Source organism: Ruminococcus sp. 1001136sp1_2201st1_G3_2201SCRN_220225 (assembly GCF_040924365.1).
In the GTDB taxonomy this organism is placed as follows: domain Bacteria; phylum Bacillota; class Clostridia; order Lachnospirales; family Lachnospiraceae; genus Blautia_A; species Blautia_A faecis.
The window spans coordinates 1-57,671 of the sequence record NZ_JBCOME010000015.1 but is presented as its reverse complement, the minus strand read 5'-3'; the positions used below and the strand labels follow the sequence as shown (position 1 = coordinate 57,671).

At 40.7% G+C, this 57,671-nt stretch carries 62 protein-coding genes, 2 pseudogenes and 1 riboswitch (1 of these 65 running past the window's edge); of the genes and pseudogenes, 11 read left to right on the top strand and 53 right to left on the bottom strand.

Features of this window, described 5'->3' with window-relative positions; translation table 11 throughout:
- The 6 genes and pseudogenes from AB5642_RS07095 to AB5642_RS07070 form a co-directional block, all read right to left on the bottom strand.
- Positions 1–265: the 5' end (the start) of an ABC transporter ATP-binding protein gene (locus tag AB5642_RS07095; RefSeq protein WP_173719078.1), read on the bottom strand. The gene continues 1,508 nt to the left of window position 1, outside the view; the window shows 265 of its 1,773 coding nt (coding positions 1–265); its start codon is at positions 263–265; the stop codon falls past the left edge of the window.
- A 110-nt stretch (positions 266–375) separates the two neighbouring features.
- A complete protein-coding gene (locus tag AB5642_RS07090) occupies positions 376–975 on the bottom strand; it encodes a TetR/AcrR family transcriptional regulator (RefSeq protein ID WP_173719079.1) in 600 nt (199 codons plus the stop codon).
- 375 nt (positions 976–1,350) lie between these two features.
- Positions 1,351–2,904: pseudogene (locus tag AB5642_RS07085) on the bottom strand (ABC transporter ATP-binding protein); the annotation flags it as partial.
- The gene (locus tag AB5642_RS07080; protein WP_173719080.1) at positions 2,901–4,415 is read right to left on the bottom strand and encodes an ABC transporter ATP-binding protein; all 1,515 of its coding nucleotides are present in this window, start codon (positions 4,413–4,415) and stop codon (positions 2,901–2,903) included. The pseudogene AB5642_RS07085 and the gene AB5642_RS07080, both read right to left, overlap by 4 nt.
- A gap of 5 nt (positions 4,416–4,420) precedes the next feature.
- Entirely contained in the window at positions 4,421–5,158 is a 738-nt protein-coding gene (locus AB5642_RS07075; RefSeq protein ID WP_173719081.1) for an energy-coupling factor transporter transmembrane component T, read from the bottom strand.
- Positions 5,158–5,739: an MptD family putative ECF transporter S component gene (locus tag AB5642_RS07070; RefSeq protein WP_173719082.1), complete on the bottom strand. Its 582-nt coding sequence runs from the start codon at positions 5,737–5,739 to the stop codon at positions 5,158–5,160. The genes AB5642_RS07075 and AB5642_RS07070 overlap by 1 nt, the downstream gene beginning before the upstream one ends.
- Positions 5,740–5,964: 225 nt before the next feature.
- Here AB5642_RS07070 and AB5642_RS07065 point away from each other — a divergent pair, with 225 nt between their 5' ends.
- Entirely contained in the window at positions 5,965–6,930 is a 966-nt protein-coding gene (locus tag AB5642_RS07065; RefSeq protein WP_173719083.1) for an AraC family transcriptional regulator, read from the top strand.
- 205 nt (positions 6,931–7,135) lie between these two features.
- On the opposite strand, the pseudogene AB5642_RS07060 reads toward AB5642_RS07065, so the two are convergent.
- The 20 genes and pseudogenes from AB5642_RS07060 to AB5642_RS06965 form a co-directional block, all read right to left on the bottom strand.
- Positions 7,136–7,291 (bottom strand): annotated as a pseudogene (locus AB5642_RS07060) (LytTR family transcriptional regulator DNA-binding domain-containing protein); the annotation flags it as partial.
- Between the two features lie 61 nt (positions 7,292–7,352).
- A complete protein-coding gene (locus AB5642_RS07055; RefSeq protein ID WP_173719084.1) occupies positions 7,353–7,682 on the bottom strand; it encodes a cupin domain-containing protein in 330 nt (109 codons plus the stop codon).
- 142 nt (positions 7,683–7,824) lie between these two features.
- Positions 7,825–9,144 (bottom strand): hypothetical protein, encoded by a 1,320-nt coding sequence (locus AB5642_RS07050; protein WP_173719085.1) that lies wholly within the window; start codon positions 9,142–9,144, stop codon positions 7,825–7,827.
- Complete coding sequence (locus AB5642_RS07045) at positions 9,075–9,410, bottom strand: sigma factor (RefSeq protein ID WP_330590286.1); 336 nt, start codon at positions 9,408–9,410, stop codon at positions 9,075–9,077. Before AB5642_RS07045 ends, AB5642_RS07050 begins: the two co-directional genes overlap by 70 nt.
- Before the next feature lie 448 nt (positions 9,411–9,858).
- Positions 9,859–12,375 carry an ABC transporter permease gene (locus AB5642_RS07040; RefSeq protein ID WP_173719086.1) on the bottom strand — a complete coding sequence of 839 codons (2,517 nt, stop codon included), beginning with the start codon at positions 12,373–12,375 and terminating at the stop codon, positions 9,859–9,861.
- 14 nt (positions 12,376–12,389) lie between these two features.
- On the bottom strand, positions 12,390–13,055 hold the full coding sequence (locus AB5642_RS07035) for an ABC transporter ATP-binding protein (protein ID WP_173719087.1): 666 nt from the start codon (positions 13,053–13,055) through the stop codon (positions 12,390–12,392).
- A 143-nt stretch (positions 13,056–13,198) separates the two neighbouring features.
- Positions 13,199–14,233 carry a sensor histidine kinase gene (locus AB5642_RS07030; protein WP_368371510.1) on the bottom strand — a complete coding sequence of 345 codons (1,035 nt, stop codon included), beginning with the start codon at positions 14,231–14,233 and terminating at the stop codon, positions 13,199–13,201.
- Entirely contained in the window at positions 14,230–14,913 is a 684-nt protein-coding gene (locus AB5642_RS07025; protein WP_173719089.1) for a response regulator transcription factor, read from the bottom strand. Before AB5642_RS07025 ends, AB5642_RS07030 begins: the two co-directional genes overlap by 4 nt.
- Positions 14,914–14,973: 60 nt before the next feature.
- Positions 14,974–15,150 (bottom strand): helix-turn-helix domain-containing protein, encoded by a 177-nt coding sequence (locus tag AB5642_RS07020; protein WP_117854488.1) that lies wholly within the window; start codon positions 15,148–15,150, stop codon positions 14,974–14,976.
- 156 nt (positions 15,151–15,306) lie between these two features.
- Complete coding sequence (locus AB5642_RS07015; protein WP_117854485.1) at positions 15,307–15,687, bottom strand: DUF4825 domain-containing protein; 381 nt, start codon at positions 15,685–15,687, stop codon at positions 15,307–15,309.
- A 20-nt stretch (positions 15,688–15,707) separates the two neighbouring features.
- The gene (locus tag AB5642_RS07010; protein WP_173719090.1) at positions 15,708–15,899 is read right to left on the bottom strand and encodes a DUF6019 family protein; all 192 of its coding nucleotides are present in this window, start codon (positions 15,897–15,899) and stop codon (positions 15,708–15,710) included.
- A 63-nt stretch (positions 15,900–15,962) separates the two neighbouring features.
- A complete protein-coding gene (locus tag AB5642_RS07005) occupies positions 15,963–16,349 on the bottom strand; it encodes a hypothetical protein (RefSeq protein ID WP_227199062.1) in 387 nt (128 codons plus the stop codon).
- 44 nt (positions 16,350–16,393) lie between these two features.
- Complete coding sequence (locus AB5642_RS07000; protein WP_117854480.1) at positions 16,394–16,726, bottom strand: DUF3784 domain-containing protein; 333 nt, start codon at positions 16,724–16,726, stop codon at positions 16,394–16,396.
- A gap of 76 nt (positions 16,727–16,802) precedes the next feature.
- Positions 16,803–17,237 carry a transposon-encoded TnpW family protein gene (locus tag AB5642_RS06995; protein ID WP_227199063.1) on the bottom strand — a complete coding sequence of 145 codons (435 nt, stop codon included), beginning with the start codon at positions 17,235–17,237 and terminating at the stop codon, positions 16,803–16,805.
- A gap of 154 nt (positions 17,238–17,391) precedes the next feature.
- A complete protein-coding gene (locus tag AB5642_RS06990) occupies positions 17,392–18,564 on the bottom strand; it encodes a hypothetical protein (protein ID WP_173719091.1) in 1,173 nt (390 codons plus the stop codon).
- Entirely contained in the window at positions 18,561–18,956 is a 396-nt protein-coding gene (locus AB5642_RS06985; protein WP_202017111.1) for an RNA polymerase sigma factor, read from the bottom strand. The genes AB5642_RS06990 and AB5642_RS06985 overlap by 4 nt, the downstream gene beginning before the upstream one ends.
- Before the next feature lie 327 nt (positions 18,957–19,283).
- On the bottom strand, positions 19,284–20,234 hold the full coding sequence (locus AB5642_RS06980) for a helix-turn-helix domain-containing protein (RefSeq protein WP_173719092.1): 951 nt from the start codon (positions 20,232–20,234) through the stop codon (positions 19,284–19,286).
- A gap of 385 nt (positions 20,235–20,619) precedes the next feature.
- On the bottom strand, positions 20,620–21,372 hold the full coding sequence (gene yaaA, locus AB5642_RS06975; protein ID WP_173719093.1) for a peroxide stress protein YaaA: 753 nt from the start codon (positions 21,370–21,372) through the stop codon (positions 20,620–20,622).
- On the bottom strand, positions 21,372–21,827 hold the full coding sequence (gene bcp / locus AB5642_RS06970; protein ID WP_148462672.1) for a thioredoxin-dependent thiol peroxidase: 456 nt from the start codon (positions 21,825–21,827) through the stop codon (positions 21,372–21,374). Before bcp ends, yaaA begins: the two co-directional genes overlap by 1 nt.
- 3 nt (positions 21,828–21,830) lie before the next feature.
- Positions 21,831–22,040, bottom strand: coding sequence for a DUF6219 family protein (locus AB5642_RS06965; RefSeq protein WP_148462673.1), 210 nt, complete (start codon positions 22,038–22,040; stop codon positions 21,831–21,833).
- Positions 22,041–22,215: 175 nt separating this feature from the next.
- Here AB5642_RS06965 and AB5642_RS06960 point away from each other — a divergent pair, with 175 nt between their 5' ends.
- The 5 genes from AB5642_RS06960 to AB5642_RS06940 all read left to right on the top strand — a co-directional run bounded on the left by AB5642_RS06960 (position 22,216) and on the right by AB5642_RS06940 (position 27,042).
- Positions 22,216–22,377 (top strand): hypothetical protein, encoded by a 162-nt coding sequence (locus AB5642_RS06960; RefSeq protein ID WP_173719094.1) that lies wholly within the window; start codon positions 22,216–22,218, stop codon positions 22,375–22,377.
- Positions 22,378–22,487: 110 nt separating this feature from the next.
- Positions 22,488–23,255 (top strand): ABC transporter ATP-binding protein, encoded by a 768-nt coding sequence (locus AB5642_RS06955; RefSeq protein WP_173719095.1) that lies wholly within the window; start codon positions 22,488–22,490, stop codon positions 23,253–23,255.
- Positions 23,245–25,317: an ABC transporter permease gene (locus AB5642_RS06950; protein ID WP_173719096.1), complete on the top strand. Its 2,073-nt coding sequence runs from the start codon at positions 23,245–23,247 to the stop codon at positions 25,315–25,317. The genes AB5642_RS06955 and AB5642_RS06950 overlap by 11 nt, the downstream gene beginning before the upstream one ends.
- A 19-nt stretch (positions 25,318–25,336) precedes the next feature.
- Positions 25,337–26,014, top strand: coding sequence for a response regulator transcription factor (locus tag AB5642_RS06945; RefSeq protein ID WP_023922618.1), 678 nt, complete (start codon positions 25,337–25,339; stop codon positions 26,012–26,014).
- Entirely contained in the window at positions 26,011–27,042 is a 1,032-nt protein-coding gene (locus AB5642_RS06940) for a HAMP domain-containing sensor histidine kinase (RefSeq protein ID WP_173719097.1), read from the top strand. Before AB5642_RS06945 ends, AB5642_RS06940 begins: the two co-directional genes overlap by 4 nt.
- 119 nt (positions 27,043–27,161) lie before the next feature.
- Here AB5642_RS06940 and AB5642_RS06935 read toward each other — a convergent pair whose 3' ends face one another.
- From AB5642_RS06935 to AB5642_RS06865, 15 genes are all read right to left on the bottom strand, one after another.
- Positions 27,162–27,602, bottom strand: a complete 441-nt coding sequence (locus tag AB5642_RS06935) for a hypothetical protein (RefSeq protein WP_226815833.1) — start codon at positions 27,600–27,602, stop codon at positions 27,162–27,164.
- A gap of 265 nt (positions 27,603–27,867) precedes the next feature.
- On the bottom strand, positions 27,868–28,182 hold the full coding sequence (locus tag AB5642_RS06930; protein ID WP_173719098.1) for a helix-turn-helix domain-containing protein: 315 nt from the start codon (positions 28,180–28,182) through the stop codon (positions 27,868–27,870).
- A 192-nt stretch (positions 28,183–28,374) separates the two neighbouring features.
- The gene (locus AB5642_RS06925) at positions 28,375–28,596 is read right to left on the bottom strand and encodes a hypothetical protein (RefSeq protein ID WP_148462679.1); all 222 of its coding nucleotides are present in this window, start codon (positions 28,594–28,596) and stop codon (positions 28,375–28,377) included.
- Between the two features lie 33 nt (positions 28,597–28,629).
- Positions 28,630–29,424 (bottom strand): RNA polymerase sigma factor, encoded by a 795-nt coding sequence (locus tag AB5642_RS06920; protein ID WP_226815834.1) that lies wholly within the window; start codon positions 29,422–29,424, stop codon positions 28,630–28,632.
- Positions 29,425–29,456: 32 nt separating this feature from the next.
- A complete protein-coding gene (locus AB5642_RS06915; protein WP_173719099.1) occupies positions 29,457–29,858 on the bottom strand; it encodes a mannose-1-phosphate guanylyltransferase in 402 nt (133 codons plus the stop codon).
- A gap of 46 nt (positions 29,859–29,904) precedes the next feature.
- On the bottom strand, positions 29,905–30,144 hold the full coding sequence (locus AB5642_RS06910; RefSeq protein WP_117854469.1) for a hypothetical protein: 240 nt from the start codon (positions 30,142–30,144) through the stop codon (positions 29,905–29,907).
- A 146-nt stretch (positions 30,145–30,290) separates the two neighbouring features.
- Positions 30,291–31,139, bottom strand: coding sequence for a DegV family protein (locus tag AB5642_RS06905; protein ID WP_173719100.1), 849 nt, complete (start codon positions 31,137–31,139; stop codon positions 30,291–30,293).
- A 569-nt stretch (positions 31,140–31,708) separates the two neighbouring features.
- Positions 31,709–32,251 (bottom strand): hypothetical protein, encoded by a 543-nt coding sequence (locus AB5642_RS06900; protein WP_237925597.1) that lies wholly within the window; start codon positions 32,249–32,251, stop codon positions 31,709–31,711.
- A gap of 155 nt (positions 32,252–32,406) precedes the next feature.
- Positions 32,407–33,732, bottom strand: coding sequence for a hypothetical protein (locus AB5642_RS06895; RefSeq protein WP_173717235.1), 1,326 nt, complete (start codon positions 33,730–33,732; stop codon positions 32,407–32,409).
- 2 nt (positions 33,733–33,734) lie between these two features.
- A complete protein-coding gene (locus AB5642_RS06890; RefSeq protein WP_173717236.1) occupies positions 33,735–34,406 on the bottom strand; it encodes an ATP-binding cassette domain-containing protein in 672 nt (223 codons plus the stop codon).
- The gene (locus tag AB5642_RS06885) at positions 34,384–35,112 is read right to left on the bottom strand and encodes an ABC transporter permease (protein WP_226815837.1); all 729 of its coding nucleotides are present in this window, start codon (positions 35,110–35,112) and stop codon (positions 34,384–34,386) included. Before AB5642_RS06885 ends, AB5642_RS06890 begins: the two co-directional genes overlap by 23 nt.
- A gap of 18 nt (positions 35,113–35,130) precedes the next feature.
- Positions 35,131–36,021 carry a hypothetical protein gene (locus AB5642_RS06880; protein ID WP_173717237.1) on the bottom strand — a complete coding sequence of 297 codons (891 nt, stop codon included), beginning with the start codon at positions 36,019–36,021 and terminating at the stop codon, positions 35,131–35,133.
- A gap of 1 nt (position 36,022) precedes the next feature.
- A complete protein-coding gene (locus AB5642_RS06875; RefSeq protein WP_173719101.1) occupies positions 36,023–37,537 on the bottom strand; it encodes a DUF6034 family protein in 1,515 nt (504 codons plus the stop codon).
- A gap of 99 nt (positions 37,538–37,636) precedes the next feature.
- A complete protein-coding gene (locus AB5642_RS06870) occupies positions 37,637–38,890 on the bottom strand; it encodes a cell wall metabolism sensor histidine kinase WalK (protein WP_226815839.1) in 1,254 nt (417 codons plus the stop codon).
- Positions 38,891–39,057: 167 nt separating this feature from the next.
- Positions 39,058–39,723, bottom strand: a complete 666-nt coding sequence (locus AB5642_RS06865) for a response regulator transcription factor (RefSeq protein ID WP_173717240.1) — start codon at positions 39,721–39,723, stop codon at positions 39,058–39,060.
- 491 nt (positions 39,724–40,214) lie between these two features.
- Here AB5642_RS06865 and AB5642_RS06860 point away from each other — a divergent pair, with 491 nt between their 5' ends.
- From AB5642_RS06860 to AB5642_RS06850, 3 genes are all read left to right on the top strand, one after another.
- A complete protein-coding gene (locus AB5642_RS06860; RefSeq protein ID WP_195392283.1) occupies positions 40,215–40,613 on the top strand; it encodes a transposase in 399 nt (132 codons plus the stop codon).
- Positions 40,614–40,682: 69 nt separating this feature from the next.
- Positions 40,683–40,973 (top strand): hypothetical protein, encoded by a 291-nt coding sequence (locus AB5642_RS06855; protein ID WP_368371509.1) that lies wholly within the window; start codon positions 40,683–40,685, stop codon positions 40,971–40,973.
- On the top strand, positions 40,918–41,430 hold the full coding sequence (locus AB5642_RS06850) for a transposase (RefSeq protein ID WP_368371508.1): 513 nt from the start codon (positions 40,918–40,920) through the stop codon (positions 41,428–41,430). Before AB5642_RS06855 ends, AB5642_RS06850 begins: the two co-directional genes overlap by 56 nt.
- Before the next feature lie 127 nt (positions 41,431–41,557).
- Here the strand turns inward: AB5642_RS06850 and AB5642_RS06845 are convergent, their stop codons facing one another.
- From AB5642_RS06845 to AB5642_RS06820, 6 genes are all read right to left on the bottom strand, one after another.
- Positions 41,558–41,845 (bottom strand): hypothetical protein, encoded by a 288-nt coding sequence (locus AB5642_RS06845; RefSeq protein ID WP_173719102.1) that lies wholly within the window; start codon positions 41,843–41,845, stop codon positions 41,558–41,560.
- A gap of 166 nt (positions 41,846–42,011) precedes the next feature.
- Complete coding sequence (locus tag AB5642_RS06840) at positions 42,012–42,857, bottom strand: Rpn family recombination-promoting nuclease/putative transposase (RefSeq protein WP_368371507.1); 846 nt, start codon at positions 42,855–42,857, stop codon at positions 42,012–42,014.
- Between the two features lie 1,211 nt (positions 42,858–44,068).
- Positions 44,069–44,797, bottom strand: a complete 729-nt coding sequence (locus AB5642_RS06835; RefSeq protein WP_173717389.1) for a site-specific integrase — start codon at positions 44,795–44,797, stop codon at positions 44,069–44,071.
- A gap of 201 nt (positions 44,798–44,998) precedes the next feature.
- Entirely contained in the window at positions 44,999–45,229 is a 231-nt protein-coding gene (locus AB5642_RS06830) for a hypothetical protein (RefSeq protein ID WP_330382810.1), read from the bottom strand.
- 310 nt (positions 45,230–45,539) lie between these two features.
- A complete protein-coding gene (locus tag AB5642_RS06825; protein WP_255610632.1) occupies positions 45,540–45,671 on the bottom strand; it encodes a hypothetical protein in 132 nt (43 codons plus the stop codon).
- Positions 45,672–45,710: 39 nt separating this feature from the next.
- Entirely contained in the window at positions 45,711–48,776 is a 3,066-nt protein-coding gene (locus tag AB5642_RS06820) for a glycoside hydrolase family 2 TIM barrel-domain containing protein (RefSeq protein WP_173719505.1), read from the bottom strand.
- Between the two features lie 203 nt (positions 48,777–48,979).
- Between AB5642_RS06820 and AB5642_RS06815 the strand changes: the two genes are divergently transcribed.
- Positions 48,980–49,870, top strand: a complete 891-nt coding sequence (locus AB5642_RS06815; protein ID WP_173717388.1) for an AraC family transcriptional regulator — start codon at positions 48,980–48,982, stop codon at positions 49,868–49,870.
- Between the two features lie 115 nt (positions 49,871–49,985).
- Here the strand turns inward: AB5642_RS06815 and AB5642_RS06810 are convergent, their stop codons facing one another.
- The 3 genes from AB5642_RS06810 to galE all read right to left on the bottom strand — a co-directional run bounded on the left by AB5642_RS06810 (position 49,986) and on the right by galE (position 54,111).
- Entirely contained in the window at positions 49,986–51,419 is a 1,434-nt protein-coding gene (locus AB5642_RS06810; protein WP_173719504.1) for an alpha-L-fucosidase, read from the bottom strand.
- A 60-nt stretch (positions 51,420–51,479) separates the two neighbouring features.
- A complete protein-coding gene (locus tag AB5642_RS06805; RefSeq protein ID WP_173719503.1) occupies positions 51,480–52,850 on the bottom strand; it encodes an MFS transporter in 1,371 nt (456 codons plus the stop codon).
- Between the two features lie 244 nt (positions 52,851–53,094).
- Complete coding sequence (gene galE / locus AB5642_RS06800) at positions 53,095–54,111, bottom strand: UDP-glucose 4-epimerase GalE (protein ID WP_173719502.1); 1,017 nt, start codon at positions 54,109–54,111, stop codon at positions 53,095–53,097.
- A gap of 194 nt (positions 54,112–54,305) precedes the next feature.
- Positions 54,306–54,403, top strand: a riboswitch (THF riboswitch).
- A gap of 71 nt (positions 54,404–54,474) precedes the next feature.
- Between galE and AB5642_RS06795 the strand changes: the two genes are divergently transcribed.
- Complete coding sequence (locus AB5642_RS06795) at positions 54,475–55,041, top strand: folate family ECF transporter S component (RefSeq protein ID WP_173719501.1); 567 nt, start codon at positions 54,475–54,477, stop codon at positions 55,039–55,041.
- 152 nt (positions 55,042–55,193) lie between these two features.
- Here AB5642_RS06795 and AB5642_RS06790 read toward each other — a convergent pair whose 3' ends face one another.
- The 3 genes from AB5642_RS06790 to AB5642_RS06780 all read right to left on the bottom strand — a co-directional run bounded on the left by AB5642_RS06790 (position 55,194) and on the right by AB5642_RS06780 (position 57,444).
- Positions 55,194–55,349: a helix-turn-helix transcriptional regulator gene (locus tag AB5642_RS06790; RefSeq protein WP_173719500.1), complete on the bottom strand. Its 156-nt coding sequence runs from the start codon at positions 55,347–55,349 to the stop codon at positions 55,194–55,196.
- 155 nt (positions 55,350–55,504) lie between these two features.
- Positions 55,505–56,890, bottom strand: coding sequence for a DUF4179 domain-containing protein (locus tag AB5642_RS06785; protein WP_173719499.1), 1,386 nt, complete (start codon positions 56,888–56,890; stop codon positions 55,505–55,507).
- Positions 56,887–57,444 (bottom strand): RNA polymerase sigma factor, encoded by a 558-nt coding sequence (locus AB5642_RS06780; RefSeq protein ID WP_173717383.1) that lies wholly within the window; start codon positions 57,442–57,444, stop codon positions 56,887–56,889. The genes AB5642_RS06785 and AB5642_RS06780 overlap by 4 nt, the downstream gene beginning before the upstream one ends.
- Between the last annotated feature and the right edge of the window lie 227 nt (positions 57,445–57,671).

The window sequence follows — 57,671 nt, the reverse complement described above, 5'->3', positions numbered from 1 at the left end:
AATGGGAACACATCAGCCCTGCTATGTAGACAAGCACCGCTATAACCGCAAACAATACTGCCATCCAGCCATTACCGGTCAGGTTCTGTGCCTGGCCAAAATTCGGTGCCACCTCCAATACTTCCTTGATCATTTTCCAGATGTAATAGAAGGGTACCAGAGCAATCAGGGCACTGATTGCAGAAAACACCCAGGAAGCATAGGTCAGGTACTTATGGCTGCCTGCAATTTCCAGCAGGCGTGATAAATTGGATTGTTTTTTCAAAAAAATTCCTCCTTTTCTTTGTGTTTATGATAAAGAGAACACGTCTATGTTCTTACAATATCCGAATTTAGGTTAGCAGTAGCTAACTGTCAAACAAAAATTATAAGGCATTACTGCCCCATAATTTTCATCCATCCTGCTGTATAAAAGGCGCGCATTTCTCTAACGTAGTTTTCGGCATCTTTTAGCGGCATTTCATGAATGATCAATTCAAAAAAAGTATGAAACATGCCGGTGATCAGAATATGCTCCAGCGAAGGATCGATATGGGGAGAGGGCCTTCCAAGCTTCCTTAAAACCTCCTGATAGGCATGAGTCCCTTCCACTTCAATCTCCACCATTTCATCAATTAGCCCGGCAAATTTTGTTCCTTCCGAACAGACAAGGATCAGTTTACATTCCTCTAAATGCTCATACGCATAATGAAGAATATTGTACATGCAGATTCCCGAAATATCACTCATGACTTCCGGCTGTCTGGCAGCTGGAAGTTCAGCAAACTCCTGCTGTGCCTTTATAAAACGGTTGCGAATATATTCATAATGCTCACCAACGATGGCTTCAAAAAGTTCTTCTTTACTTTTGTAATATCCGTAAAAGGCTCCGGTAGTCATTCCCACGGATTTCACAATATTCCGCAGGGAAGCGTCTTTATATCCTTTTTCTAAAAATTCCGCTTTCGCTGCCCGGTGGATATTTTCTAAAGTCATTCCATTTCCGTTTATTTTGCACACCTCCTATATAACAGTGCTATATAACGCTGTTATAATTTTAATCTCTGAAAAAGGTTTTGTCAATAGCAACAAGAAATAGTTGCATAAAGACTGCAATCCAAACATCATTCTGCACTTTATTACTGATAAAATTTTTAAATACTGGTTTTGACAAAAGTTTCCTTTTTTCTAATAAATGATAAGCAGGGTGGAGTTTGTTCTCACACCCTGCTTTTTGATTATCATGAATTACTCGAAGATCTTCTTCACTTTTTCTTTCAGCCTGTCCATGCACCTGTAAACTGCCTTTTCGGTAATCTTCAGATACCTGGCGATTTCATGAGTGCTGGTCTTATCATGAGTCAGTGCCTCGATAGCTCGCTGCAATTCGTCCTCATTCTCCGGGTCAACGCTGCTAGTTGCCTCGTCCAAAATGACAACCGGTGCATTTTTCAGCATGGCACGGGCGATGGCAATACGCTGGCGCTCCCCGCCGGAAAGGTGGGAACCGGCGCTGCCGACAACCGTATCATAGCCATTGTCCAGCCCGCGGATAAAGGCGTCGCAACCACTTTGTTCGGCGGCCTGTTCCACCTCCGCGTCTGTGGCGCTGGGTCTTCCCATGCGGATATTTTCCCGGATACTGCGGTTAAACAGGTAGTTGTCCTGAGATACATAGGAAATCTGATCTGCAATTTCAGACAGCGGTATATCCTTCAGCTCATGACCGCCGAGGGTAATGCTGCCGGATGTAACATCCCAATATCCGGCAATCAGCTTTGCCACCGTCGATTTGCCGGAGCCAGACGGCCCCACAAGGGCGGTCATGGTGCCGGGCCGGATGGTCAGGCTCACACCATGCAAAACCTCTGTTGTCCCGTCATAGGAAAAAGACACAGACCTAAGAGAAATGCCGGTATCTTCCAGCTTGACCGGCGTATCCTTATGGTTCAGTTCTTCAGCGTTCAAAAGCTGGCTGATTTCTTCCACATTTGTCCCTAATACGGCCAAATCGTCCGTAAAGGTAAAGGCTGCAACAATCGGCCCAATCAGTCCCAGCGAGAAAATTACGATAGACAGGAAAGTGGAAAGTTCCAGGCTGCCGGAGATCCAGAACGCGAAGCCGCAGGGCAGCACACAAATCAACACCGATGGCAAAATGGCGTTGTAGGCGCTCATGGTTTTTTGGTTTTCTCTCATCCAGTCCACATAGTAGTTGGCGTTATAGTTTACTGCGTCAGAATATTTTTTGTAGGAACCGGCGGATTGACTAAACGCTTTGACTACCTCAATCCCACCAATGTACTCTACAATGACATTTGCCATTTGCTTGCCTGCCTTAACCGCGCCTTCCCATTTGACGGGATAATTCTTCATGCCGGCAGACATGACAGCAAGGCCCACCACCAGCGTAACAAGTGACAGAAGCGCCATGCGCCAGTCCAAAAGGAACAGGTACACGGCGATAACAAGCGGTACCAGCACATTTGCCGTCATTTCCGGGATCAGGTGTGCGAAGGTTGGCTCCATACCTTCTACCCGGTCAACAATCGTCGTTTTATACTGGCCGGACGGAGTATCTAAAATCGTCCCCATCGGGACGCGGGCCAGTTTTGCGGTGATATTTTCCCGCAGATCGCGCAGCGTGTAATAGGTCGCTGTGTGGGAAATCGTTGTAGAAAGACAGGAAAACAGCACCTTCCCAAAGTATCCGCACAGTGCAATAATACCAGCGGTCACATAGCGGGAATAATTCTGTTCCCCAGACAACATCATTGTGACAATATGCGCCACGCAGAAATAGGGCACCATCTGGCAGGCAACGCCTAATACCGCAAGGATAATACTGCCAATGAATTTCCCGTGATAGGGTTTGCCCCATCCCCATAAGACGCCTATGGGCGACTCTTTCTTTTCCTCCTTCATTCTGTGGACACCTCCTTCTTCATATCACTCAGAAAAAACTTTAGCAGGCGTTTTCGGCCATCGCTGTCCTCTATGGAATAACTTTCCTGAATTTGCCCATTTTCTAAGTGAAGGACATAATTGCAACAGCGTAGAATAAATTCCGGGTCATGCGTTACCACAAGCGCGGTTCTTCCGGCATTTGCCACCTGATTGACAACATTAGCGACCTGCCTCATGTGAAACAGGTCAAGGCCGCTGGTCGGTTCATCAAATAAAATCAGAGGCCGCCCCGAAGCAATCGCAGAGGCAACCGCCACACGCTGCTTTTGGCCGCCGGACAGCCCCATCGGGTGGCAGTCCTCAAAGGAAAGCAAGTCCATCTCCTGCAAGATTTCTCTTGCCTTCTGTTTATCCTCGGTTCTCATACTGAGCAGAATTTCATCCAGAACACTTTCGGTAAAGAGCTGGTGGTTTACATCCTGCATGACCATATAGCAGAGTTTCAATCGTTCTTTTCTGGAATAGTTCTTGCTTTGATCCTGCACCGTTCCCTTGAAGTGCTTTTCCAACCCGCAGAGGCACCGAGCAAAGGTGGATTTTCCCGCACCATTATGTCCGATGATGGCCGTGGCGCTGCCGGATGGGAAAGAGGTTTCCGTTATATGCAAGGTTTCCGGCTCATGCTTATAGGCGAAGGACACATTCTTTATCGTCCAAACCGCCTCATTTATTCTCTGCGGCGTGCCTTCAACTTCTGAAAGCCCCGCAAGATCAAGAGGGCGCAATCCCATATCATCGCGCTGTCTTGCCGACAGGCCGCAAAATTCCTCTGCTGTATAATCACCTTCGATTTCTCCATCTTTTAGGTACAGGACACGGTCAAAGAGGCCGGACAGATAATACAGCCGATGTTCAGAGATGATGATGGTCTTTCCCTGCGATTTCAAAGTAAAGAGTAGCTGTCGAAAATCAGCGATAGCGTATGCGTCAAGGTTGGATGATGGCTCATCAAGCACATAAATATCCGGGTCAATCGCCGCTGCCGATCCGCAGGCGATTTTTTGCTTTTCACCGCCGGACAAAGAAAAAATACTTCTATCAAGCAGCGGCTCCAACTTTAGCTGTGCAGCTACACGCTTTACACGGTCACGCACAAGATCTTCCGCTATGCCGTGATTCTCTGAGCCGAAAGCCAGTTCGCTGGTCGTGTCCACATTGAAAAACTGAGAACGCGGATTTTGAAATACAGAACCGACTTTCAGAGAAATATCAAACAGTGACAGGTCACAGGTATCCTTTCCATCCAGATAGACGGAGCCGGTATAAGTCCCCTCATGATAATGGGGGATCAAGCCGTTAAACAACCGGGTCATGGTTGTTTTCCCACAGCCGGAAGTCCCGCAGAGCAGGACAAAAGAACCGTCCTCAATAGTGCAGGAAATATGTTTTAAAGCGCCACCGGCCTGCCTCTCACTGTCGGGAAGGGTACTGGCAGGATAAGAAAAGGATACATCTTGACATTCAATCATTTCCTTCACCCCCTTGCGGCAAGCACATAGATTTGCGCTGCAAATGCTCCCAGACAGATCAGCAGGAAAATAACATCCTGCACATGAAAACCCAGCTTACAGATATTCGTCCGTTTTACCGGGCCTCCCAATCCCCGCGTAAGGGCTGCCTGGGACAGTTCCTCTCCGATTTTGACGGAGCAGATCATCATGGGGACAATCCGATACTCTAAAATCGCACCGACTTTTCCACCACCAAAGCGGACGCCACGCATCCGCATGGCGTCCCCAATAGCGCTCCATTCTTCCGCAACCGTGGGAAAGAAGCGAAACATCACAGACATAGGAATGGTAATCTGCTGCGGCAGGTGGAGCCGTTCCATCGCCGCAACAAATTCGCTGACCGTGGTTGTCGTTACCACGAAATATCCCATGACCACGCTGGGGGTGAACCTCAGCAGAATGCCAACAATGGCTACTGCAATGTAGTTTGCTACGCCAGCCAGTCGTGACAGACCGAACATTTCCAGGCACAGACTGCCTCCAAAAATCAGGATATAGAGAACAGCGCCTTTCCATTTTCTGGCCGCTGACAAAAGTAACAGCGGGATCGCCGCCAACACGATGATGTAATACTGCATGATACCTTCATACGAACCGCCTAAAATAAAGACAGCTATGGTAATCAGTACCGCCAGTTTTGTCCGGGGATCTAATAAAATTCCGCTATTGTTTTTTTGACTTGCAAGAAGTTCGCGGCTCATTATACAATTCCTGCCCGCTCAAAATGCTTTTTGAAAATCTTCCGTCCAATCAGACCGCCAACAAGACCGCTGACGAAAGCAGCGATAAGCAATACCGGCAAAATCCAGTCGGGCATATAAGCCATAAGCGTATCGGCATATTCCTGACCGTAACCGGGGAGCAGGTTCTGGTAGTAAGCGTCACGCGTCACAACGATGGGAATAAAGGCGCCGATTACCCACATGGAAAAAACGCCGTGAATCAACACTTCACGCTTGGCATTTTTGTAGTCACAGGCTTTCATCATAAAATCGGAAATCAGCCCGAAGATCAGCCCGGTAGGGATGCACCACCAGCCCATGCCGGTCAGCAGCATAATGATACCCAGCAGCACTCCGCAGATGGTAAGCATACCGAATTTCTCAATTTTGGAGAAGAACAACATCATCGGAATACCGCCCACAAGCGGCACGACCACGCTGATAAGCGGAATGAAAATCGGGATAAAACCGATGGACGCCGCAGCGAAAATGACGATAAAATAAATCGCCGTGAAAATACCGATATTGATGAGATCCTTTCCTTGCAATTTGTTGTTCATTGCGAAACCTCCTAACATGATTACTTTCGTCTTGATTAGTTCTTGCTAACCAACACTAATGATAGCATAAATTCAGCTGTGCTTCTATGCACATATCGGTATTTTAAGCCCGTATAGCAAGGAGCTTTTTCGCTCTGCCAGAATATCCATTGACCAGGAGTTTTCTCGCAGGTATAATAATATCAGCGATTTTGCGTGATGAAAGGGGCGAAGCAGTTGCGTAACATGATATACAACATTTTAGAAAACAGCGATGCTGTTTCTGGTGTAACCTTGAAAAACAGTCCAAATAGCAGCACATTGCTTTTGGATCGGGCAGATGGCAAGGGACGCATGACATTCCATACGCTCTTTCCGGGGCTGACTTTGGCTTTTATTTTTGTAAACGCTCCCGTATGGCCGGAGTCGGATGAAAATTCAAATCTAAAGCCTTTGCTGATTAACTATTGCGTTTCGGGCAGAAGTGAATTGCTTCTGGATGACGGCTCCTACATTTACCTGAAGGAAAATGATTTTTGTGTCAGTGAACAGACCGCACAGAAAGAATATATCTTTCCCACACGGCAATATCAGGGCATAAAAATATACTTTGACCTGCCACTTCTTTTACAGTCCTGCGGTGAACTTTTGAAATCTTTTTCACTTGACCTCCCTACGCTGGAAGAAAATTATTGTGGCAACCATAAGACATATATCAACGGAGCGGACAGTGAGCTGGAAAATATATTTCAAAAACTCTGGCGGCTATCTGAAAAGCCCTCTGCCTTCCATTTGCAAATCTATACGCTTGAACTTCTCCACCGGCTTTTTAACATGGAAATCCGGCCTCCGAAAACCTGCGGCTTCTACACGGAAACGCAGGTTGAAATTGCAAAAAGGGCAGCACAAATTCTTTCTAATGATCTTCGCCAGCACATCCCTATAAGGCAGATTGCAGAACGATTTTCGGTCAGTGAAACCAGCCTTAAGAATTATTTTCGAGGCGTATATGGACAGAATATATCCACCTGGCTACGGGAAATCCGTATGAACGAAGCCGCAAGGCTTCTTTCGAACACAAAGCGTCCGATTGCCGAAATATCAGGACAGGTTGGCTATTCTAATCAAGGAAAATTTGCAGCTGTATTTAAAAAACAGCTTGGATTATCACCCTTAGAATATCGACGATTCAAAAATTTGGAAAAATACTAAAGCCGAGATAGATTAATACTCTCGGCTTTACTCATTTCACATTCACAATTTGGCATTCAAAAACTAATTGTTTGATCCACTCCTTCTCTTTGATATTTGCTTGTTCGTAATAATTATAGATTTCCTCTACAGAGAGTTCTTTTAAAACCTTCTCTCCATTTTCTTCACATTCTTGTACTAAGCATCACTTAGCAAACTCATCAGATCAACCATTCCTTTCCATCAGATATTCAAACAGTGCCTCGGTAAACTCTTCTTTCTTTGCTCTTGAAACATTCAGTTCTATTCCGCATTTCAACCGTAGTACGCCTTTTTCTAACCCTTCTACTTTTCCCAAATTAACAATGTAACTATAATGCGTCCTAAATGACCTTGTCTCTTATAAAAAATGAAACGAAAGTAAGTTTCTTTTACTGCCAGCCTTAGAAAATTACTACCAGCAGCATCTTGAACTGTTCCTGTCCATATACCGCATGGGGATGTTTTGCTGGCATGACGATGGAGTCGCCTTCTTTTAGGATATATTCCTCGCCGTCAATAGTTACTTTTCCTACACCATCCAGACAGGTCACGAAGGCATCCCCGCCGGATTTATGGGTGCTGATCTCTTCGCCTTTGTCAAAAGAAAACAGAGTAACACTTACGTGTTCGTTCTGCGCCAGTGTTTTGCTGACTACCTGTCCGTCCTGGTATTCTACCTGCTCTTTTAAAGCCATGACTTCTGCTTTGTTGATGTTCTTAATTCCTGTCATTTTTTATGTCTCCTTTTTTAATTTATATTGTACCCAGTACAGTGAAAATTAAGTATCTGCTATATTGACGCAGTATATGAAAAGTCAAATTAATCAACATAGTGGCTACTTAATATTCGCTGTACTAAGCATAATGTGCCTGTTATACTTCACAATAATACAAGAAGGATCTAAGTTTCTCCCATCCTGCCTCGTCGAAGTCCCCATCCAGGGACAGGTCATAAACTGGTGCCTGGCAGTGGTCGTGGATTCCTCTCATATTCAGCACCATAGCAGTGTTTTCATAGCGTGGTGCCATCATCAGGATACCGCTGCAGTTCTCACCCAGTTCCAGTGCTTTTGCATAACGGTATCGTCCATTGGCACCAGAGTAGTCTGACAGATACTCATCGGCACGTTTTTGAAGCCCACTTAGGTCTTGGCTGAAGCTGCTTCTATCTCCCAGGCGCTCATGGATTGCCAACAGCTGTTTTTCCAATTTCTGGAAAAACTCTGTCGCATTTTTATTGCCAGAGGCTTCTTTCCACAGAAACAGCATCATCTCAGACAGCGGTGCCCGGCGGCACAGGATTCCTTCATACTCCAGCTGCTCCAGGATTCCCTCATTTAAGCTGGTCAGGCTGGCAGAGGTTCCAACTAATCCCAGTGATTTGGCTGAGGTACTTTCTTCTCCGATCTCCTTCGCCCAGCGGCGCAGGTCTTTCCACTCATGGAGGCTGCCATCTGGAAGCAGAGAGCGGTAACACTGATCCCGCATATGCGGATCGGCACTGTAAAGGATGTCGCCGCAAACCAGAGCCTTCATCAGAAGCTCCGGATCATCTGCGGTCACTGGAAGTGTCTCCAGGATCGGCGCGATAATGTCCACATGCTCATATCCCTTGCGGTCCAGTACCGTCCGGACGGCTCTTGCATACTGTCCATCTGCATCTGCACCCTCGTTAAATGGGATCAAGAACTGCAAATCCTTCTGCTCTTCTTTCGGTGTCTCTTCCAACAAGGTCAAAATCTGACCTAACATCACTGGGAACGGCAGATATTCCTTGGAGTTGGTCTCTGCACGTCCCTTCATCAATACTTCACGGGAATAGTCTGGCAGTGTTTTTCTCTTTTTATAGCCGCACTGTTCAAAATAGTTTTCCAAGTACCAAGTGTGGTAACCAAGATCCGGCAGTACAAGTGTCTTGTCCTCATCCGGCTTGAACTTAATATTGGCTGGCTTCATCTTCACATCCAGGATGTTAAAATCTTTTGGCATCTGGGCTGGCGGTCTGTGGGAGATACTGTTAAGGAACGCCTCAATACGGGTAATAATACCGACTGCCGAATACTGCTCATCCACCTCAATCTGAAGGTACGGCTTATCCCCCATCTCTTCACGGAACATATGGTTTACAAGGGTATCAGGACCGCATCCGTGGTTGGTAAGGTAAACGGCATACAGGTTCGGATGGTGGGCCACGATCTTCGCACCGGATAACAGGTGGTCACCGAAATGATATTTTTTCTTTTGCGAATGATTCCGTTACACTCATTAATTAGTATTCGGGTGATCCAGGTTCGGAAAAATTTCTCTTTTTTTAATGTATCCAGCTTTTCATATGCTTTGAGAAGCGTTTCCTGAACAGCATCACAACAATCTGCATCATTTTTTAAAATGGATTTGGCCACATGATACAGCATCGCTTCCGCATCGTGGACCTCCTTAATAAATGCACTTTTTGTCATAGCCTGTTTCTCCTTTGGTCCGGACATTTATACACGTGTTTTTTTATTTTACATCAATTAGATGCATTTGAACATCAATCGGTTCTCCCCAAACAGTTTTTTCTAAAAATAAAACAGTTTTTTTGAAGTAACTGGTTCTTGACACATAATATACCTTGCAATATTGAAGGAAACTGATTTAATCCGAAACCAAAGAGAAGAAAAGTTTATTTATTAGGAATTAAATACTTCCGTATTGAAAGATGTCATGCTGTGGATCACAGATTTGAAAGGAACATCGGACGATGAAGGAAATGATAAAAAAATATAGAGGTTCATTAATTAGCTCTATACTGATAATCCTCACAGAAATGTCACAGACAGGTGCCTTTTATCAGCTGAAATCTCACAATTTTGTGACATTTGAAAACGGCCACCCTTTCGGATGACCGTTTCTCGTCTGTGTATCTTATTCAGCAATGCGTAGCCGTTCCACAACTGTTTTCTGTGCCATTTTGTTATAGCAGACCAAAGGTACAAAGGCGGTAATGAGAACTAACGGTATTACACAGAGGAACACAGGAAGCAGGGTAAAATGCCATGTAAAATAACTTAATTCTGCCCCCATCATTCGAACCACTGTCAGACTCCCCACGATAGAGATGAGCAGGGAACATATAAGCCCCAATGCGGAATACCCAATCCCCTCAATCATTAGCATCTGTTTGACTTGTCGGCCGGTCATACCTACCGATTGCAGCATGGCCAATTCTTTGTATCTGGACAAAATAGAGGTCATCATGGAATTGATAAAGTTCAGTATGTCAATCAACGCCAGAATCGCACAAAGAGCACCTCCCACAAGACGGTACATGTTAATCATCCCATCAAAAGTCTGCCGCAGTGTCACTTTTGACAGATAATCCAAAGCTGTGTCCGTATTTGTAGTGTAGTTTTTCAGCCAGTTTTCCGTGGCAAGCTGGTATTCATTATCTACATTGAAGATGGTTTTCATGGCCGGCTGGTCGGCGGATACCATATTTCCCAGCAGCTCATTTGTCGGGAAAATATAATCCAGTCCCATATCTACTTGTAAAGGTGTTTCTAACGCTTTCGGTATATCTACCACAGCCAATACATCATATATTTTGTTTGTTCCATCAAGCTGCTGCACACAGATCTTGTCTCCCGGTTGATACAAACAGAGAGAACCGTCACTCATCATCCGCAGCGGTGTTACATACACGCCGGTTCCAGCTCTCCATTTTTCCATGTTCAGCTCTCCATCCAAAACCCGCACATACTCTGCCGGAAAGTCGTCTAACCCGTACACATTGACACCATGTTCCTGTCGAACCCTATAATTTCCCAGCTCATTTGCTATATCACGGGAAGAAACTGCAAGTTCCTGCAACTTTGTAAGATCATGTTTGGAAAGCGGCTGTTTGGAAGTCCACAGGTACACATTGCCTATATCTTCAAGACCATTCAACCTTTCAGCCTCACGAATGAAATCCTGGCTCACATTCGCCGTGTTATACGGGGCATAGCTGTTGATTACCGTTGTATCGGACACTGTAAAATCCGTAAGACTAAAATCAGCCACAAACTTATCGAAATCAAAGGAAGTTACATAGGTATAGACACTGTTCAAAAGAACGATGCTGAGTGCAAAGGACAAGGTGACAATCGTTACTTTTTTCTTATTGCGGCCAAGATTGCTTTTTGCCATCATAACTGTGCTTATACGTTTACTGCGACGGTCTTTCTTTTTTCCTCCTGCCTGCTCGACATAGTGTAGCGCCTCTATCGGGGAAACCTTGGCTGCCATCGCAGCAGGTTTTTGGCAGCTAATCAAAACAGTAATCATAGAAAAAACAATCGCCACCAAAAAAATCGACGGATTTACCGTAGTAACGACCCTTATATCATCCGTCAGCATATTTACAATCGCAGGCAGCAGCAATCGACCAATTGGCCATCCCAACAATAGACCAATAGGTATACCCATAAGAGATAGCTTAATTGCTTTTCTATAAACGATTTTTCTTATTTGTCTTGCAGTGGTTCCCAGTGTTTTCAACATTCCATAAAACCGAATATCCTGTGCGATAGAAATATAAAACACATTGTAGATTAGAAGATACCCTGCGATAAAGATAACCGCAATACCAGCTACAAGGGGCAGCATGGAAGAAAAACTGACCGTTGCCGTTTGGTAAGCGTCGTTAATACTTACCCGTTCATCTAAACCGTATTTGGAAGTCACATCTAATGCCTGCTTTTCAATGTTCCATGCCGTAGGCATCATCATAACAGCATCAATATAACCGGTTCCCACAGGTGGGGTTGTTCCGTCCGTTTCCCCGTGGATGACAGGAGCTACCTGTTCCGTATATTCTTTGGATAATAGAATTGTTTGACGATACGCCACAGCATCCCCATCCCAAATGCCGCAAAGCGTAAAGGTATCGCTAAATGTATCCGTATCAGTTATAAAGGTCAGTTCCATCTGTGTACCAACCTCATCAGGTAATCCCATCGCTGCCAGAACAATACGGCTGGTGGCAATCTCATTTTTCTGTTCCGGCAGATATCCGGTGTCGGGGGTGTTAAAAGTTAGTTCTGCATAGGTTTCATCACTATATCGCAGTTCCGTGGGTGTCTTGTTGAACTTATCACCCACGGCATTTCCTATGATAATCGAGTATCCGCTGTCCTTCACCCCTGTATCCGATGACAGCCGTTCATATTCTTCCCAAGATAAACGCTTGATACCTGCATGGGCAGAAGTGCCGGTTGTCCTCATATTACTTTCCTGCATAGCAGTCTGCAAGCTAATGGCAATTGTAAACAGGCTGGTAAAAAGCAGTGTGGCAAGCAAAATCGCCAATACAGCAATGGTGTTTCTCCGGGCTTTCAAAGAACGCTTTGCCAGAAGTTTCAGGACAGGTCTGTTGTTATTCCCAAATAAAATATCTGTCATATTTTCGCCCTCCTTTACTTGGAAATTCTGCCGTCCTCAATACGGATAATACAGCCGGCAAGCTGGGCAATCTCATTGTTATGAGTAATCATCACAATGGTCTGATGGAATTTCTGGCTGGTAACTTTCAAAAGTCCTAATACATCACTACTTGTCCTGCTGTCAAGGTTTCCGGTCGGTTCATCGGCCAAGACAATGGCTGGTTTGGAAACAAGGGCACGCGCAATTGCCACACGCTGTTGCTGACCGCCGGAGAGGTTGTTGGGCATATTGTTTAGCTTATCCTCCAGTCCCAGCATCTGCACTACTTCTTTCATAAACTTCTTATCTACCTTGTTTCCGTCCAGTTCCACAGGCAGCACGATGTTTTCGTAGACATTCAGCACCGGCACCAGATTGTAGTTCTGGAAGATAAAGCCGATGTTACGTCTGCGGAAGATGGTAAGCTGTTCATCCTTGAATTCAGAGAGTTCTTTTCCTTTTACTTGAATGCTACCGGAAGTCGGTGTATCCAAACCGCCCATCATATTCAGCAAGGTGGACTTACCACTGCCGGAAGTACCAACGATGGCAACAAACTCTCCCTCCTCAATGGAGAGGGTTACGCCATCCAATGCTTTTGTGATGTTCGGCTCAGTGCCGTAATATTTTTTTAAATCTGTTGTCTGCAATATGCTCATATAGAACACCATCCTTTCTTTGTGATGGTTTTATCATAAAGACCGAACCTCACAGAAATGTCACGAGCTACAAAGAATTTATAAGAAATTCGGTTCCAAATGTCATAAGTCTGTGACATTTCAATTTTGAGGGAATGTCGGTACTACTTTCGGAGCAGGAAAACAGAAAAGGTTGAGCCTTGCCCAATCTCTGATGCCACCCGGATATAGCCTTCCTGCAAGGTTATGATCTCACGGGCCAGATACAGACCAATCCCAATCCCCTCCACATCATGTACCGCATCTTCCCGGTAAAACCGTTTGAAAATCGTCCCCTGATGCTGCTCCGAGATGCCGATGCCGGTGTCGGCAATGTTGATCTTTACATACATTTCCCAGCCTTCCACAGACACACGGATCTGTCCGCCTGCCGGGGTGTACTTCACTGCGTTATCCAGAATGTTGAACAGAGCTTCGCTTGTCCATTTTCTATCGTGTCGCGCATCCAGATGCTCTGGACATTCCACCTGTACATCTATTTGTTTCTTTTCAGCATTGAACAAAATCCAGCCCAGGGCTGTGGCAAGGGTATCATAAACCGGCTGCTGTTTTTGATCCAACGAAATGACTCCAGTTTCCAAGCGGGAAGTTTTAATCATGGCCTGCATGAGAAAGTCCAGCTTATCAAGCTGACTAGCCTGGGCTGTCAGAAATTCCTTTTGCTTCTGCGGAGGAACCTCGTTTTCAAGCAGCGTGTTGTTGATTATCTTCAAGTTGGCAATCGGGGTCTTGACTTGATGGGAAATATCAGAGATCAGCTCTTGCAGGTCAGCTCGTTCCTTTGCGATGTTGTTTTTATTTTCCTGCATGACTTCGTACAACCGCCCCAGTCGGTAGTTGATTTTATAAAATAGGCTTTCTTCCTCAATCGTCTGCTTCGGCTGCATAATATCCCCGGAGAGCATATCATCCATTTGACCACAAAAGGAATCGGAGAACATGACCAGTTTCCGACGGATCAGGGTCACAAAGCAGATGACGCAAAGCAACACAAAGACACTGAACAAGAACACATACCCGACAGCGGTTATATTCTCGGTCAGCAGATAAATAGCGGCAGAAACCACACCAATTGCCAGCAGCAAGAGTATTCCCAAAAGGATACAGGCTTTGTTGATGGAGAATTTTCGTATATTCATTTCAGCGTCCCTCCAATCCACATATAGCCCATGCCGTACACCGTCTTAATGTACTGGCGGCCTTCCGTTTCAATTTTGTTTCTCACCCGGCTGATGGCTGCGGTCAGGGCGTGTTCATCCACAAAGTTTCCATCGGCATCCCACAGTTTTTCAAGTAGCATCTGCCTAGTCAAAACAATCTGCGGATTTTTGGTCAGGATTTTCAACATCCGATATTCCAACGGAGTGAACACCAGCGGCTTACCGGACAGGGAAGCAGTCATCTCTGAGAAATTGATGGATAGTGCGCCATCCTCATAGCAATCTCCGCCACTCTGTTTCGCCAGCCACCCCAATACCACGGACAGCTTTTTTTGAAAGACGCTCATGGGAAAAGGCTTGGTCACATAGTCCTCAGCTCCCAGCTCATATCCTTTGAGCATATCACTCTCCATATCATTTGCGGTCAGGAAGATCACCGCTGTATCTGACCGGCGCTCTTTTACTTCACCGCAGAAATCAAAGCCATTCCCATTTGGCAGGTTTACATCCAGCACGATCAGGTCATAGTCCTGCTTAGTTAGAAAATTACTGGCTGCTGATTTTGTCAATGCAGAGTCCACGACATAGCCCGCAGCATCCAAGTTATAGCACAAGGTATTATTCAAAAGTCGGTCATCCTCGACTACTAAAATTCGCATTGTATCACACTCCTTCATTCTTAGTGTAGCATTCAAATGTCACAGAAACCTCACAAGAAACTATTTCTTGTTTCCTTTGTATCTCTTATCGAGTGGTTTTTGTGCTTCTCTTGGTATCAGCCAAACACCGGCCATTTTCACAGCGCCGGGGACACGCTCACCAGCACAATAATAATTTACCCTACGAGGTGCCACGCCCCACTTTTCGGCGGTCTCTTTCAATGTCATATAGTCCATTTCGCACCTCCAGTAATAAAATGTCAATAGTTTTTTAATCACTTTTTTCAAAAAGGCAAAAAAAATAGAACGTATAGATTATTTCCATACGCTCTATCTCACATTTCATATTAAATTTTTTGAATTCTACAAACCTGAAGTTGAAGAGCAATAGCTCTACCGTTCATACGATGCAATGATTTCTTTGCTGTCTGCAATTCTATAATCAAGTGTTTCCAAATTACCAATCAAGTCAAATGTCATATCTGCATTAACCTGCAATTCATCTTCAATCCTGGATGCAGACGGTTCATCTTTTAGAAAAACGGTTAATCCATAAGGCTCTGTTTCAGACTGTATCTCTATACTGTCATATGAGTATCCCTCCGGATACTCTTGCCCACTTACAATATTTATAACGTTCGAAGAATCTCCTACATAATCTGTCTTATACTGCGACAGGTCAGGAATTTCGTACAATTTTTCTTTTTTTCCGCACGCCGAAATCAACATTATTGATACCGTAACTAACATAATTGCAAGTACTTTTTTCTTCATAAAACATCTCCTGAAAACTTTTATTTATCTTCTGACTCAAATCCGAGTTCTTTCAGTTCTTTTTCGTTTCTGACATCTTCATCCGTTTTCTTTCCAGTGATGGCACTGTAGGCTTCTTTGATTCCATTTTTCACTGCCCATTTGATAACGAAATACAGCGCAATCAAAATAACAATTGCAGTTCCTCCGCTTATGCCTAATTCATTCCACATAATCATTAACTCCTCCGATTTCGTGACTTTCAATTTATTTTCAATTTTGCAGGCTGGAATCTATCATTGAATAAAACACATCCATACTCCAACTACTATGAGCAATATACCTGATATTCTTCCTGCAAATTTTGACTTTTGATATCCTAGAAAATATATTGTTTCGGGAGTTGTAAATGGCAATAAAACAACATCTATACCCATTACTATAATTCCAATTCCTATTATGAAGACATTATTGTTAGAAATAATGCCATAAAACATAACTAAGAATCCCAAAATAATGCCTAATATAAAATACTTAATTTTATGGTTGTCTTTATCCACCATCTTTTCATAACAATTTTCACAATTACTATTACAAAATTCAAAATTGTCATTTAGTTTTTTGCCACAATATTTGCATTTTTTCATACTATTTTCTCGGTAATCCCCCCAAAATTTATTCATATATTCTCGATTTTTTCTGTTTTTTACATACAAGCTGGAAATTGTTACTTTCTACATAGCGTGTTTCCTAAAATGATAATTACCACGACATCAACCAAAATAATTCCCAATGCAATATATACAAAAAATGCAGGTAAAATATTTTCAAACAAGCCCATAGTTAATGCAAGAATTGCTATAATAGACATTCCAATTCCCATTGTTCTGCATAACTTCTTTTCATCATATTTTTCCTTTTCTTCTTTTGAAGCTGTATTATATCCAGAAATGAACCAGCTTCCGTGTCCAGAAAGTAAAATAATAGAAAGTACGGCAAATATCACAAAGACAATCCACACTATCCAATCAGAACCTGTTGCTAAATCTGATAATTTCATTTACAGACTCCTCCTTAAATTCTGTTTTGTTACTTATAGGATATCATATTTTTTCTTCAATTACATCCACCTAATTTTAATACATTGCCATTCGGCTTACTTCTGTAACCAGCATCCGGTTAATCTTCTCCTGCATTGTTTCCTTTGAATCTTCATTAAAATGATAACGGACAACATAGACCGTCTGACCGATTTTCTTTGTAAATGTGTTCCCCTCTGTTTTTGTATTCATCAAAAGAATCTCTTCCCGGTAGACCAGAGCTGCCTGTTTCCAGGGAAGTGAATCCGGGAACCTGTTCTTATATTTGATTCCATATAAAAGACTTCCAAGGCAGCAGATAACCGTGAGGATCACACAGGTGATTCCTGTAAATGGAGTGATCTTCAGACAAGCCAGCAGCCATTGCGCATATCCGCATACCGCAACCGCCAGTACCTTGGAAAACATCCAGCCATTATCATCAAATCCTCGAAACATCCTGGATGTTACCGGCATAAATACCAGTCCCAACAGAAACAGCATCTCCCACTAGGTTAAAAATGTAAAGAAATCAGAACCCAGGAGCCAGTAAGCAGTGCCTGCCAATAAAACAACCGGGGCAATCTTTATCAAATAAATTCGTTTCGCATTCAAGCCAGTATCCTTCCTTTTCCTGTTTTTATTATTACTGAGTTAGAATATCATTTTTTTCAAGCGTTCCTGTAAATATGGAATATGCTCCCGTTATCTTGCAGCTGCCGGAAATTTTCCCTTCATATTCAACCGCTACAAGATCTCCTGTCTTGATCTCCCCACTTTCACTCCATCTTTTTACCCTTATGTCATCTGTATATACCTTATATTCTTTTCCGGCTTTGGGGTTCCTACATAAAGCTGTATTATCAACTATCATATATCCATTTCCAATTTCCGTGACAGTTCCGGATATGGTTGGCGCACTGCTGCTGGATTTTGTTTCCGTGGAATGCTTTTGTACGTAACGGATGATTTGTCCTGCTGCTTCTTTTCCAATGAAATAGCTGTATTCATAGTCTAAAATATTGGTTGCGAAATAGCCGTCTTCAGAAATGTAGATCACCCGGTTATAAACACCCAGCGTTTCCGAGGTTGCAGTGAAAGCGAGATAAATACGGTTCTCTCTTTCAAAGAAATCACTTGTATTATCAAGTTTTGCATCACTGCGGCCCGCAAGGATCTGCCAGATCTCATCATCATTATCCAGCAAAAGTTCCTCTTTTTCCTCATAATTTTCACATTTTGTCACGTAGTTTAACTCTATATTTTGAGAAAGACCATACAGTTCCAGCAACTTCCCTAAAGTATCTGGAGCAGTGCTTTCATCAGCTGCATAAACATAAAATCCGTCTTCATTCCCTGCAGCAATCATCAGTTCTTCTGATATTCCATGAATCTTCCGCACCTCAAATGTTTCCGTATATTTTTTTTCGGTATCAGGATCAAGGCCTTCTGCTATACAGGAGCCAATCTCATCCCCTAGTGCATCTGTGTGGATTGGATTCTGGCTTTTTACGGTAAACTGTTTTCCATTAAACTTAATAGCAGGATACTTTTCAGCTGCAGTCTTGTATTTCCATGGCCATTCTATGGCTCGTTCTGTTTTAGAAACATGATATTTATATTTGCTTTCAGCTGTTGCGTCATTCTTTAAAAGATGCGGAATCAAAATACCTGCGATTACAAATAGGGTAAGACAAGCCGCAGCCGTCATCCATTTCATTACAGGATTATGCCTTTTCTTTGGCGGTGCTTCCAGTGTAGCAGTGATAAGCTCATTATCAATATAACCAATGGCATCTGCAATTTTGGGTATGTTCATAGATAGATTTCCTCCTTGATCAGATATTCTTTTAATTGGGCTCTGGTGTGAGCCAGCATATGTGTTACTTTGCGTTCAGTAAAACCACATCTCTCTGCAATAGCTATGTTAGATTCAAAATAAAAATATTTTAGAAGAAACACTCTCCGGACCACTTCTTTTTGTTTATTAAGAAAAATACTGATTGATTTTCCAATCTCTTCGTCATTCCTGCTCGGAGCATACCTTTCATCTGGCAGTATATCTGCAAGTTCATCCAATGCCATAACCATATCAGCGGATCGTTTTTTAGCTTTTTGTTTTCTAAATTTATCTATGGAAATACTTCTGACAATTTTGGAAATATAAGCCTTAAAGTTATCCGGCCTTGTAGGTGGAATTTTGTTCCACACTCCTAATATGTGTCATTCACACACTCTTCCGAATCCTGGAGGTTATTTAGGATATTATAGGCAATTTTATGACAAAGTTTTCCATATTTTATATCTGTTTCCTTAATTGCCTGCTCGTTTCTTTCAAAATAGAGTTCTATGATTTTTTTATCGTCTATGATATTCCCCTCCTCAAAAATGTTCTCAATTATAAAGTCGGCTTTTTTTGATGGGCGTCTCAAAAAATTTATATTTTTTTGAATTATAGCATAGAAAAAAGAGAACAGCTTTAGCCATTCTCTTTTTGTCATCTGAATCCAAATTTTTTTTATCAAGAATACCAATTTTCTACTGCTTTTCTTGATTTCGAATCTCCTTAATCAGCTCTACTGCATTTTCTGCATCATCAGTTTTTACGAATATATCCATTCCATATATTCCAAAGCCAGGTGCCCCATGCATCGCAACATTCGCACTTGCCTCCTGTGAAAAAGCCATTATTCCATTTTGTCTTAACATTTCCATGAGTTGTTCCGTTTCTATTATATTTTGTGCATTGTAAATCTTGATATATTCCATCTTAGATAATGGTGAAATTTCTTTTATATTTTGAGTATTTGTTGGATTTTGTTTCTTTTTCCGATTGATAAATGTCAGAATTCTAAGAATAATAAATGCGACAATAGTAATACCGATCCAAAATTCAAAAGCTAATCGTGTTATCTGTGTTTCTGTAGCTCCCATTCTTAACAAGCATACGCCATAGAGGAAAGCAAAAATTCCTGAACATAATACGCTGGTAAGAAAATCCCTCCATACAGTAGTATTTTGGGGCAAACATTTATCCCATATTCCATTGTATATCATAATAGTTGCATACAGGATTCCTCCGGCTAAAACACTTACTGTCTCTCCTAAAATAAAACGAATATTTATTGTCAATAACATTTGAATAATAATTGCCATTACACCAATCACAAACATTGATGCAAAGGCAAGATTTCCAGCCTGTAGTGCTTTTCGTTTTGTCCATTCTTCATACATTGCAACTTTGTCCAAAGTTTCTCTCATCTCTTTATTCATAGCCTGGCTCCTTTCTCCATCCAGGAGCTCTCTCATTTCAACATCGTAATATTCAGCAAGCTCAACAAGTATGCTAAGATCTGGCATATTTGTTCCTGTTTCCCATCTGGAAACTGTTCTTGCAGACACTCTGAATTTCTCAGCAAGCTGCTCTTGTGTCAGATTCTTTTCCTTACGACATTGCTTTAAAAAAGCTCCGATCTTTTTTGTGTCCATGTCTCTACCTCTCTTCCACTTACAGTTTACCAATATGTAACAAAATTACCACGACATAAAATGAGAATCCACGAATTTTCAACCAGACATTGTATGTCTACGATATTCAAAGTTACTTTCAACATCAAAAGTTGCTTTATGGTCATTCAAAATTATCAATCCTTCTTTTCAGCTTTAGGTTTATGATAGGCCATTTATATAAATTATCGTATTTTTTACTCTCCGGTCCAGCATTTTTTTCTGCAAACTGGAGGTATATCAGCCTTTCTTGTGAGTAGCAAAGTATTCTTTCAAAACAATCAGTGCTTCCTCTCTCAAAATGCCTGATTACAGTTTTATTATTCTGCTATGATTTTATGTAGTTTTATTAGTATGCAATACCACACTACAGTGCAGACAACCGTTCAAAAATATATTCCTTCTCTGATGACAAGTCTTCTCTAAACCTATAGCCCAGTCTGTTAAATTCTTGTATATCAGCTGGATTTTCAATCCCTCTTTCTGCCATAAATCTGACCATTTCGCCGCGGGCCATTTTTGCATAAGTACCTTTTGTTACCAGCTTTTCTCCGGATAATTCACAAAATGTAATCGTTATATACGTATCTTTTGGTGACAGATATTTTTCTATGCATTTCGAATATTCTTTTGATGCCAGATTAATAATGATCCGGCTGTCATCAATAACGGACTGATATAGCAGATCTCCCCAATAGTCATATAAATTTCGGGTATTTCCTATTGTAACCTTTGCCTGCATTTCCAGGCGATATGGTTTCACACCGTCCAGTGGCTTTAAGTTTCCATAAAATGCGGATAAAATTCTCAGATGCTTTTGGATATACTCAAACTGTCCGTCTTCAAACACTGCTGGTGCCATATACTGGAATGCAATTCCTTCATAAGACAAAATAGCTGGAGTAAGCATGTGATAAAGATCCATATTTTCTAATCTGTCAAAGTTCTGCCTGGCAATCTTGTCATTACATTTCCAGATTGCTTTCAGTTCCTCTTTTTCCAGGCTCTTCATCCAACTCAGTATCTTCGTTGTCTTATCAAGAAAATCCGGCATTCCTACGGGTGCTATGCTGTCCGTATCCGTAACCATCTTTTTTGCCGGTGATAATATAATCTTCATCACGCCAATTCCTTCAGCATATTTTCAGGATCATCTGCTGCTTTCACTTTATCATTTGCCTTTATGATAATTCCATGCTCATCAATCAGATAGGTCGTCCTTACTACTCCCATAGAGACTTTTCCATAATTCTTCTTTTCTTTCCAAACGTCATATGCCTCAATCACTTTGCGCTCCGGATCTGCCAATAAGGTAAATGCCAGTCCGTATTTTTCTTCAAATCTCTTATGAGAAGCTACTGAATCCTTACTAACACCAAGGATAACAGCTCCTTTTTCTGTAAACTGAGGATACCGATCTGAAAAGCCACATGCCTGTTTCGTACAGCCAGCTGTATTATCTTTCGGGTAAAAATATAAAATTACTTTCTTTCCGGCATAATCACTTAATTTATGCATGTTTCCGTTCTGATCCGGCAGTTCAAAATCAGGGGCTTTTGTTCCTGTTTCCAACATTTTTTAATCCTCCGTTTCTGTAGCTTCCGCTTTCTTTCTTGTTTTTTTACTGCCAGAAATCATTTTGTGTCCTGTATAGATAGACATTATCATACAAAGCAGAGAGCTTAGTGCAAAATATTTGTGACTTGATTTTAAGCCTTTATATCCTGTATAAACAGTTCCAATCATGGTAATAAATGCTCCTAACGACCAATATTTGTGTGCTTTCATGTGATTCCTCCATTTTTCAGTGTATTCAATTGTAATTATACTCTACCGCATTCCTATGTCAATTTTATAATAGATCCTTCCTATAAAATTTTTCAGAATATCTGATATGATACCCTCAAGTAGGGCATAAAAATATAAAAACCTACTTGAGGGTATCATATCAGAACTGGCGGTTATGTTTGAGGGAAGCACCGCCAGCGGTACAGAGCAGGCTTACCGGAAAGCGATGGATAAGCTGACAGAGCTTCTGATTGCCGAGGATGCCATCCATGCAGGCCGGCATATTTTTTCATTGCCATCCGATGTTCTTACAAAACATATACTTCTCCCCCCTTGATGCGTCATTCTTGTTCTGAAAACAGGAACAGAATTCTTACAGCGACTGTAAGTGTTATATATTGTGTTTCTGTGCTATCATTTACTTAAAAATGGATAGGAGGTATTCATATGAACCCAATTTTGAATATTGAAAATCTTACCAAAGTCTATGGGACTTTGCCAAACCAGACGAGAGCCCTGAACGGAATCACTTTTCAGGTCATGCCGGGAGAGTTTCTCGGTATTATGGGAAGCAGCGGTTCCGGTAAATCCACGCTTCTCAACTGTATTGCAACTGTGATTCAGCCCACAGGCGGACGCATTCAGGTGGATGGGGATACTTTGCAATCGCTCAAGGGAAAGACTCTTGCAGAGTACCGTAGCAAAAAAGTTGGTTATCTATTTCAGAACTTTGAATTGCTGGACAACCTGACTGGCAGAGAAAACATCCTGCTTCCGACTTCCTTGCATGGGGTATCCGAAGCAGAAAGCAGCCAGAGGCTGAAGCAGTTGACTAACTATCTGGAAATCACTGATGTTCTGGATAAGTTTCCGTCCAAGATGTCCGGCGGTCAACGTCAGCGTGTTGCGGCAGCAAGGGCTCTGATCTTGCATCCTCAAATGATTCTTGCCGATGAGCCGACGGGTGCGCTGGATTCTAAGAACGCAAGAAGTCTTATGGAGAAGCTGTCCGACCTGAATCATTACGAACAAGCTACGATCCTGATGGTAACCCATGATTCCAATGCCGCCAGCTTCTGTAAGCGCATCCTGTTCATCCAGGATGGCGTGATCTTTCATGAGCTACGACGTGGAGACGAATCCCAGCAGGAGTTCTACGGGCGCATCCTAAAAGTGATGGCGCAAATGGGAGGGGGCGGCGCAAATGTTCTCTAATCTCATTCTTCGGAACAGCCGTCGCAGCCGAAAGGAAAACGGTCTGTTTTTCAGCTCCCTGGTGATTTCTATTGTTGCCTTTTACATGATTCTTTCCATCTCTACTCAGGATGTTATGATCTTTTTGCAGAAGATGGAGAGCGATGCCGTGAACAGGCTCTTGCTTCTGATTCCTGTGTTTTACGGAATGACCTTGGGTATTCTTTTCTTTTTGATCTATTTTGCCTGCAAGTATCAGTTCGAGCGCAGACGGCATGAGTTTGGTGTTTATCTAATGTTGGGGATGCGTAGAAATAAACTGTTTGGTATGCTTCTGGCGGAAGATTGCCTGACTAGTATTCTTGCCATGCTCATAGGTTTACCTGTGGCTGTGGTGCTTTCAGAAATTGTCAGTCTTGTCATCGCCAAGCTAGTAGGCATGGGAATCATCGGTCATCAGTTTTCTTTATCTTGGTCTGCGATTGAATGGACGTTGGCAGGATTTCTGGCAATTAAGCTGACGGCACTTCTGATTTTGAGTGGACGGATCAGCCGCCAGGAGATCGGTACTTTGCTATCCCAGCCAGCGAACCGTCCCAAAAAGCAAATGCCTTCTATTTTCTATGGGCTGGCTGCTGTATGTGCAAGTGTGATGTTGGCAACGGCTTATTACATGGCAATTCAAGGAATTGCATGGACAAAGGTAAGTATGATGGGACTGACTTTACTGTTAGGTTCGGCTGGTACGATGTTGCTGTTCTACGGAATGCGGGCACTGATTGCTCTGATTGTTAAAAAAGGCAAAGGAAAAAAGCAGCTTCATGTATTTACTTTCCGCCAGATTCAGGAGAATGTCATTCATCAGTCAAGCTCTATGGCTATCAGCTCTCTGCTGATTCTTGCAGCACTGTGTTGCTTTGGTGCAGGCTTAGGAATCGCAGGGACAAACAATCTATCCACCGACCATGTAATTGACTATACCTTTGAAGATTATACCGTTGAAGATTCGGCGCAGGTTCTTTTGAATATACAGAAAACCCTGAACGAAAACGGTTTGGAAAATCAGTTTTCTGAGCTTTTTGAAATGAAGGTTGGGCATATTCGCACCACAGAAGATTACGAGAATGCCTACAGCATGGATGCTGTTATGGAATCTCTTCGGAGCCTGCCCCAGTCGGAAGATCGGGATGTCCTTTTGAACACTCTTGGTTATGCCACAGATCCGTATCTAATTTGTCTGTCAGACTATAATCGTTTACTGGAATTGTCCGGCAAACCTGTCATTAAATTAAGTGAGGATGAAGCCGCTGTTTATATAGGTTCCGACTTCACTACTGTAAATCGCACCGCAATGCTGAACGGCATACTTACTGAACATCCTGAAACGGAACTGGTTGGCAGTCCGATTCATCTTACAGGAGAGGTTCAGTCTGTGAATTTGGTCGCGGACCGTTCTATTACTTTGTCCTTTGCATTGATTCTTCCAGATGAAGCCTTCCTCTATCATACCCAAGGAATGTATGATACGTATGTGAATGCGGTACTCAGTAAGCAGGCTATGGAAGGAAATAGCCTTATGACTGCATATTTAAATTTGAGCGAGAAGCTGAACGAAACTGGCCTTGAATATGAAAGCTATCTTCAGAATATGGGCCGCCAGCTTTTCTACACCGTAGCATCCATCTATATTACCCTCTATCTGGCGATTGTGTTCCTGGTGGTTGCCAACACCATTGTGGGTGTTCAGTTCCTGATGAGCCAGCAGAAAACCGGGCGTAGATACCAGACCCTGATCCGCTTGGGAGCCACTTACGAAAGCCTTTGCCAGTCCGCCAGAAAGCAGATTTCGTGGTTTATGGGACTTCCTGTATTGGTTGCAGCTGTCAGCAGTCTGTTTGGAGTCAGAGCGTTGTTTACAGGGATACTCTCGTCACGAACCCGTGGGACAGTGTCTGAAATGCTACCTGTATCTGCTGCTATGATTTTGCTACTTTGTGTGATAGAATGTGTTTATATGAGTGTGGTCAAGCGCTCCAGTGATCGGTATTTGCTGACACTGATGCAGCCACAGAGAGAAGAATAATTTGGAAGGAGGTGCTGTCGTGAAAAGAATTGCTGTTGTGGAAGATGAAGTCTATATGCGGGAAGAGCTCTGCAATATGCTCCAAAAGGACGGGTATCTTGTGGAGGCAATCACCGAGTTTGAAGATGCCGCTCGGCTCTTGGCAGCCCTCCGTCCTGACCTTGTGATCTTAGACCTGAATTTGCCGGAAATCAGTGGCTTTCAAATCTGCCAGGAGCTAAAGAATAAAACCGCTATCCCCGTCCTGGTGCTGACTTCCAGAGACCAGGTAAAGGATGAACTGCAAGCGTTCCAGTTGGGTGCAGATGAATATTTGACGAAGCCGTGCAGAAAAGACCGGCTTCTTGCCAGGGTATCCAATATTCTCAAAAGGTATGAAGGCCGTACCAACCTCATAGAGGGATTGGATTTCCTGTTGGACCAGCAGACTTACACACTTTATATTCATAACACCTCTGTGGTGCTTCCCAAAAATCAGGGAAAACTGTTGGTTGCTCTTTTGGCCAGTGGTGATGCTCTGGTCACGACGGAGCAGCTTTGCTTAGCACTATGGGGAACCACAGAATACATAGACGAAAATGCCTTGCAGGTTAACCTGACCCGGTTGAAAAAGACGATGTCCGGTCTGGAGATGAAGCAACGAATCGTTGCGGTTCGTGGGATGGGCTATCGTTTGGAAGCGGAGGTATCTCCATGAAGCAGTTTTGGCGCATAATAGAACGGTACTACCCTTGGCTGCTGTTGCTGCTGGGTGTGGATTGCTTTTGTTCTATCATTCTTTGGATTTCTGACATTCAGGCATTTCAGACCTTGATTGGGTTAGTGGTTCTGACAAGCATCCTTCTGTTTTCAGCGATCCTGTTTGTGCTAAACAAGCGGGAGACCACCCGCCGAGAGCTGTTCCGGGATTTCCTCAGTGATCCTACCATCTGCAACAGGGAACGGCTGCTCAGTGCCATCAGCCGGGAAGAAGGAGAATCTATCCAGCTTCTGGCATCCGTTTTACAGGAACACAAAACTGAGAGTAACAGTATGGCAGATGCCCTACAGGACTATGAAGAATATGTGGAGGGCTGGGCACATGAAGCGAAAACGCCCCTATCGCTGTTGACTATGCTCCTGGATAATCGGAGCGACGAAATATCTCCTCCCCTGCAAGCAAAGCTGGATTATGTCCGCAGTCAGCTTCAGGAGGATGTCACTCAAATGTTATACTATGCCCGGTTAAAGAGCAGTACAAAGGATTATCAGTTTGAGGATATCAATTTGAATGACTGCTTGGGGGAAGTTCTGGAGGACTATGCCCCACTTCTGGAAGAAAAGCAGTTTGTAATTCTCAATAAACTGCAATCTGAAACAGTCTATACAGACCGTAGAGGGCTTCAGTTTATGTTGGGACAGATCGTGAGCAATGCCATAAAATATAGCAGCGATAGTCCCATGCTAACGATCTCTATGATACATTCGGAGACCGCAGATGTCCTTTCAGTTGAGGATAACGGCATCGGTGTAAAAAAATATGATCTGCCGTATATTTTTCAGAAGGGCTTTACCGGGGATTTTACTGACAGCAGAAAGAAAGCCACCGGTATAGGGCTTTACCTGGTTAAGAAGATGGCTGACGATCTAAACCTTCGTCTGGAAGCTGCTTCCCAATGGGGAAAGGGCTTTAAGATAGTCATCTTCTTTCCAAAATTGAGATTTAATGGAAAATCATATAAATAGAAAAACGCCCGCAGATTTTCTCCTGCGGGCAGCGTGGTGTCAGCTATCCAAAGGCTTGTATTGTTATTCTTTAATCTTTCTTTAAAAAATATGATAAAAGGTTTGCCCACAGGAAATTCTTACTCAATCTCTTCTCCATCTATATATAGTTGAAATTTATCAGGATTATTGACAACGTCATAGTCCTTTCCGTATTCTATAGGCCTATATTCGGCTGTCATTACCGACTCTCCTTCTTCAATATCCTCTTTCCATAAATAAATGTACATATCAAGGCTCGTCGCATATCCATGGTCTGTTGAGAATTTTGTCGAATGAAAAGAATCATCCTTGTACATCTGCAATAGTTCTCTTGCAAACGCTTCTCTATCTTCAATATTTTCCCGGTTAGCGACCACAGTTATATTTTCATCACGATTTATGGAAAATGTTCCAACTACATCCGGTTCACCTTTCTTATGACCGGATTCAGATTTCATATAAATACTTTTTGCCGCAATTATCAAGATCACTGCTCCTGAGATCACTGCAATGATACTTCTCTTCATATTTCCATTCATTCCCTTCTAACTGTCCTACTGCATAATCTGTTACTTCTTTCAATACCGATTTGTCTCTTTTAAGTGTTACTTTCTTTCGTTCTTTCTGCACAGACAGATTAACATCTTCAAATCCTGCATTTTGCCTATATCTATTTTTAAGAATTATATATAGTTCTTTAGAACTATAATATCATGGTTTTGATTGCGAAAAAAGACATGTTTTACAAATGAATCCATAAAAAAAAGAAGAGCTTTATGCCCTTCAATTTTGCAGTTAATTCTATTAGCCTACAAAAGCTCTGACTGCATTTAAAATTCTTTTCTGTTCGTTCTTTGGTAATTTTTCTATCATTTCAGACAATTCATTGGTAACACCTGTGACAGAATGTGTCACGACATCAATCAGCAGTGCATCTGCCGATATATCAAGTGCATTGGCTATCGCTACAAAGGTATCAAATTTTGTTACTTTTAGTCCTCTCTCTATCACACTGACATGTGTTGTACTTAAATTTACCAGCGCTGCCAGTTCTTCCTGTGTAAGATTTTTTGCCTCTCTTGCAGCCTTGATTCGCTGACCAACCGCTTTTAAATCCATCGTAACACCTCCTTCAGAACGATAATTCGCTCTAAAATTAGTATACTGATGGATAATCAAAAGATACAGAATCTACAGAAGATGTGCTAGTTCTTTAGAACAAGTATTGATATTTTATATATCTTAACTTCCGGTTTTTTACGACTCTTTTTCTTGACCTCTTTATCTATTGTACTCTGATTTGTCATATGATTACCTCCGATAGCAGTCGTCTCCCCTTGTGATGATACCGTGTGCTTTTGCAGATGTGCGATACTCGTCTGTGGTGCTTAGCGGGACAAACTTTTCTTCGGTCAAATATTCAAGGGAGATTTCCCGTTTCCACCTTGCCACCAGCATACGGGCAGCGTCAAAGGACGCATGACGAATAACAATCCGGCAATAGGTATCATGCACTAAAATATCCGAATCCATATAGAAAGCACATATTGAACAACACTGCCAAAATCAGAGCTGACAGTATAAATGCCACTTTTCCTTTCCCCTTTGTATACCAGCAGATAAAAGCCAATAATGGAGAAACAGATGTAAATCCAAACCAAACCACCGCATAGCTTCTTGGAAAAAATCCTGCAATATAGTTTGAATACAAATAGTAACTTGCAACCATACCAACAAAGAATGCAAAAACATTAATGCTTTGCGTTCAGTAAAACCACATCTCTCTGCAATAGCTATGTTAGATTCAAAATAAAAATATTTTAGAAGAAACACTCTCCGGATCTCTTCTTTTTGTTTGTAAAGAAAAATACTGATCGATTTTCCAATCTCTTCATCATTCCTGCCCGGAGCATACCTTTCATCCGGCAGTACATCTGCAAGTTCATCCAATGCCATAACCATATTGGCTGATCGTTTTTGGGCTTTTAGTTTTCTAAATTTATCGATGGAAATATTTCTGACGATTGTGGAAATATAAGATTTAAAATTGCCTGGCCTTGCAGGTGGGATTCTGTTCCATACTCCTAAATAGGTGTCATTTACACACTCTTCCGAATCCTGGCGGTTATTCAGGACATTATAGGCAATTTTGTGACAGAGCTTTCCATATTCTATATCTGTTTTCTTAATTGCCTGTTGATTCCTTTCAAAGTAGAGTTCTATTATTTTTTTATCGTCTATGATGTTCACCTCCTCAAAAATGTTCTCAATTATAAAGTCGGCTTTTTTTGACGGACGTCTCAAAAAAATTATATTTTTTTGAGTCATAGCATAACAAAAAGAGAACAGCTCATTAGACATTCCCTTTTGTCAGCTGAAGTGTTCCCTTATGGTTATTCAAAATTATCAGTACTTGTAATCTTCTGGTTCAATACTCTATTTACTCTTTCAATGGGGAAGCTATCTTCCATATCAGTCACTTCAAACAAATTTAGCGGTAGCTCCCTTTCTCCAATCAGAGACAGATATTCATTAACAGCTCTGCGGTCAATCATGATTTTTCCATGTCCATCCCAATGACGATTACTCTCTTTCTTCTTCAACCCGGAAATCCAATATTCGTCGCCATTCTCAATATCTATATAATTGGAATAATTGCCATTATATTTTTGAAAGGCATGGTTATTAAAATAGATTGTTTTCTTACTCTTTGAAGTTTTCACATATCCGATCCATGCCGGACCATCATCTGAATATCCCGTTTTAAGTTCAATGTACATTAAATCATGAATCATTTTTAACATCTCCACCTAAAGGAACAGTTTTAGCCATTCTCATTTTTTAATGCTGCTTAATAAGCTCCCGGATTCCACAGATAAACGATAAAACAATTACTATAATGTAACAACTCCGGTTTACAACCGTATTCTCAGCCCAGTTGCTTACTGCGATCACAGTCCATAAAGCTCCCTGTACAACCATCAGCATTCCATTTGTTTTTGGATTACTTTTATTAGCAACCAGTAAGAAAATGTAAACGGCTAAAATAATGAGTGATATAATGATTGTTAATGTTGGCATAGGCTTGTTCTCCTTTGCTGTCCTGTTTTTTATTATTTCTGAGTCAGAATACCATTTTCTTCCAGTGCTTCTGTAAATACGAAATATATTCGTGTTACTGCGGGTTTATAGTAATGAAGCATATAGCAGATATCGCAATGCATTCTTTATTTTGCAATATACAAAACACCTAGCGTACCAGGTCCGCAATGACTTGATACAACACCGCCAGCCCTGGTTTCCAGTATCTCATCAAAAATGTCAAGTTCTTTCAGATAAGCCCTCACTTTTTCTACAGTTTCCTGTTCACAGCCAGAATGTGTTATAAATACGCGTTCAGGTCTCGCTTTTTTTAAATCTTTTTCCATATCTTTTACATAGTTCATGACAACAGAAGCAATTTTTCCACGGTATTTCTTAGATGCATTCATTGCACCATCCTCCACTACAATCCTGGGATGCAGTTTTAAAACACCTCCGGCCATAACCGCTACTGCATTGCAGCGTCCGCCACGGTATAAATAAGTAAGGGTATCTACCACAAAGCTTGCTCTCACATTTGGTTTTAACTTCTCTATCTCAGAAACAATCTGGGAAGCTGTCCGGTTATTCTTTGCCATAATTGCAGCTTCTACTACAAGAAGGCCGATACCGGTAGAAAGGTTTGCAGAATCGATTACTTTTATTCGGTCAGAAGCCCCCAGTTCTTCAGCAGCAAGGCGCATCACATTTCCAGAAGTGGACATACCTGCTGAAATAGAAAAGCAGACAATTTCCCTTCCAGCCTCTGCATAGGGGCGAAAAAGCTCCATGGCATCTGCCAGGGCAGGTGCAGAAGTTTTAGGTGTTGTCTTGTTTGCATCAGACCAGGCATAGATCTGATCCGGAGTAATGTTTTTTCCATCTTCATATTCTTTATCACCCAGAAGAATATGAAGCGGAAGAATGTCAATCTCATATTTTCGCAATAATTCCTGTGAAAGGTCGCAGGTACTGTCTGAAATAATTTTTACCATATATTCACACCCTTTTCCCGAACAAAGTCTGGGATATCTTCGGCTAAGGCAGGATAAAAGTTTCACTCTTACGCATAAATCCCGCCAGCTATTTCACTACTAATCAATATATTGTACCAAAAAACAATCGCAATTTCTACTCATTTACTATAAATTACATTCTTTCCCAAAACGGAAACCTGCCCAGACCTTTTTATTGGTGTTGCTCTTGCTATAATTCATAAATGAAGTATAGCATGAAAAAGTGGTTTTTTGTATTGGATTTCCATCATATAAAAAACTGCTAAATTGTATCTAAAAGATCACAATCTAACAGTTTTCCATTATATGGTACAATTTACAAAAATACCAATTTATTATGATTAATACGTTGGAAGAAGGCCTCCATTGCCTGTCATGCAGACAATGGAACAAGCCTTAGGGGAATAAAATACTTTTATTTACAAGAATAAAGTATATACTTTTCTTTTAAATAAGTACATGGATAAAATTACATAAAACATGCACAAAATACAATAGTTAGTCAAATGAATACCATAGATTGATACAATTAATTTTCCAAAAATACCTTATTCAAATATTTTTTTTGCCTTCTCCAGATTCATTTTTCCATTCACTTTCAAATAAATTTTTGTAATTTTAAGCGGCTCACCCATCTCACTGCAAAGCTCCTGCGCCTGTGATAAAGGAATATAGATATCTTCATTTTCCGTTACGGCAGTTACTTTACATGGAAGATAAACAGTTTGCTGTTCATTTTCTTCGTGCCCAGTCAAGGATACTAGATGATCTGCCGCGCCAGAAAGCTCTTTTGTATTTCCAGCAAGTGCATAAGAAATGGTTAGATTTTCTCCCATTTGCAGGAATTTTTCCTGTTGTTTTTTTGAAATGGAATGATTATTTGAGTCTTTCATGTTTTGCAATGCTTTACTTCCAAGCAACAACACCGGTGTATTTCCTAAATCATTCTGCTCTGGATTTTCTCCAAACGCATTCAGATCTATTCCTAAAAAGGTGGCTGTTTCCGTATAATCTTCAATCTTGATGGTTACTGGAATTTCCACAACGGGCCATATCTCTTTTATCCCTTCTATTTTTTTTGCCTTTTTCAAAAAATCATCATCATAAGTAAGGTCTCCAAGGGAAACCAGTGCCAAGTATTGTTTTTTCCCATCCTGTATTCCTGCAAAAAGCTTTATAGAGAAAAATAATGCCAATATCAGAAGAAAACCTACAAAACAGGTAAAACTATCTATTCTATTCTTTTTCAATGGGCATCCACCTTTCTGGTTTCTTCCAGAAGTATGTTTTTCTTATGAAGCTTACCCAAAAGAAGTAGAATCACAGAAACAAGCAGTACTGCAATAACTGCAATAACGGAATACCACCAGTTGTTTGTTTCTTCCTGGTCATCCTCTATTTTTAAAGACTGGATTTTAGCTTCTTTAATCTCAGACTCAAACTCTGTACTTTCCTCATAGGAATTGCCGGCTGCATCCTCATAAGTAAGAATCAGTTTTCCGGTAATCCTGCCAGGAAAAGAACCGTCATCTTCTTCTGATTTTCCTTTTACATACACACGGAGACTTCCCTGTACTGCGGTTCCAGCTTCTAATGTTCCTAAAAAAGCGGACTCTTTTGGGTTCAATCCGTCTGCTTCCAGCCGGACACTTGCATTATATATCTTATCCCTTCCAAGATTCATTGCTTTCACCGGAATTTCTACCGTATCCATGGTATATAAAACGGAAGGAATATCAGAAGCTTCCAGTTTTGCACGCGCCGGCTGAGTGATCTGAAAGGACAGCGTTTCTGTACCTGTAGCTCCCGTCGCTTTTGAATCTTCGTAATCCAGAGAAAAAGAAACGGTTGCCTGACCTGGAGTACAGTCCTCTGCTATAGTGACCTTTTGCTTCAGGGTAATTGCTTCTCCTGGAGTCAGTCTCTGAACATAAAAAGAGTTTCTCTCAAATTCAATTCCCTTTGTATCCGCAGAAATAGAAATCTTTAGACCAAATACATTCTGGCTACGGCTTTTATTCCGGAATGTCAGTGACATTTCTGTGACAGAGCCTGCTTTTAGATTTTGTCCGGAAAGATTGTTATCCTCTAAAAGAACCTGCGGTTTATGTAGTATTTTCTCACCAGACGAGCTGGCAGAAGAACCGCCTCCACTATACTCTCCAGCAGAATAATCCCCACTATCTATAACAGGATCTGTGATCTGTGTTCCATTATCTGTATCAGTATTTCCATTTTCTATTATGACATGGATTGTCTTCTTTTCGTCCTCAGCAGAAGCGTCTCCTGATATAAATCCATCCAGGTCAGAATTTTGATTTTCCGAATCCGTTTTTTCAGGAGTCTGTTCCTCAGTTTCCGGAATCTTCTCATCTGTAGGATTGTTTTTTTCCTCTTCAAAAGGCAATGTACTGTCTGCATCACTATAAGAAGCTGACTGATCTGCTTCCAGAACAGACTCTCCCACAAAAGCAGCTTCCATATTCCCTGCATCTTCTGCAAAAACAGATGTCGGCAGAAGCATCATGAAACTTAATATTGCGAATGTGGTTTTCACAAATTTTTTTCCCATTTTCAGGCTGTCCTTTCTCTTAAAACTCCGCCATCCATCTCATATACGTGATCACATAAAATCCGGATATCCTCATCATTATGGCTTGCCAATAAAATGGTTTTTCCAGCTGCCTTTAAAACAAGCAAAAGTTCCCTGATCTCTGCCACGCCGTGTTTATCCAGACCGTTAAATGGTTCATCCAGAATCAGGAAGCGAGGATCTTCCATAATGGCCTGTGCAATCCCAAGGCGTTGCCGCATTCCAAGAGAGTACTTTCCAACCGGCTTTTTCATATCCGGATCCAGTCCTACTTTTTTTAGGATCAGGCGGATATCTGCCTTTGAAATCATTCTTTTCATATCTGCCAGTATTTCCAGGTTCTTTACACCGGTATACTGGGTAAGAAATCCAGGCGTCTCAATGATGACACCAAGGCTTTCTGGAAAATCTACATCACGACCAATTTCTTTTCCGAAAACACGGATGGTGCCTGTGGTAACAGGAAGGAATCCGCAGATACATTTCATAAGTACTGTTTTGCCAGAGCCATTATTTCCTACAACGCCGTAAACCTGTCCCACCTTTAAGGTAAGATTTACTTCTTTTAATACCAGATCTTCCCCGAACCTTTTGGTTACGTGTTCTATTTTCACACAGGTATTTTGAAATTCAGATTTCTTCCACTTTTCCATTTAAAACACCTCCAAAAATTCCCATTAACACCAATAAAAATAATAGCAGAAATAACCACAATCCCGCTTTATCCGTTCCCCAGTTTCCATCTGCCAGAATCCATTCCACTGGGTAAAACCAGATCTGGTCTTTGAAATAGCGGTCATGAAGTATAATTCCAAAATAATAGCTGACAAAAGGAATCCCATATGCCATATAAGCTGAATTCCATAAGGTACCACAGATTCCACCAAAAGTGCTTAGAATACTTCCGATCAGTCCCATCCTAAGAGCTTTCATAAGCAGCTCCAGAAACTGTTCCTTTGGAAAGCTGCCTTTTATTTCCATAGGATAAAATATAACAAAATTAACAAGAAGTATGGTGCTTATAGCAAATATCCAGACTAAAAATCCAGATGTCATAACAGAAAAGACTTTTCCTTCCACATATAGCCTGCGGTTTGTCCTGGGAAATGCAGCTTTTAAAAATCCACTTTTATACTCCTGTAAAAAAGAATCACTCCACGGCAGTACTGCAGCTACAGGGATGGCAAAAGATACCATCTGACTTTTCAATGAACCATCCAGCAGGCTGATAAAAGTTCCACATGTTAATGCTTTTTTCAAACTTGGATAAGTCTGACCTGCTGCGATAGAAAAGCAGGCAATCAGCCATGCCGCCAGGAAACTCCTGCCAAGAAGCATACGTTTTGTTTCTACCCGCATAGATATTTCCCCTTCTGATTATGTTTTTTCTCCCAGAAATTCAAAGGGATATTTTTTCATCCTGCGAAGTGCCAGAACCATAAGAACAAATAAAATACCTGCGAAGAACATACAGGACTGCCAGATGGTCGGAAGTAATAGATCATAGCCAAAGTTATGTTTTCCATATACAGCCTGGTTCAAAGGACTGATCCAGCAGATCAGTACATTCACTTGATACATTTCATATTTTTCCTTATGCAAAATTGCGGCTACCACACTGGGTTCCAGTAAAAATCCAAATACACTATAAAGTAGTCCAAACACCATGCCTTTTGTTTTTCCTTTATAAAGATTTCCAACAAGGATCACAAAACCAAGTGTCAGGGAATAGCAGAATAACAGGAGAAAAACCTGCAGCATACAGCCATACGGAGAGATACTCTCCATGACTCTTACTGTAGAGGGGACCTGCAAGTTTTTCCCCAGTTCAGAATATCCGAGCATGGCAGCAGTCTCGCTCCACAGGTTGCCCGGATAACTGTCCTTCATACACAGTACAGATGTAAATAGCAGCATCAATACTGTATAAAGAGCAGTCACAAGAATAATATAAATAAACTGTCCCAAAAGCCATTTTTTCTTTGTTGTTCGAATTAACTGATATGGAGTAACTGGTGTCATCTTTGGCAGGTCTGAGAACAGCAGAAGCAACAGAAGAGAACTGAGCAGTACTGCTGTTCCATCCCCAAAGGTCCAAAGAAATGGCTCTACGGCCTGTACCGGTGTATCATAGTTTTCCATAACAACCATGATTCTTCCAGTGAGAAGAAAGCTAAGTACAAATTCCAGAAGGAAGGTAAAAATGACTTTTGGATTTCGAAAATAGCCAAAGAAATTGTAATGTACAATTCCAAGTACCTGCTTCATATCAGTAGCCCAGATCCCTGTCTATAATACTGCCATCCACGGCGTTAATGGTAAGGAAGCTCCAGCTTGGATAGTCTGTGATGTCCGAGTAACTATTCCCATCATAGTCACCTTCCACTTTTCTGCTTCCAAAGAAATCCCAAACGGGAACCAGAAGACCTGTATGCGGATCTGTGGATGGTTCATAAATTCTGGCATAGCCCAGAACAATCCGGTCAATGTCATAAACTCTTGATTTTTCATATTCCATATTATCTGCATTGGTTACTACCATCATTTTTTCATATGTTTTCATAATCTCAGAAAATGGAAGAAGGTTTAAATTTTCTGTTTTTGTCTCTCCTATGGTATAAGGGTTTGAATAAGACATGCTTTCAATTCCATCTTTATCGACAAAGAAATAAAGACTTTCATAAGACCAGGTCTCCATAGTGCTGTCCATATCTTCCAAAGCACCGCCATCTGCCATTGTCTGAGTAATCGGAATACCGTTTATAGTACGTGTGTAATAAATCGCATATCCGCTTCCAAGATTACTTAAACTATTATCCTCTTCAAGACTATTGCACAATGCATAACTCCAGTCTGAAAACTGCAGATCTGTAATCCCCATTTTATCTACTTTTTCCTGTACCATTTTTTTTGCTTCATCTAATGAAATCCCAATGGACTCCTCAGTAGGTTTTTCTCCTTCACTGAAAGAAGTATACTCAGACCAGATCGTGTCCGCAGGCAGCTTTTCCCCGCCAGATTTTGCCGTTTTTCGGATTTTGACAGATAAGGTATCGGATCCGTAGGAAGATGTCTTGTAAAAATATTCCGATCTATCCGGCATCTGTGCAACACCGGAGAAGTCATTTTCCGCAGTACCATTTTCTGTCTCATGGGAGCCTGCAACAGGTCTTCCTTCTACCAGAGTCTTCGTTTCCGGAGCAGACTCATATTCCTGCTCATACATCTCAATTTCTCCATAAATGTCATAAATATAATTTCCATCTTCATCTGTTCCATAGTTATAGGGATCCAGATTTCCGTTTGCTACATCTTCTTTTAGTTCATCCAACGTTTTTTTGATTTCATCCTTTGTCTGGGTATAATAGCTATCCGATGTATACAGCTTTGCCTCTGAGAAAAAGGCATCTGTAATACGGTCAAGAAGATCCTGTGTAACTTCTGCAGGCGTGACAGAAATTGCGGATATCTTTTCTACATCCGGTATTTCTACGGTGGCATCCGTGTTCACTACAAGTTTTGCACTGTCATCTGTAGTCTGACTTTTATAAGTTTCCGGAGCATTGAGCAGGTCTCGAATAGTTGTTCTTACCGCTGTGTTCTTATCCTTTGTATTTTCAGAAGAGTCCTCCTTCACCATATCTACGCCTTCAGCTTCTGTATAAGCATCTTCTGCCTTGCTTCCTTTTGGTTTTACAAGGGAAGATTCCGGGGTATGGGCACATCCAGTGAGCATTCCTATACAAAGTGTTAATCCTACAATTTTATTTATGTTTTTTCTCATGTTGAATAAATTCTCCTTCCTGTTTATGTCCACAAGTATAGCATCTTTCATTACACCAAATCTTCCGCAAGTTGTAACTGTTCTGTAAATTCCAATTATTTACCATAAAACAGATACGATCGTTCCTTTTCCCAGATGACTTGTAATTTCCAGCTGAAATCCATGTATATCTGCAATTTTCTGGCATAGCGCAAGACCAAGCCCAACACTTCCCTTTACTCTGGAACGTGATTTATCGACCATATAAAAAGCTTCTGTTACTCTTTTCAGATCTTCTTCTGGAATTCCCTTCCCATAATCCTGAACGGATAAATGATTTTGGGTTGCCTCCAGTACGATTTTTGAATTCTCATCGGAAGCCTTGACTGCATTATCAATAAAATTTGTCACTGCACTCATCATAAGGTCCGGATCAAATGTTTTTCTAAGATTCTCTGGATTACAATGAATCTCAAGACAAATATTTCTCTCCTGAAGCCTGTAAATAACAAGTTTTTTTACATCTTCCAGAAATTGATTCATCTGAACTTCCACTGGAACAAATTCTGTTTCACCTGTTTCATATAATCCGGTAAGTTCCAGCATTTTCACAGAAAGTCTGGAAAGCCTTCGGCATTCATTTCTAATATAATCAAGCGCTATCTCCTGCCTCTTGGGAGATAGGCGTACCGTTAGAAGTGTATCTGCATATCCTATGATTGCGGTCATTGGGGTCTTTAATTCATGGGCCAAACTTCCAAGCAGCTGTCTCTGTGCCTGGTTTACGGAAGAAAGCTTTTCAATCTGCTCCCTTACTTTACCTGTCATAAGATTAAAGCTTTTCCCAACCTGTGCCAGTTCCGTTTTTCCTTCTGATGGCACTTTTATCTCATAATTTCCATTTGCCACAGAAACAGCCGCTTCTTTTAGCCTTGTGAGCGGTTCCATAATTTTCCGCAAAGTCAAAAACAGGAAAAAGCCAACAAACAGAACCAGAAACAGGGTAAACCCTCCTGCCTGATAAAACAGTGTCTGACTCTGTTTTTGTACACTGGTAATATCTTTGTAGGTGACAATCTGATAGTTCATGTCTGTAGAACTGTAGCTGGAAAAATAAAAGAGCAAAAATACGTTGCCATTTGTTTTGCTGATCAGTGGTTTATCACAATAGCTGTCATTTTCGAATCCATCGTGTTTGTTTTTTGTTAGGTTTCTGATATTTTGCAGATCAAACTCATATTTTGTCCCATTATATTGTTCTTTTCCATCCTGATATAAAACGGCACTGTCGTGGAATACCTGACGAAAAGTATAAATAATCATTTTTTCCCGGATTTTATCATCAGAGTCCTGTGTTTTACTTTTAATCCGCATTAGCATGTTTTCAAACTTAGAAATATTTGTTTGAAACCTGCTATTTTCATAACTGTTGATATTCTGTATGCTCTGATTTTTCCACCTGTAAGTTGTATAGAAAAAAATTCCAGATGACAGCAGAAGCACCATGCAGATTACCTGTAAAAAAATTTTTGTAAATAGCTTCATAAATCCACCTCAAGTCGATAACCAATTCTGGGAATGGTTTTGATTTTATCCTGCCAGCTTAGTTTTTTTCTGATGCGTCCAACGTGTGCATCCACAGTTCTTGTTTCTCCGCAGAATTCCTCCTTCCACAGTTCCTGCAAGATCTGGCTTCTGGTAAGTGCTTTATTTGGGTTTTTTACGAACACCATAAGGCAGTTATATTCCATAGGTTTTAAATATATTTCTTCTCCATTTTTCGTAACTATGTGACTTACGGTATCAATTATGACATCGTCTATCTGAATCTGTTTCGGTGCCGTTCCATAACGATCTAATACTTTTTCCAAACGCACCATTACCTCCAGCATTTCAAAAGGCTTTACTATATAGTCCTCGGCTCCGTCTTTTAACCCTTTTACTTTACTTGTAACATCAGCCTTTGCCGTAAGAAATATAACCGGAATACCAAACTTTTTTAATTCCGGTAAAAGGGTATAACCATCCTTTCCCGGAAGCATAATATCCACAAGTGCGCACTGAAATTCATGGTCCTGTGCGACGCCTTCACTTGCATCATTTCCATCCAGATAACCTACTGTTTCATAGCCAGCAGCTTCCAGATTCATACAAAGCAGATCATTGATTGCCATTTCATCTTCTATCACCAGTATTCTTGCTTTCATAATAATGTTCCTTTCATTTTACACAAACCCGATTATTTCTTTATTGTGCGTGATTTTTACTATTACAATTATACACTAATTTCAGTACTGCGAACGTAACCGATTTGTAAAGAAAAAGGAATCAAGAACGATCCATCTGGAAGTCGTTTTGATTCCTCAAATCCCACTACATTTTTGATTTCATTTTGTTAATTGTGTTTATATGAGTCACACCCTCCCTCTCTTAGAACTGTCTATTTCCCGACAGACAATCATGAGAAAATCTCACCACAATAAATGAAAACTGGATACTAGCTATACGTTATGTAGTGGTATACTTAAGGTGCCGAATAAGATCGGAAGGGGATTGGTGCTTACAAGCCCGTCCGACAGACTGATTTTCAGCTCCTTAGGTGTACCACTTTTTGTTTCCATCGGGTTTTGATGAGGACGCAGGACAGCCAACAATTAAGCAAGGAGCTGCATCGGCTTATGCGAAGGAGGTTTGCTTTATGGAAGTATTGTATAAGCGGTGTTGTGGGATTGACATTCATAAAAATATGATGGTAGCCTGTATTTTTACGAGTGTCAGAAAAAAAGAAATCCGTCAGTTTTCAACAATAACGGAAGATATTCTCCAATTAGTTTCGTGGCTGAAAGAAACAGATTGTGAGATGGTTGCCATGGAAAGTACGGGCTCTTATTGGAAACCTGTATATAATATATTTGAAGAAGAACAGATACCGATCATGGTTGTGAATGCGCAGCATATCAAAGGAGTTCCCGGACGTAAGACGGATGTAAAAGATGCAGAGTGGATTGCCGATCTGGTACGCCATGGATTAGTAAAAGCAAGTTACATACCAAATAGGGATCAAAGAGAACTGCGAGAAATAACCCGTTACCGCTAGGAGGTAATTGAAGAACGTGCTCGTGAATTAAATCGAATCCAGGCTGTGTTAGAAGGCTGCAATGTTAAATTGAGCAGTGTAATTACCGATATCAGCGGAAAAAACGGTATGACAATTTTAAAGGCAATTGTATCTGGAGAAACAGATCCGGTTGTTTTAAGTGAACTTGCCGAAGGAAGAGCCAGAGATAAAATTCCAGAAATGCAGAAATCCCTACAAGGACGGATATCAGAACATCAGCAAAAAATGTTGAAACATCAACTTGGGCATATTGAAAGCCTGACCGCTTTAATTATGGATTTAGATGCAGATATTAAAAAAAACAGAATCCATAAATTGGGCAATCAAAGCTTTGGATGATATGCCTGGGATTGGAAGAAAAAGTGCAGAACGAATTTTAGCGGAAACTGGTGTGGAAATGGAGCACTTTCAAAATGAATCCCGTTTCAGCTCATGGGCGGGGCTTGTGCCTGAGTGTAAGGAAAGCGCCGGAAAAAAGATGAGTACACGAATACGGAAAGGAAATAAATATTTGAAAGCAACGTTGGTGGAATGTGCTCGTGCTGGAATACGAAACAAGCAAAGTTATCTCTACTCCCGTTATCAAAGAATTGCCGCGCGCAGAGGTGGGAAAAGAGCTTTAATTGCAGTAGCCCATACCATGTTAATCGCGATTTATCATATACTAAAAGAGAAAGTTCCTTATCATGACCTTGGAGCGGACTACTACTCCGTTATCAATCAAGAAAAGATAATCAATAGGAATATTCGTACATTAGAAAAGTTAGGGGTAAATGTAATGATTCAGCCGAAATGAATCTCTTTAACTGTATAATTAAGAGAAGGAAATAAGCCCGCCAAAAGGCGAGCTTATTTAGAATGCTTGTTTATAGGTTATCGCTGAACTACGTTTTCAGGACAGCCTCTTCCTATAAAATCATATGTTACACAAGTGTCTGTCCCATTGCCGCTGCAATTTCCTTTAACTTGTCGATAGCATAGCCTGTATATTTTGAAATCTTATCGACAGGTTCCTTTTCCTCGATCATCATCTGGGCCAGGGACATTTTTTCTTTTTCAACTCCCTGTTTCATTCCTTGTTCAATTCCCTGGTCTACAAGAGCTCTACTTAGATTACACATGTCTCTCACCTCACTCTCGAATTCTTCTGTCATGGCAATATCAAAATCTTCATGTAACCGCTTCTTTTTTTCTTCTGGCGTGGCGCCCATATATTATTTTCCCTAGCGGTAATTAACATTTCAAGTAATCCCTTTGGCTTGTTGTGTCCACCTTATAGGGTACATTATAAAAATCTTCATATTGTGAAAGATTAATAAGTTCTTTGAAAAATGGGCAAGCCCAAAACAGACCTGCCCATCAACAATATTATCCTACTTATTTCATTGCACACAAATTCTCATCAATCCATTTCTGGACATCTTTTTCGCTTACCTTAACCAGACGGGCGATCTTTTGGATATTCATGCCTTCTTCTGCCATAGAAAGAGCGGTTTCTTTTTTTGCCTTTAGCTCGCCACGTTTCTCTCCGCTTTCCATTCCTTCACTATAGATTTTCTCCATTTCATGGCACATAAGCTCAACCCCTTTCTGTGTCTCTTTCAATTCATACATTCGTTTTGCAAGAATCGGACTGTGCATCTCATCTGCCTTTTTACAGTGTAGATCATGCATCAGTCTTCCCAGTTCTGTATCATCCTGATTCCTGGAATTTACATATATGATATGTGCTTCATCTTGAAAAGCCTCTTCCAGTTCTTTGATCTGCCGGTCAATGTGGTAAATGGGAAGTCCATATCCAAGAATATCGTCCCTGGTAATAAAAATTACATAGCTTTCCGGCAGTTCCTCAAAATCCTGTCCAGGATTTAAGGTATTCATATCCATCAGTCCACTATGGTACCGGGCTCTTTTGGGGGAAGCTCCTTCATTATCCTGCTGGATTTCCACATCAAATTGTTTGCCTGTGGAATCCCTGGCAACGCAGTCCATTACTGCGGAGCGTCCCTGCAAATTTTTATAATCTTTTTGGATTATCTGATCAATCACGTGTAAATCTTGTTTCTCCATAATGACCTGCAGAACATATTCCAGACATTCTCTTTTCTTGAACACGTTTCGCATAAATATATCACTCATGAGTGTAAAATTCTTAATAATGCCTTTGTATTTTTCGTAGCGTGACTCTAAATCACTGTTTAATAGGGTGTTTTCATCAGCCATTTACAGCAATCACCTCCTGGCATTTTCGATTGATGAATGTGAAAGTACTTTTATCTGATTCTATCTTAACATTAATGGAATTCCTTTACAAGATACTTTTTATGATGAGTGAACAGGTGTAATAGAAAATACCAGCAATAGCCGTCTGGAAACCGAATTGTAACCATAAGAAGTATTATTAGACAACTGACAGATTGCATAAAAACCTGTTTTTTACAAAAATATCAAATTTTGTCATATAAAAGGGCATGATCCGAAAGTATGAAACAGAAAATTGATTGCAAAAGGTGGTCAAAAATGGCCTTTTGTCAAAGGCTTATTTTGTGTTATTGAATCCCTTTTAAGCTTAAATAACACAAAATAATACAAAATGATACAGATAAAAAGGTAGGAAATAACATCAAATAGAACTAAGTGATTTTTAAAAGGTAGTAGGTAAAAAAATCGTGTCCTAGACATCCGGGAAGCAAAATGCGACCCGGGTGGTCACCTCTTTTTTATCCTTCATTATGGAGTTGACTTCACCGTCAATGTAGCGGGCTGCTTTGTCAACACTAAGTAATATTTCGTCACTAAGTGCTAATTTTCTCATAGTTTCCCTTTCGTATTTTGTATATATCTTACAATAAAGACGGCAGAGTTTGCAAAACATAGATTGCTGCCATAGAATATCTGCCTGATTTAGAGCTTGTTGATAATCTGTAAAAACAAGCCCTATTTTTTAGCTCATTATGGGGCTAAAAAGTGGGTTTGGTCACTTTTTTAGTGAGAAACAGCTTCCTTATTTAGAAAATTGCAAAACTATTTCCCATATAATGATAGTAATGACCGTTAACAGTAGCTTTTATTATATAACAGGAGGTAAGGGAAGCGCAAGCTTTGTTTGCAAAATCGGCTTGAATATAGAATCATGTTGGAAATATTATAGAAAAAGAGTTTTTTTTATATTGCGATAGGATCAGAAGCCAACCTTGGTCACTTAATATGGAAGAAATTCAAGTGTTTTTAGCTCGGGCATACAATTATAAAGCAGTTTGGTCACAAAAATAGGGAAAGCCCTATTGAAAAACAGAGATTTTTTTGCCTGACATGGAAAGAAAAACAGTTTTGGTCACTCGATTTGTGTGTTGTATCTGCCTGCATCGGGGACGGATGACCTTTGCTGGTAATAAAATACGGCATAGCCGGGTAAGCTGACTATGCCAATATTTTCAAAAGTATGTTGTTCCTGTAAGATTCATAAGATCGTGCTTATCAATGGGAATCTCGCAGGCACCAAAGTTCATGGAAGTCTCATACCCTAAAAAATCTTCTAATTCGTCTATCTCTATGTCTGTTAAACGTATCTTTAGAAAGCTTCTCCATGGAAATGCAGGAAAAGAGCATTTGGACAGGATACGTTCATAAGGTTTCTTGATAAAATTCTCCTGCTGTTGTCTCCCACTCTGGCTCCAGATCAGATATCGGAATGGATTAAATTTCGCATCCTGTTCTTGTAGTGCATTTAGACGCTTTTCCTGATTTTTGATCTCGTTCATTATAATATCTGGCAGGTATACCGTTTTGGTATTTTCCATGGACAGTACGATGTTGGAACGGGGACCGTTGTAGTCTTTGTGAGTCCTCGGCAGATCAAGGCAATGATTATCAAGGTCGATATCATCAAAATGAATACGGACAATCTCTGCAATCTGCAGGCCGGCAGTGGCGGACAGGAGCATGGGAAGATAAAGCGTTGGGGCATTCCATTTGGAAATCTTCAGTAGCTGCAAAAGCTGCTGGAAAGAATAAGCTTCGGAAGTATCGTAAGAAACACTATCGTCCCAAATTCTCAGCCCACGGGATCTTATGGCATTGGCAGCAGCCGTACCATTGTCCTGTCCTGCACAGTATAATTCCATGGCATTCCGAAAGAAACTGGATACTGCATCACACAACATAGAATATTCTTCCATCGGAAAGTTTTGGGTATCAGGGATCTCGGTCTCTTTCAGGATCTTTATCAGTTCGTCTGTGGTTACATCATTTATGCGTTTATCGCCCAGGACGGGAATAATGTATTTTTTGTTTGGTGATATTTTGTCTGCACGGTCTTTCCGATATCATGAATCGGTGCCAAATGAGATACTGACACAATTTCTTCATCTGTAATCCTGTTTATGGGATGTAAGGTCAAGAGAGCTGTCTTTGGGGGCTGGATCCGGTATCTGACAGGTTTTTTTGCGGAGACGGGTAACTGCATTGTAAAAACAGCTGGGAGATATCCCATGCTCATTACACCATGCAGCATCTGTCAGGCCACTTTGTCTGCATTCGGTTATCAGTTCCATCAATTCGTCCAGGGAACGCCCTGGAGCACGTTTCTTACTCATAATGAAACCTCCAAATGTAGTAAATTTCTATCTCCTATCAAGCGGAGTGTAGTAAAAATCTATTTACTATCATTATGAGTTTAAAAACGTAGACAGTAAAGCTACCCAAGATCTAAGCGCTTACGGATATCGTGCTCAGATGAGCCGGAATTTGCACTCCAATTCATACTCTGTTGTTACAGAATTTTTTATGGATAAATTTTTACAGCAACTATCTGGTCAATATTTTATATGCAGCATACTTTTTTAGTTTGTAATACACAAATCCCCGGCATCTGTCATAATGATCGAATGCCAGGGATTATTAAAGTCAGCCTTTTACAGCACCCACCATAATTCCTTTTGAGAAATACTTCTGCATGAATGGATATAGCGCGAAGATTGGCAGAGAAGCAAGTACAGTAATAGTCATTCGGATTCCCTTCTGGGAAATGGCTGCCATAGCCTGCTCCGTTTAAGCTGGCAGCTTCTTTATTCTGTATTATTTAATTATCATTTTAATTTCAAAATTGAACTGTTCTGCATCAAGGCGGTACTGTTCTGACAACTCAGGCCCGCAACTGTTAGAACCAATTCCGTTTTGGACATAATCCAGGCACACGACCGTACTTCCACAAGGCTGTAATTCATAGCTATGTCTTTTGGTTGTCAGTTCCTCTTGAGTATATGGGGATACGTTAAAGGAAAATGTCCTTTCTCCTGCAGCTGCAAAAGTATTTTCCTGTCCTTTTAAGATAAGGTAGTCACAGTCGGTATGACTTCCATTTTCCTGTGGACGCAGGTAATCTTCATGCATTTCAAGTACATTAGCATCATATTTTCCATGACTGCCGGCTCTTCTCTTATCTACGTAACTTTCCTCAGGTCCTATTCCGTAATATTCTACGTTGTCAAAATCTCTGTTAAGGAATAAACGGATTCCAAATCTCGGAAGCATTGGAAATTCCAAATCCCTCTTTACATCCATTTTTACCTGGATTGCGCCATCCGAAGTAATAATCCATTCTGACTTCACATCAAGAATTTTTTGTACGGTAGGTGCAGAAACACTTAACGTTCCTAAGATGTGTAGTTTCCCATTTTTGGTAATGCAGGAAGTTTCATATGCTCTTGCATAGCTCTGGTCATAATGAGCATTCATCCATTCTAATTTGATTTTCCGGTCGTTGTCAGTTGGTGCTCTCCAGATATTTAATTCCATAGGACGAGTCAGAAGTTCTTTTCCCTTTACAGTAATGCTTTCAAATAATCCTGTCAGTCGGTTGAAGCGATAAGTATTTTCCTGCCCTACATGAATTGTAAAGTATCTGTCACACTCTTCCACAGTAAAACTATTATCAGTATTCATTTCAGCAAGAAGTTTAATGGCTTTCTGATTTCTTCCATCTATGTTCTTTAAAAGGATTTCATCAAATCCAAGAGACTCATCCGAATGTAAAATCTGAGTATTATTTTTCAAACAATAAGATACTTTTAGGTAACATTTTCCACTATCTGGTATTGAAACAGGAAGTTTGATTGTTTTTTCTTCATGAGCTGGTATACTTTCATCTAATTCAATTTGTCCTACACAGTCAACTTCTCCGTCAACGCTCACCTCATATATAAGAAAAATATAATCTTTAAGATCAACATAATTCATATAGTTATGAAGAACCATATCTCCAGTTTTCTGATCATAGTGAAGAACCCTTGCCGGTCTATATATATTTTTGTATTCTTTTAACCCAGTATGTGGTGTTCTGTCAGGATAAACCAGTCCATCCATACAGAAGTTTCCATCGTGAATTTCTTCGCCATGATCTCCTCCATAATAATAGATTCCCTTGCCATTTTCAGCCTGGCCTTTGTAAATAGCATGATCACACCACTCCCATACGAAACCTCCACAAAGACTGTCGTACTTCTGGATCAATTCAAAGTAATCCTCCAGGTCTCCAGGTCCATTTCCCATGGCGTGGCAATATTCTACCAGAAGTAGAGGCTTATCCGGATTCTTTTCCATGTATTCATCAATCTCAGAAAAAGCTGGGTACATTCTTCCAACTACATCAATATTAGAATAGTCATACTCACGGTCTGTACTCTGATAGAATGCACTCTCATAAGTCGTAAGACGGGTTGGGTCAAATTCTTTGGTCCATTTTAGGGATTCCTCAAAGGTACATCCATATCCACATTCATTACCCATAGACCACATTACAATACATGGGCGGTTTTTTTCTCTTTCCACACAAAGTCTGGTACGGTCCATGGTTGCAGGAATGAAATCCGGGTTATTTGCAATTCTTTTATTCCACTGCTCAACTACATTTTCCCACTCTGAATTTTTCAAGTACTGTGTCTGGGTTCCATGGCTCTCATTATCAGCTTCTGCGATCACAAATAAGCCATACTCATCACAAAGCTGATAGAAATAAGGAGAATTCGGGTAATGGCTGCTTCGGACTGCATTAAAGTTGTGCTGTTTCATCATGATCAGATCTTTTTTTATCTGCTCCATATTTACTGCGGAACCGGTTATCGGATCGGAGTCATGACGGTTTACACCTTTAAATTTTGCTTTTACATCATTAATATAGATTACGCTTCCCTCACAGTGGATTTCACGGATACCGATACGGTCTATGATCACCTCATTCTCGGAAAGGAAAAGCACCTGATACAGATATGGCTGTTCCGGATTCCAGAGTACAGGGGTTGTGATATCTAATACCGCTTTGTAAGCAAAATTTTCATCGTCACATTTCTTAAATGTACCTGTAGCCACCGTATTTCCCTCATGATTCCGGATTACAATTTTAGTATTTTCTGCTGCATTGCTCTCCCCAAGAAAATTCGCACGAATTTCAATTTCTGCACCATTTTCCCCTATAGATGTAGTGGTAAAATAATCATACAGTACACTTTCTGGTCGCTTTAACAGATATACATCACGGAAAATTCCTGTCATACGGAATTTGTCCTGGTCTTCTAAATAAGTTCCATCACACCATTTCAGGACAAGTACCGCTAAAGTGTTTGTTCCTTCTTTCAGATGATCGGTCACGTCAAATTCACTGGTTGCATGAGCCACCTGGCTGTAGCCTACATAGACACCATTGATCCATACATAGAAGCAGGAATCTACACCCTCAAAATTCAAGTATGCTTTTGGTGCTTTGGAATCTTTCTTATATTCAAACTGGTGTACGTACGCTCCGCAAGGATTCTCCTGTGGTACATATGGCGGATCAAGCGGAATTGGATAACGGACATTGGTATACTGATGGCTGTCATAGCCATAGTTCTGCCAGATTCCCGGAACTGGAATTTCGTCGAAGCCCTTAGTGTCATAACCTGCTTCGTAAAATTTTTCCTGAAGATCATAAATGCTCTTATAGAACTGGAATTTCCAGTTTCCATTTAAAAGCTCCATACGGTCAGATTTCTCTCTGTCATGTACAAGAGATCCCATATCCTTTGATGCAGGCATGTAGTATGCTCGATGGGGCATGGTGTTTTCATGTAACACATTCAGATTTTCGTAGTGTTTTGGTACAATCATATTTGCTCCTCCAATATTATATATTTTTCTGTTTTAACATCTGATATGATTATACCTGTTTTTTAAAAAATTTACATAAACTCTGTTCGACAAAACATGCACAAAATGATATAATTTAACAAGTAAAGACACAAAAATATACACTTTTTTATTAATTTTGAAATATGCACAATCTGTTCCGATTTACAAGGAGGTAATTTATATTGTACACAAACTCCGCTTACTGGCACCAGACACGCTTGGATTTTAAAGATAAAAAACATCCTATTTTTATAGGGAGCTGCGGTACTTACCGTCTGTATACAATAAAGAAGCTGCCAACGCACCGGCCGCGAGGTCGGCTTGATTACCAGCTTCTTTACGTTGCTTCTGGAAAAGCACATTTCTATTTTGATGGAAAAGAGGAAATTGTTTCTGCTGGAAACATGGTTTTGTACCGTCCAAAAGAAGAACAGCGCTACTACTATTATGGTGCCGACCATCCGGAAGTGTACTGGGTTCATTTTACTGGGAATAACGTCAAAAATATCCTCCGCAAATACGGCATTGTAGATGGCGTTCATGTGATTTATTCCGGGGTCTCCATGGAATACAAGCATCTGTACATGAACATGATTGAAGAACTGCAGCTGCGGAAAGATGACTATGAAGAGCTTCTTGTGTATTACTTTATGCAGCTTTTAATCCTTCTTCACCGCCAGATTCTTGTAAAACCACACAAGAAGAATCCGATGATCATGGATGACATGGCGCAGGCAGTTGATTATTTCCGAATGCATTACAATAAACAGATTAATATTGAAAAATATGCAGCTTCGAAAAATATTAGTGTTAGCTGGTTTATCCAGAACTTCAAACAATATACGAATACAACACCCGCCCAGTACATACAGAACCTGCGTCTTTCAAATGCGAAATCTCTGTTGGAAACCACAAACTACAATGTTACAGAAATTTCGAATCTGGTTGGATATGAAAATCCATTATATTTCAGCCGCTTTTTCCGGAAACAGTTTGGCGCTTCGCCGTCACAGTTTCGGAAACAACTGCGGCAAAATGAAGAGAATCAGATGACTGAACCAGAAAAGAAATGATCTGTATACGAAAGCCCAGGTTCAAAAACTGCCTGGGCTTTTAATTGATTTATTTTTATTACTAATATTCTACATACGCTCTCCCCTAGTCATATGTACTTCTTATTCTTCTATTTTAATATACTCCCACAAATGCCATCGCAGGTGCAACTCTGGAATCTTCAATTACGATTGCCAGACTATCTGTATGGATTCCCTTCAAATCGACGATTCTCTTATATCCGATAGTTGTTCCTTCATAGCATTTTTTTATGCTGCCGTTTTCTTCATAGCAGACATTAAATGCCTCAACTCTCTGGCTAAGCGGAATTGCTTCTTTCAGAACAAGATAATGTAGTTTTTTTCTTTCAATCCATTTAATCTTGATAACCAGTTTATTGGTTCCAGCCTCATTCAGAAAATAAGTCTCATAATCATCGGTTCTAAGAACTTCTGGGGACATCTCCCGGCAGTCAAGTGGTGGAATGGTTGTAATACCAGCTTCTTCCACTAAATTATTGGAAAAGCTTTCTTTGATAAAGCCACCTAACTGCTTCAGGTTCTGAATATCCGTTGGATGGATCTTTCCGTTTTTCATCGGAGGGATGTTTAACAGAAGTGTAGTATTTCCACCAACTGATTTTAAGTAAATATCCTTCAGATTCTCAAAAGAACGTACTTTATCATCCTCTTCTTCGTGATAGAACCAGCCCGGTCTGATGGAGACATCTGTCTCAGCCGGATACCAGGCAAGTCGTTCTTCCTTCGCAAGACGTTCCCTGCTTCCCAGATCAGACTGTGTTTCATCCAATGGTCTTTCACGGAACTCTTCATTATCCTCCTGCTGGCTTAACTCTGCGGTCAGAGCCGGATCTTTCATATCTGCTGCTACCACGCTCCATTCACTTGGGCGTACCTCACCAGCTTCATTTCCACACCAACGGATATCAGGACCAGAAATAGAGATCACAGCATTTGGCTGTAGCTTGCGAACTACCTGGTAGTATCTTTGCCAGTTATATTTCTGTACCTTTCCGTTTGCGCCTTCCCCACAGGCACCGTCCAACCATACTACAAAAATATCACCATACTCTGTCAGAAGCTCTGTAAGCTGATTCACATAATAGTCATCATACTCTTTTCCTTTTCCATAGGATTCATTGTTTCTGTCCCAAGGAGAAAGATAAACACCAAACTTCAGGCCATATTCTTTGCAAGCCTCCATTGTTTCTCTTACAATATCACCCTTTCCATTTTTATATGGAGAGTTTTTGATACTGTGTTCGGTGTATTTTGATGGCCACAGGCAGAATCCGTCGTGATGTTTGCAGGTAAGAATCAGTCCCTTCATACCGCCCTCTGCGGCTGTTTTCGCCCACTGTTTTGCATCCAGCTCTGTCGGATTAAAAATAGATTCCGGCTCTGTTCCATCGCCCCATTCTCTTCCGGTAAAGGTATTTACTGTAAAATGAATGAAACAGAAAAATTCCATACTTTCATATGCAATCTGTCTTGCGGTCGGTACTGCTTCAATTAATCTTTTGTCTTCTTTTAAGCCGCTATAGTTCATAATCATCCTCTAGACATTTTTATTGTTACATCCCATTGCTATATTTCGTTATCTTAATGATTATTTTGCTTTCAGCATTTTACTGTTCTTTAATTTTTCATTTGCCTTTTCTACATTCATCTGTGACATAATAAAAGTAATGATTACACAAATCACAACTGGAATCCACAGATACATAGTATGAAGCATGCTAAGGCAGGAATCCGGCTGTACAGCAAGTGAACTGTTAAAGTGGCTGAATTCCAGAAGCCAGCCTGTAATCGCAGTTCCAAGTCCTCCTCCAAGTTTCACACCAAGGGAAGTACAGGAATACATGGTTCCGTCTACACGTTTATGCTTTGTCAGATAAGTATACTCTGAACAGTTAGCAATCACCGCATTCATATCACCCTGCCATGGTCCCATACCAAATGCAGCAACGGCTGTAAAGGCAATCATAAGCGGTACGCTTCCCATATAAGCAGCAACTACTACAAGGGCACGTCCAATGGTTCCAATGGTATATCCAACCAGATTCAGCTTATATAACCCTTTCCATTTTGCTACTAAAGATGGTGTAATAACCAGTGCAATGATTAACGGGATATTGATTACCCAGGAAAATACCGGGAACAGATCCTCGTTTTTCAATACATACATCATGTAATAAATACCCATACTGAGCATTGCGGAATAAATCTGCTGCAGAATGTAGGTTACGCAGATCATAATATAAAATCTGTTGGAAAATAACAGTTTTGCAGCTTCAATAAGGCTATATTTTTCATCTACTGCGCTTGATGCATCTTCGTTTAAGACTTCTTCTGGAAGCTCTTTTACAGATAATGCAGAAACTGTATTTATAATAAGTCCAATGATGGCATAAATGATTGCTACAATTCTCCATCCAGCAGCTCCCCCTCCCATAATCTCAACAAACTTGATAGTAACAGACTGGATCAAAAGACTGGTAGAAAATGCAAAGATAAAACGGTAAGATCCCATTTCTACACGTTCTTTGCTGTTTTTGGTAATCAGAGCTGTAAGAGCTGAATATGCAATGTTATTTGCTGTATAGAACACTGCATTTAACAGGGAATATGCAATAAAGAACCATGCATACTGCGCTGTCTGTCCAAGACTTTCCGGAATTGCAAATACACCGATCAAAGTAACTGCACAGCCGATATAACCATACAGCATCCAAGGTTTTGCTTTTCCCATTTTTGTTTTTGTCTTATCAATCATAGAGCCGAAGAAAATATCGGTCACTCCATCAAACAGTTTTGATACTGCAATCAATGTTCCTACAATACCCGGGTTCAATCCAACAGTATTGGTCAGATAGAGCATTACGAAGGTGGAAAGGAATGCATATACCACATTTCCAGCCACATCTCCGGAACCGTATCCGACTTTGTTGTACCATTTCAAATATCTTTTTTCTTCCATGTTTTCCTTCTCTTTCTCCTGTTTTTTCAGGTTTATTTTCGTACTTCCTTAATCCGAATATAATTATATCTTTATCTTTCCCAAAATTACATAAACAACATTTAACAAAACATGCACAAAATTGTAGAATTTTAAAAAATAGAATATTTCAGGATAAAAAATGCGTTCATTTATAACATAAGGTCAATTATTCAAAAAAATAAGAGGGCTGCATCTTACAGCTCTCTTATTTTAAATATACATCCTATTCTTCATATCCCTGCGGATTATTAGACTGCCATCTCCAGGAATCTTCACACATCTCACGGATACCGTTCTCTGCTTTCCAGCCAAGCTCTTTTTCTGCCTTAGATGCATCACAATAACAAGTTGCAATATCTCCGGCTCGGCGAGGTTTGATCACATATGGAATTTTCACACCAGTTGCCGCTTCAAAATTCTTTACAATATCAAGAACACTATAGCCCTTTCCGGTTCCCAGATTGTAAATCGCAAGCCCAGGATTTTCCCCGATTTTCTTAAGCGCTTTTACATGCCCCTTTGCCAGATCCACAACATGAATATAGTCTCTTACACCAGTTCCATCCGGAGTATCATAATCATTTCCAAATACACCAAGTTCCTTCAGCTTACCAACTGCTACCTGTGTAATATATGGCATAAGGTTATTGGGAATGCCATTTGGGTTCTCTCCAATTGTTCCACTCTTATGTGCGCCAATTGGATTAAAGTAACGAAGAAGCATAACATTCCATTCTGGATCTGCTTTCTGGATATCGGTAAGCACTTGTTCCAGCATGGATTTTGTCCAGCCATACGGATTCGTACACTGTCCCTTTGGGCATTCTTCTGTAATCGGAATCTGCGCCGGATCTCCATATACAGTTGCTGAAGAAGAGAAAATAATATTTTTCACATTATGTTTTCTCATTACATCAACCAGAGTTAAAGTGCCTGCTATGTTATTTTCATAATACTCCCAGGGCTTAACCACAGATTCTCCAACTGCCTTCAAACCTGCAAAATGGATACAGGACTCAATAGTTTCCTTATCAAAAATATCATTTAAAGCATCTCTGTCCAGAATATCTGCCTTATAAAACTTCACTGGTTTTCCTGTGATTTTTGATACTCTGTCCAGTGCTTTTTCACTTGCATTGCTTAAATTGTCCAGTACCACAACATCATATCCTGCATTCTGAAGCTCCACTACCGTGTGGCTTCCAATATAACCAGCACCACCTGTAACTAAAATTGCCATAATGATTCCTCCTGAACGGTTTTTTCTTTTATTATAGTCTGATTTTTGTAAAAACATATGGACAAAGTTTTAGAAAATATGGAGAAAATGCCACGATTTCTTGTCTGTTTTCTTAATTGCAAAAACTTATATTTTTATATATTTTTTTCTTGCTTTTTCCAATAATATGCTATATACTGCCCCATGTAAAGTAATGCAGAGTAAATTCATGAGCGTAAAGTGCCTTCCGGATGGAGAGTTGCCGGAGGACGAAAAGAGAAATCTTGCGGTTCGTGGATTGCTTCTCGCTGCAACAGAAGATAAATATGAATCCATAAATTATCTCCTATTGTGAGCGAAAAAAGAAAAGGAGGTAATTTTTTTATGGAGAAAACAAAGAACATGTTTCTCACCTCAGCCAAAGAGCTGAAAACCACTTCTACCCTGGCAGTCTGTGCAATGCTTGCTGCCCTGGCACTGATTTTAAATTCAGTTGCTTCTATCAATATCGGTCCCTATGTAAAAATTGGATTTTCCGGTATTCCAAACCAGATTGCTGATTATCTGTTTGGACCCATTACCGGATGTTTGTTTGCCGGTGTGCTGGATACTGTGAAATTCTTTATCCGCCCTGATGGTCCATTTTTCTTTGGGTTCACCTTTAACGCAATGCTCGCGGCATTTATTTATGGATGTTTTTACTACAAACATAAGCTCACTTTCCGTCGCGTGCTGATTGCAAAACTGGTTGTCGTTCTGATTGTAAATGTTCTGTTAAATACCTTATGGCTGGACATGCTATACGGAAAAGGATTCCTTGCAATCCTCCCAATGCGTACTGTAAAGAACCTGATCATGTGGCCAATCGATTCCTTTATCTTCTTTACCATCACAAGATTGATTGAGCAGACAGGAATTTTTAATCTTTTTAGAAAACCGGCTGCCAACTGATTACATATATTTGAAAATATAAAAACTTTGCGATATCAAATAAAAAACGCGAATATTCCAGTACTAAATAAGCCACTGATATTCGCGTTTCTTATTATCCTAACCACTTAAAAGAAGGATAGTATCTTACAACAGCTTTCCCCACAATCTGGTCAAATCGCACGAATTTGTTTTTCCATGAACGTGAATCTCTTTTCATTCTCCCAATTAGACACAGTCTGTCTGGTAACATGAAATATTTTTCCAAATTCCTCCTGAGTCAGCGCCTTTTCTTTTCGTATTTTTAATATCTGCGTTCCAATGTTCATATTTGCTCTGCTCCTGTTCTTCCAATCGGTTTTGCTTCTCACTTGGATTATATAAAAAATTCTGCCTAATGAAAAGCAATTTACCTTTTACAGTGGAAAAAACAGGTATGCAAAGCTTCTTTGACATGGTATTTTTTAAGAAGATTCACGTTTCTCTACTTAATCTGAATCCTTATTTTTTCACCGACAGGTGTCCAGTCAGATTCTGCAGTGATTTCACCTGTAGTTCCATCATATGCGCTTTCTTCGGTTCCATAATCTTCATCCGTTTTATTTGCTGCGTCGGTATTTTCTTTCTGGTCTGTATCGTCTTGAAGCCTTACTTCTGTGGGAGCTACTGCCCCTCCGATAATTTGAGTTTCAATCGGCTCCTCTGCATCTGACGGATTTTCTCCCTCCAAAGTATCCTCTGGAACTTCTTCCACTTCTTCTGTAGTCTCACCAATTTCTACAAAATCGTCATCAACCCAGATAGTGTCTGCAGCAGCCATATAAGGCTCTCTGGTATAAAGCTGTAATTCCAGATAATCGCTGTCAATATCCGGGAGTAAAAGAACCGGACCGTCAGAATCCAGCTGATACATGCCCCAGAAACTGGTTTTAAAACTCCATTGAGATTTACCATCTGCTGAATTACTGCGCAGTTCATACTGTACCTGATTTCCTTTACTGTCTGTCCCCATAAGCATCATCTCATTACCTTTATACAGCTTTTCCTCAAGTTCTTCCGGAATTTCTGCCGCAATTATACTTTGCAGTTTATTCATGGAAAAGTCTGTTAATTTCACGGTTCCTTCTTCTGTTTTAATAGAAATATCTTCTAGCTTTTTATGAACTGTCTGTTTCATAAGCTCCGCATGAGGAATAGAAAAATCAAACTCAAATTCTGCAAAATAATCTTCGCCAAGATTTTCATTTTGATAAGCACCAAGTACCAAATGTACTTCCGGATTTTCTCCCAAATCCTCATCAAGGGAAAAGCGGGATTCCAGAACAGCATCATAGACATTTTCATCCAGTCCGGTATTTAGTAAATCCTCATCCGAATACGGCAGATAGTGTCCGCTTTCGTATTCTTCAATTTTCTGTCCATTTATTGTAGTTTTCTGATAATCAATGTTAAGCTGTGTATTGGCAAAGGTCCAGGCATCCTGGACATCATCCGTGCCCTTTTGCCCGGAAGATGTTTTTTCTGCATGCACCTTTGTTAACAGAACCCCATTATCCAGAACCACTTCTTTTAATGTTACAGTAATTCCTTTGTCTTCCTTAGAGGTATTCAACACTTCCGTATAAGATTCAATGCTTTTGGGGAAACCAAGGGTTTCTCCTATGGACAATGTAATATTTTTTATTGAAGCCTGGATATGCGGATTAGAAAAGATAACAGAACCCAAGGTGACAATCACACAGGCAGCTGCTGCTTTGCTCCACCATTTTGGTCTCCAGTTTTCCTTTTTGTCACTCCATTCCCGCTCTGCTTCCTCTATATATTTCGGATCAATATTACCAAATTCTTTTGAAAAATCAAACTTTTTCATATGCGTCCTCCTTCTTTTTCCAACAGTTTCAACAGCTTTTTCCGGTTTCTGTATAAATTCATTTTCACGCTTCCCACTGACATATGATGCCTTTTGGATATTGCAGAAACAGGATCCAAAAACCAGTATCTTCGTACAAAAATATATCTGTCCTTTGGAGACATCTCTTCCAAAAAACGATTTATGGTTTCCATCAGTTCTTTTTCTGCCAGCTGTTCTTCCACGGTATAAGTTACATTTAGCTGCTCCATTTCATCCATAACATCTGCCATATGAACATCCGGGCGCTTGCCTGCAAACTTTTTTCTTATACGGTCAATACTAAGATTTCTTGTAATCCGACCGCAAAAGTGTGCCAATACAGGAGGATGCGTAGGAGGAATCTGTGACCATACTGAAAACCAGGTATCATTCAGACATTCCTCGGCATCTTCTCTATTCGCTAATAAATTCCAGGCAATCTTGTAGCAATAGGGATGATACTTAGTACTCAATTCTATAATTCCATTCTCATCTCTTTTCAAAAACAGATTTATAATTTCATCATCATTCATTTACAGGTTGTCCTCCGGGTTTCTTTAAGATAAAAGTCACTGTCCATAATCTGACCAGCAACAGATAAGGCGCCTTTTTGAATAAAAATATTTCCATTCATATTATATATCGTAAAAAATAGTGGATGGTAACAGAAAAATATAACTTTTTTCAATTGAGAACCAAATTACAATTTTGGTTTTTAGTAGATTAACTTTTGGGGGTAAAAATAAATAATGAAAAGCAG

Bases quoted from the DNA above. Each gene is read 5' to 3' on its own strand.
- AB5642_RS06890 (WP_173717236.1), bottom strand. From the start codon at position 34,406: ATGGAAAAGTGGAAGAAATCTGAATTTCAAAATACCTGTGTGAAAATA.
- AB5642_RS07025 (WP_173719089.1), bottom strand. From the start codon at position 14,913: ATGCGAATTTTAGTAGTCGAGGATGACCGACTTTTGAATAATACCTTG.
- AB5642_RS07080 (WP_173719080.1), bottom strand. From the start codon at position 4,415: ATGATTGAATGTCAAGATGTATCCTTTTCTTATCCTGCCAGTACCCTT.
- AB5642_RS07065 (WP_173719083.1), top strand. From the start codon at position 5,965: ATGATATACAACATTTTAGAAAACAGCGATGCTGTTTCTGGTGTAACC.
- AB5642_RS06885 (WP_226815837.1), bottom strand. From the start codon at position 35,112: ATGCGGGTAGAAACAAAACGTATGCTTCTTGGCAGGAGTTTCCTGGCG.
- AB5642_RS06790 (WP_173719500.1), bottom strand. From the start codon at position 55,349: ATGAACATTGGAACGCAGATATTAAAAATACGAAAAGAAAAGGCGCTG.
- AB5642_RS06875 (WP_173719101.1), bottom strand. From the start codon at position 37,537: ATGAGAAAAAACATAAATAAAATTGTAGGATTAACACTTTGTATAGGA.
- AB5642_RS06930 (WP_173719098.1), bottom strand. From the start codon at position 28,182: ATGGATTTAAAAGCGGTTGGTCAGCGAATCAAGGCTGCAAGAGAGGCA.
- AB5642_RS06950 (WP_173719096.1), top strand. From the start codon at position 23,245: ATGTTCTCTAATCTCATTCTTCGGAACAGCCGTCGCAGCCGAAAGGAA.
- AB5642_RS07090 (WP_173719079.1), bottom strand. From the start codon at position 975: ATGACTTTAGAAAATATCCACCGGGCAGCGAAAGCGGAATTTTTAGAA.
- AB5642_RS06840 (WP_368371507.1), bottom strand. From the start codon at position 42,857: ATGGCTGATGAAAACACCCTATTAAACAGTGATTTAGAGTCACGCTAC.
- AB5642_RS07045 (WP_330590286.1), bottom strand. From the start codon at position 9,410: ATGACAAAAAGTGCATTTATTAAGGAGGTCCACGATGCGGAAGCGATG.
- AB5642_RS06935 (WP_226815833.1), bottom strand. From the start codon at position 27,602: ATGAATGGAAATATGAAGAGAAGTATCATTGCAGTGATCTCAGGAGCA.
- AB5642_RS06980 (WP_173719092.1), bottom strand. From the start codon at position 20,234: ATGGACACAAAAAAGATCGGAGCTTTTTTAAAGCAATGTCGTAAGGAA.
- AB5642_RS07035 (WP_173719087.1), bottom strand. From the start codon at position 13,055: ATGAGCATATTGCAGACAACAGATTTAAAAAAATATTACGGCACTGAG.
- AB5642_RS06905 (WP_173719100.1), bottom strand. From the start codon at position 31,139: ATGGTAAAAATTATTTCAGACAGTACCTGCGACCTTTCACAGGAATTA.
- AB5642_RS06795 (WP_173719501.1), top strand. From the start codon at position 54,475: ATGGAGAAAACAAAGAACATGTTTCTCACCTCAGCCAAAGAGCTGAAA.
- galE (WP_173719502.1), bottom strand. From the start codon at position 54,111: ATGGCAATTTTAGTTACAGGTGGTGCTGGTTATATTGGAAGCCACACG.
- AB5642_RS06940 (WP_173719097.1), top strand. From the start codon at position 26,011: ATGAAGCAGTTTTGGCGCATAATAGAACGGTACTACCCTTGGCTGCTG.
- AB5642_RS06960 (WP_173719094.1), top strand. From the start codon at position 22,216: ATGTTTGAGGGAAGCACCGCCAGCGGTACAGAGCAGGCTTACCGGAAA.
- bcp (WP_148462672.1), bottom strand. From the start codon at position 21,827: ATGTTGGAAACAGGAACAAAAGCCCCTGATTTTGAACTGCCGGATCAG.
- AB5642_RS06860 (WP_195392283.1), top strand. From the start codon at position 40,215: ATGGAAGTATTGTATAAGCGGTGTTGTGGGATTGACATTCATAAAAAT.
- AB5642_RS07020 (WP_117854488.1), bottom strand. From the start codon at position 15,150: ATGGACTATATGACATTGAAAGAGACCGCCGAAAAGTGGGGCGTGGCA.
- AB5642_RS07075 (WP_173719081.1), bottom strand. From the start codon at position 5,158: ATGAGCCGCGAACTTCTTGCAAGTCAAAAAAACAATAGCGGAATTTTA.
- AB5642_RS06920 (WP_226815834.1), bottom strand. From the start codon at position 29,424: ATGTCTAATGAGCTGTTCTCTTTTTGTTATGCTATGACTCAAAAAAAT.
- AB5642_RS06850 (WP_368371508.1), top strand. From the start codon at position 40,918: ATGCAGATATTAAAAAAAACAGAATCCATAAATTGGGCAATCAAAGCT.
- AB5642_RS06830 (WP_330382810.1), bottom strand. From the start codon at position 45,229: ATGAGTAAGAAACGTGCTCCAGGGCGTTCCCTGGACGAATTGATGGAA.
- AB5642_RS07005 (WP_227199062.1), bottom strand. From the start codon at position 16,349: ATGAATAAATTTTGGGGGGATTACCGAGAAAATAGTATGAAAAAATGC.
- AB5642_RS06910 (WP_117854469.1), bottom strand. From the start codon at position 30,144: ATGCCAACATTAACAATCATTATATCACTCATTATTTTAGCCGTTTAC.
- AB5642_RS06915 (WP_173719099.1), bottom strand. From the start codon at position 29,858: ATGATTCATGATTTAATGTACATTGAACTTAAAACGGGATATTCAGAT.
- AB5642_RS06805 (WP_173719503.1), bottom strand. From the start codon at position 52,850: ATGGAAGAAAAAAGATATTTGAAATGGTACAACAAAGTCGGATACGGT.
- AB5642_RS07015 (WP_117854485.1), bottom strand. From the start codon at position 15,687: ATGAAGAAAAAAGTACTTGCAATTATGTTAGTTACGGTATCAATAATG.
- AB5642_RS06780 (WP_173717383.1), bottom strand. From the start codon at position 57,444: ATGAATGATGATGAAATTATAAATCTGTTTTTGAAAAGAGATGAGAAT.
- AB5642_RS06835 (WP_173717389.1), bottom strand. From the start codon at position 44,797: ATGTTGTGTGATGCAGTATCCAGTTTCTTTCGGAATGCCATGGAATTA.
- AB5642_RS06820 (WP_173719505.1), bottom strand. From the start codon at position 48,776: ATGATTGTACCAAAACACTACGAAAATCTGAATGTGTTACATGAAAAC.
- AB5642_RS06870 (WP_226815839.1), bottom strand. From the start codon at position 38,890: ATGCGGATTAAAAGTAAAACACAGGACTCTGATGATAAAATCCGGGAA.
- AB5642_RS06925 (WP_148462679.1), bottom strand. From the start codon at position 28,596: ATGGATTCGGATATTTTAGTGCATGATACCTATTGCCGGATTGTTATT.
- AB5642_RS06990 (WP_173719091.1), bottom strand. From the start codon at position 18,564: ATGAACATACCCAAAATTGCAGATGCCATTGGTTATATTGATAATGAG.
- AB5642_RS06810 (WP_173719504.1), bottom strand. From the start codon at position 51,419: ATGAACTATAGCGGCTTAAAAGAAGACAAAAGATTAATTGAAGCAGTA.
- AB5642_RS07070 (WP_173719082.1), bottom strand. From the start codon at position 5,739: ATGAACAACAAATTGCAAGGAAAGGATCTCATCAATATCGGTATTTTC.
- AB5642_RS06845 (WP_173719102.1), bottom strand. From the start codon at position 41,845: ATGGGCGCCACGCCAGAAGAAAAAAAGAAGCGGTTACATGAAGATTTT.
- AB5642_RS06895 (WP_173717235.1), bottom strand. From the start codon at position 33,732: ATGGGAAAAAAATTTGTGAAAACCACATTCGCAATATTAAGTTTCATG.
- AB5642_RS06880 (WP_173717237.1), bottom strand. From the start codon at position 36,021: ATGAAGCAGGTACTTGGAATTGTACATTACAATTTCTTTGGCTATTTT.
- yaaA (WP_173719093.1), bottom strand. From the start codon at position 21,372: ATGAAGATTATATTATCACCGGCAAAAAAGATGGTTACGGATACGGAC.
- AB5642_RS06955 (WP_173719095.1), top strand. From the start codon at position 22,488: ATGAACCCAATTTTGAATATTGAAAATCTTACCAAAGTCTATGGGACT.
- AB5642_RS07040 (WP_173719086.1), bottom strand. From the start codon at position 12,375: ATGACAGATATTTTATTTGGGAATAACAACAGACCTGTCCTGAAACTT.
- AB5642_RS06865 (WP_173717240.1), bottom strand. From the start codon at position 39,723: ATGAAAGCAAGAATACTGGTGATAGAAGATGAAATGGCAATCAATGAT.
- AB5642_RS06785 (WP_173719499.1), bottom strand. From the start codon at position 56,890: ATGAAAAAGTTTGATTTTTCAAAAGAATTTGGTAATATTGATCCGAAA.
- AB5642_RS07030 (WP_368371510.1), bottom strand. From the start codon at position 14,233: ATGAATATACGAAAATTCTCCATCAACAAAGCCTGTATCCTTTTGGGA.
- AB5642_RS07010 (WP_173719090.1), bottom strand. From the start codon at position 15,899: ATGTGGAATGAATTAGGCATAAGCGGAGGAACTGCAATTGTTATTTTG.
- AB5642_RS06825 (WP_255610632.1), bottom strand. From the start codon at position 45,671: ATGGCAGCCATTTCCCAGAAGGGAATCCGAATGACTATTACTGTACTT.
- AB5642_RS07000 (WP_117854480.1), bottom strand. From the start codon at position 16,726: ATGAAATTATCAGATTTAGCAACAGGTTCTGATTGGATAGTGTGGATT.
- AB5642_RS06965 (WP_148462673.1), bottom strand. From the start codon at position 22,040: ATGAAAGCACACAAATATTGGTCGTTAGGAGCATTTATTACCATGATT.
- AB5642_RS07055 (WP_173719084.1), bottom strand. From the start codon at position 7,682: ATGACAGGAATTAAGAACATCAACAAAGCAGAAGTCATGGCTTTAAAA.